Consider the following 56288-nt stretch of genomic DNA (forward strand, 5'->3'; position numbering starts at 1 on the left):
CTGAACGGCAAGACTGCCGTTCTGGACAGCTACACGACCATCATCCTGGAAGGCTTCGAGGAGGCTTATCGTTTCCTGCAGCAGAAAGCCGATTTGCTGCTCGACGAGACCGGGCCGCTGCGGGCGATGTTTTCGCACCATTCCCGGTTCATCTACCGGCCGACCGCCCTGTATTCGCTGATCCTGCAAAGGGCGTTGCACCCTTCCTATGTCCGCGATGGCGTCGATTTCGCCCTGCAATTCGAGGTGCTGGCGCGGAAGCTGATCGAGGCGCCGGACAGACCGATGACCTGGCCGCTGATAGAGGCCGAAATGGCTTCGCTGTGGCAACTGGATATTCCGAGGTTTACGGCGCGCGGCGACGAAACCGCCCTGAGACTGGGACCTGAAAATTCGGTTGCAGGGTGTTTTGCCGATTCCGCGTGGAACGCAACCCGCGCGAAGATCAGGGGTCTGAACGAATCCGATCTGCGATGGCAACGCAGCCTGATCGCCGGCTCCTTCGATGTCCGCAGCGCAAACCTCGGAACCGATCCGGCGACAGCGCGCGAAGAGTTCGGCGATATCGAGCCTTTGGCAGAAGACGCGCTGCTCAGCGTCGCCGTCGATCTGGCCAACGAGATTGAAGCGAAGGCCTTGCGCCAGAGCAACGGCGACCTCGGCTGGATGGTGCTGCATTATTCGCCGGCGGCCGCGCGATACACCCTGCAGCCGATGGAGAACGATCTCTACAACGGTCGCGCCGGCGTCGGTCTCTTCTTCGCGGCACTGGAGAAATTCCTGCCGGGGTCGACGTACCGCGCTTTGGCCCATGCCGCGCTGAAACCCGTGCGGCGCTGGATCAGGACGGCCCCCGACGCCGAGCTGATGGAGTTCGGCTTTGGTGGCTATGCCGGGCTGGCCTCGATTGCCTATGGACTGACGAAGGCGGGGCAGCTTCTGGGAGAAGACGATCTGATCGCGGACGCGGCGATCGCAGCGCGGCGGATTCGCAGCACGCAGATCGAAAAGGACGACAGTCTAGATGCCATGAGCGGTGCGGCCGGCGCCATTCCCGCTTTGCTGGCCTGCTACGCGGCGACCGCCGACGAGAAGATTCTTGCGACCGCCGTCGCCTGCGGCCGCCACCTCCTGCAGCGGCGCGTACCCGACCAATTCGGCTTCAGGACCTGGCCGACGCTGGAGCAGCGTCACATCACCGGCTTTTCCCACGGCGCTGCCGGCATCGCCTATGCGCTGCTGCAGCTGTACAAGGTGACGGGCGATGCCGGGTTCTACGAGGCGGCGGCCGATGCCATCGGATTTGAGGGGCGCGCCTTCGTGGCGGATCACAACAACTGGCAGGACTACCGGCGCGCCGCGACCGGGCTCGCGCAAGGTCCGCAGTTCTGCATGGCATGGTGCCATGGCGCGCCGGGCATCGGCCTCGGACGGATCGCAGCGCTGGATGTGATGGACACAAGCGAGGTGCGGCGCGACATCGAGGCCGCGCTGGTGTCAACCAGCCAGGCCGATCTGTTGCCGCGCGACCATCTCTGCTGCGGCAATACCGGGCTGATGGACACGCTCTGCAGCGCCGGCGAGCAGTTTCCGGAAGGCGATTGGTCCCGCAAGGCGCGGCAGCTCGCAGCCAGGACCGTTGCGCGCGGCAACCGGCGCGGCAGCTTCAGCATCGCCTTCGAGAACGGCTTCTTCAATCCCAGCCTGTTTCAGGGAACGGCAGGCGTCGGCTATCAATTGCTGAGGCTGGCCGATCCGGCCAGAATTCCTTCGGTCCTGCTGCTGAATTGATCGAAGCTCACGGCCCGTCAACGCGGAGTTCGGCAATGGACGAAGATATCTTGACCGAGGAAGAGCTGAAGCGCGCCGTGCAGAAGATTTTCCGGCTCTCGCAGACCGATCCGGAATTCCGCGCGCTTTGTCTCGGCAATCCCAACGAAGCGATACAGCGCATCACCGGCAAGGCGGTCGCCCCCGGCGTCAAGATCCAGTTTCTCGATTCCGCCGCGGACAAGGCAAAAGACCCCGGCGGCGCGGCGAAGTAGTTCACTTTGGTATCTGGCGCCGAAAAGACTGCAACATGCATGAAGCGAACCGCGGCAAGCTGATCGAACTGGAAGCGCTGCGCGGCGTCGCGGCCGTGGTCGTGATGTTGCATCATTTTCTGGTGGTCGTCGCACCGCGCCTGCACGGGCGGAATTTTCCCGACGATCCCATCGCATTGGTGCGGACACCATTATTTGCGCTGGTCAACGGCACCGCCGCCGTCTCGATCTTCTTCGTGCTGTCCGGCTTCGTGCTGACCCTGCGCGCCATGGAACGGCACGACTGGCGCCAGCTCGTTACCGGTGCCCTGAAGCGATGGCCGCGGCTCGTTCCCCTGGTGGTGACGACGAATATCCTGTCGGCTGCATTCGTATTGCTCGGCCTCTATCAGGACCGCACCTGGTTCGGCACAGGCGTCTTCGATCCCGATACGCCCGTGATCCGGAGCGCGCTGATCGATGGCCTGTTCACGACGTTCTTCCACGGCAGCGCCCGCTTCAACACGGTGCTGTGGACCATGCACTACGAGCTGTTCGGCAGCTTTGCGGCCTACGCGACCGCGCTCATCCTGATTTTCCAGAGGTCGTTCCGGCTCGCGATGCTGACCGGCGCGACCGTGCTGGTGCTGACCGCCGTCTGCGCCGGAGACGGCGGCGTCTATTACGCCATGATGGTTTCGGGAGTCTTGATCGCGCGGATCTACATGGAGCGCGATACCCTCGCCGTCGCGCTGGCTTTCCTGCATCCGTGGCGCACGCCGATCGTGCTCGTTACCGCCGCCCTCGCAATCGTGCTCTGCGGTTACGAGGGATATTCCAGGCCGACGGGCTTCTACGCCTTCATGGCGCCGTTCGCTTCGCCGGAGATCGAACCGGTCCTGCACGGCATCGCCGCGGCTGCGATCGTGGCACTGGCCCTGTTTTGCGCCCCGCTACGCAGGCAACTGGCGCGGCCGACCGCGACTCTGCTGGGCTGGCTGTCATTTCCGCTCTATCTCGTTCACCTGCCGATCCTGCTCGCGCTCATCGCACCGGTCCATTCCCGCCTTGACGCCCATCTCGGCGCCGCGGTCGCAGCGCCGGTGGCGTTCCTGCTCTTCGTCGCGCTGACGCTGGCGGCGGCCTACCCGCTCGCGCGCTTCGACGCGTGGTGGGTTCGCAAGCTGCGCGAGATGACCTCGCGCGTGGTCACCAGAATGCGTGCGGCATGATACGCCCGCCGCAGCTCAGCGGTCCGGATTGGCGCGCTCGAACTGGCGCAGCAGGCGGTTGCCGCGCTCCACCGCGGCATCGAGCGCGGCCTTCGCGGACTTCTTGCCGCTGAAAACGAACTCGAGCTCGTCCTCGATCGCGTCGCGCACCAGCACGAACGAGCCGAGCCTGAGGCCGCGCGAGTTCACCGTCGGCGACTTCATGGTCATCTGCTCGGTCGCGATCGATGCGCCCGGATTGCGGTCATAAAAACCCTGCGAGCGCGTCAGCTCATAGGCCGCGCGCGTCACCGGCAGATAGCCGGTGTTCTGGTGCCAGGCCGCCTGCACCTCGGGCCTGGACAGGAAGGCGAAGAATTTTGCGACGCCGGCATACTCCCCGCGCGGCCGGTCGCGCAGCACCCACAGCGTCGCGCCGCCGATGATGGTGTTTTGCGGGGCGCCCGCCACGTCGGGCCAGTACGGCAGCATGCCGTAGCCGACCTCGAATTTCGAATTCGCCTTGATGTCGGCGCGCGTTGCCGAGGAGCCGATGAAGATCCCGCATTCGCCCTTCTGGAAGCGCGGCTCGGCCGACGGCCCGCGGCCGCTATAGTCGTAGACCTTGGCCGCCTGCCATTCCGCGAGCTGGCCGATGTGGCGCACCAGCAGCGCGTTGTTGAACGTCAATTCCGCATCCAGCCCGCCAAAACCGTTCGAGCTGGTCGAAATCGGCACGTTGTGGAAGGCGGAAAAATTCTCGACATTGATCCAGGACGGCCAGGACGTCGTGAAGCCGCAGGGCGCGCCTGCCGCGCGCAGCTTCTTCGCCGCCGCCCCGACCTCGGGCCAGGTCCTGGGCGCCTTTGCCGGATCGAGCCCGGCGGCGCGGAACAGATCCTTGTTGTAATAGAGAATCGGCGTCGAGGCGTTGAACGGGAAGGACAGCATGTTGCCCGCAACGTCGGAGTAATAGCCGGTGACGGCGGGAAGGTAGGCGTTCGGCGAAAAATCTTCCGTCTGGTCGCGCATCAGCTCGAACACCGGATAGATCGCGCCGCGCGCGGCCATCATGGTGGCGGTCGCGATCTCGTTGACCTGCACGATCGCCGGCTGGCTGCGCGAACGAAACGCGAAGATCGAGGCCGTCACCGTCTCCGTGTAGTTGCCCTTGTAGGCCGGGACGATGCGGAATTCCGTCTGCGCGGCGTTGAAATCGGCGGCGAGCTTTTCCAGATGCTTGCCGAGTTGGCCCGACATCGCGTGCCACCAGTGGATCTCGGTGACCGCATGCGCGGGCGATGCGAAGCCGGAGGCAAGGATGCCGGCGGCCAGCAGCAGCAATGTTCGCACCCGTCTCATGCGGAATCATTCCTCCGGCAGTTTTCTCGAAGCGGCTTCTTATCAGGCGCCCCTGATTAAGTCCGCACGCCATTGGTTGCAATCGCCAAACGCCGCACGCGCCGCACAATTAACGAAATCAACCGAAACCTTGGCAGGATAGCCACGACAGGCCTGCTTCTGCTAAAAAGCGTTGAACCTTTTGCTTCCTCCATAGACTCCATCACCAAGGGGATGAGTGTTTGAACGTGTTTGGCCGCGCCGAGCTTCAGCGGACGGTGGTTCTTGTTGTCGCGCTGTTGCTCACGGCCGGCTCCGCGGACGCGCTTGCGCGTGAATTTCGTGCCGCCGACACCCAGAACGAGGATTATCCGACCGTCCAGGCGCTCCGCTTCATGGGCCGCCAGATCGCCGAACGCAGCGGCGGCCGACACGAGATCAAGGTGTTTCATTCGCGTCAGCTCGGCGAGGAACGGGAAACTCTGGAACAGACCCGCGCCGGCGCCATCGACCTCAACCGCACCAATGCGGCGCTGATCGGCAACATCGTGCCGACAATGAACGTGCTGGCGCTGCCATTCCTGTTCCGTTCCATCGAGCACATGCAGAAGGTGCTGGACGGCCCGATCGGTGCGGAAATCCTCGGCGGCTTCGAGCCGCACGGCTTCGTCGGGCTCGCCTTCTACGATTCCGGCGCGCGATCGATCTACAACGGCGTCCGCCCGGTGCGTTCGCTCGCCGACCTCAAGGGCTTGCGCATCCGCGTGCAGCAATCCGAGCAGATGAACCAGATGATGCGTGCGCTCGGCGCCACCCCCGTAGAACTCCCGTATGGCCAGGTGCTGACCGGACTTGCGACAAAGCTGATCGACGGCGCCGAGAACAACTGGCCCTCCTTCGTCACCACGGATCATTACAAGCATGCCGGCCACTACACGCTCACGGAACACACGATGAGCCCGGAAGTCCTGGTGATGTCGCTGAAAGCCTGGCAGACATTGTCGCCCGAAGACCGCAGGATTTTCCGCGAGGAAGCCCGCCGCTCCAGCCAGTTCATGCGCGAGAAATGGCGCGATCTCGAATTGCAATCGCGCAAGCAGGCGGAAACCGCGGGCGTTATCGTCGTAACTGATTTCGAGAGGCAGCCGTTCGAAGCCGCGATGACCGGCATCTATGCCAGGGCGCAGCGCGATCCGGCTTCCGCGAAATTGATCGAACGCATCCGCAAGGTGAACTGAGGCGACTTTGGCAGCTAACGACCAGGACAGCATGATGGAAAGGCCGGCGAATTTCGTCGCCCGTGCCCGCGTCCGCATCGTCCAGCTGGTGCGCGCGGTACCGATCCGCTGGCGCGTCCTGTCGATTGCGCTGCTCAATTCCGCCGTGGTGCTGGTGCTGGCCGCGCTGATCTGGAACGGCGCCAAGGTGCTGGGATCGGCCTGGGACGACGTCCGCCAGGTGCGCGAGTCCGACAAGATCCTCGCCCTGCTGGAGACCGAGACCAGCCGGCTGCAGAACCTGATCCACCGTTACATCAACCAGCCGAGCCCCGAGCTGTTCGCCGAGATCCTGCTGCTGCGCGAGGCCGTGCTGGGCACGCTGACCACGCGCGCAGCGACCGATCCGATGCTGTCGGGCTCGGTGGAGCAGCTCGAGCGCGTCACCAGCCGCTTCCTCGACGGCTTCGGCGAGTTGCGCGCCGTGCAGTCGAAAATCTCCAAGACCTATGACGAGCAGGTGCTGGGCCCGGCGCGCGACATGGCCGGGCTCTATTCGATCATCGAAGGCGCCACCGGCCATCGCGACGCGCTGATCTGGCCCTCGCTCGGCAAATCCCGCGAGGCCTTCACCGCGCTGCTGGTCGCCGCCAACGCCTATTATCTGTCGGTTGCCTCGGCCTCCGCCGAGGACGCCCGCCGCAACACCGAGACGATCGAAAAATCCATCCCCGTGATGACGGATCTTGCGGAGAACGACCTGCAGAAGCTCGCCCTGCAACGGCTTCTGCAGCGCACACGGGACCTGCGCGACGGGCTTGCCAAGCTGTCCGAGCAGGTCGCCAGCCGGACCGAGCTGCTGCGCAACACCATCGACGCCAGCCAGGCCGACGCGATCGGCGCCATCGACGATCTCTCGGTCAAGATGCGCCAGCGCGAGCAGAAGGCGCAGGAAACCTTCGATCACACGCTGTCGAATATTTCCCGCCGCGTGACCTCGATCGCGGTGCTGTTCCTCGGCATCATCCTCGCCGCCGGCGTCGTCATCGCGCTGTCGATCCGGCTGCCGCTGCAGCAGATCATGACGTCGATGCGCGCCATCATGAACGGCGACTATGACCGCGAGGTGCAGGGCATCAGGGCCAGGGACGAGGTCGGCGCGATGGCGCGCGCGGTGGAAGTGTTCCGCGAGAATGCCATCGCCAAGCGCAAGACCGAGGAGGAGCTGCGCACCTCCAAGGAGAAGGCCGAGGCGGCGCTGCTCGAGCTCAACGCCGCCCAGCAGAACCTGATCGACGCCGAGCGACTCGCAGCCCTCGGCGGCCTCGTTGCCGGCGTCGCGCACGAGGTGAACAATCCGATCGGCATCAGCCTCACGGTGGCTTCGAGTTTTGCCCGCCGCGCCGACGCCTTTCAGGCGGAGCTGAACTCCAACCAGCTGCGCCGCTCCAAGCTCGACGAATTCGTCAATTCCTCGCGCGATGCCGCCCAGCAGCTGGTGGCCAACCTGCATCGCGCCGGCGAGCTGATCCAGTCCTTCAAGCAGGTCGCGGTCGACCGCTCGCATGCCGAGCGGCGCCAGTTCAGTCTCTCGGAATCCACCGACCAGATCGTGGCGAGCCTGCGGCCGGTCCTGAAGCGGTCGGCGATCCAGCTCGCGGTGGATGTGCCCGAGGGGCTGCTGATCGACGGCTATCCCGGCTCCTACGGGCAGATTCTGACCAATCTGTTCCTGAACGCCGCCAACCACGCCTTCGCCGACGGGCGCTCCGGGACCATCTCGATCTCGGCGCGGCCGCGCGGCAGCGACGATGTGGAGATCATTTTCGCCGATAACGGCGCCGGAATGACGCCGGACGTGCAGCGGCAGGCGTTCGACCCCTTCTTCACGACGCGCCGCAACGAAGGAGGCACGGGACTCGGACTGCATATCGTCTATAACCTCGTCACCCAGCAGCTCGGCGGCCGCGTTCTGCTGGAGTCAAGGGTGGGACAAGGCACTACATTTCGCATTATCATGCCGCGGGTTGCCAGGGGCGACCCGACGGTAGTAGACGAAGCAGCGGACGGAACCGAGCAATGGCCGAACAGGACGATGTCCTCCACCTGATCGATGATACCGGGCACGCCCCGGAGGCCTCGTCCGCCCGCAAATGGAAGATCGCCGTCATCGACGACGATTCCGCCGTGCACGAGGGCACCCGCTTCGCCCTGAGCGACTACAATCTCAACGGCGCCACGCTGGAAATCCTCTCGGCCTATTCCGCGGCCGAGGGCCGTACCCTGATGCGCGAGAATCCCGATATCGCCGCCGTGCTGCTCGACGTCATCATGGAGACCGACGTCGCGGGCCTGGAGCTCGTCGAATACATCCGCAACGAGATCAAGAACGAGACCGTGCGCATCATCCTGCGCACCGGCCAGCCCGGCCAGGCGCCGGAGCGCCGCGTCATCGTCCAGTACGACATCAACGACTACAAGGCGAAGACCGAGCTCACCGCCGACAAGCTGTTCACCTCGCTGACCGCGGCGCTGCGCAGCTATCAACAGCTCGAACGCATGGTACAGACGCGGCGCGGGCTCGAGATCATCATCGATGCCGCCTCCACGCTGTACGACTTCAAGTCGATGCAGCGCCTCGCCGAGGGCGTGCTGACCCAGCTCGCCTCGCTGCTCAACGTCGACTGCGCCGGAATCCTGGTGCTGCGCGACGACGGCGCGGGCTCGGAATTTTCCGTGCTGGCCGGTTCCGGCTGCTACAGCCGCTTCATCGGCTCGACCAGCTCGAAGTCGCTCGATCCGGATTTGCGGAAGATGGTGGAAGCCGCGTTCCTGCGCCGCAAGAACGAATTCGCCGACCACCGCAGCGTGCTCTACTTGCGCACCGGAAGCGGCCGCGAGGTGGTGGTGCTGCTGCAGGCCGAGCGCCAGCTCTCCGAGACCGACCGCGCGCTGGTGGAAATCTTCTCCAGCCGCCTGTCGATCGCCTTCGACAACGTCATCCTCTACCAGCAGCTCCATGAGGCCAACACCCAGCTCGAGGATCGCGTGGCGCAGCGCACCCGCGCGCTGATGCAGGCCAACCGCCGGCTGTCCTCGCAATGGCTGCGGCTGCAGCGCGCCAACAGTTTCAAGAACGAGATCCTCGGCACCGTCGCCCATGACCTGAAAAATCCGCTCGGCGTGATCCTCGGCCGCACCGAAATGCTCACCGAGCTGATCGGCGCCGGCTCGCCCAAGGAGAACGTCACCGCGCAGGTCGAGCACATCCGCGACGCCACCAAGCGGCTGACCACGATGGTGGATCATCTGATCTCGGACGCGATGGCGGATGCCTTCGACATCACCATCCGCCGCGAACCGGTCGACGTCGCCGCCCTCGTCGCCGAGGTCACCGAGACCAACATGCCTTCGGCGGTCAACAAGCAGCAGACCATCAGCGTCTCGGCGCCGTCGAATTTCGTCACCATGTGCGATGCCGACCGCATCCGCGAGGCGATCGACAATCTCGTCAGCAACGCCATCAAATATTCGCCGATCGGCGGCAAGATCACGGTCGCCGTCGCCCATGAGGGCCCCAGCACCGTGATCCGCGTGACCGACCAGGGCGCGGGCCTGTCGCCCGAAGACCTCGGCCGCCTGTTCGGCCGGTTCCAGCGGCTGTCTGCGAAACCCACCGCCGGCGAAAGCTCGACCGGGCTCGGCCTGTCCATCGTCAAGCGCATCATCGACATGCATGGCGGCCATGTGACCGCGCAGAGCCCGGGGCCCGGACAGGGCTCGACCTTTACGGTTACATTGCCGGCGACAGAAGCGTCATGACCCAGAACCCGCACATCATCATCGTCGACGACGAGGCGCCGGCCCGCGAGATGGTCGGCGACTATCTCAAAATGCACGGCTTCAACGTGACGCTGTGCGACGGCGGCAAGAGCCTGCGTGGCGCCATCGAAAGTGGCGTGCCGGATCTCGTGGTGCTCGACCTCAACATGCCCGAGGAAGACGGGCTGTCCATCATCCGCGACCTCAAGAGCCGCATCAACGTGCCCGTCATCATGCTGACGGCGACCGCGAGCCCGATCGACCGCGTCGTGGGCCTCGAGCTCGGCGCCGACGATTACGTGGCAAAGCCCTGCGAGCTCAGAGAATTGATGGCGCGGATCCGCTCGGTGCTGCGCCGGAGCACGGCGAAAGCGCCGGCGGCCGCCGAGGCCGGCGGCGCCAAGGCCGCCAGGGATCAGCTGGTGCGGTTCGGCACCAAATGGCTCGATCTCGAGGCCCAGGCGCTGCGCGACGACGAGGGCAACGAGCACCCGCTGACCGCATCCGAGTTCGGGCTCCTGAAAGTGTTCGCGGCCAATCCCAAGCGGGTGCTGTCGCGCGAGCGGCTGCTGGAGCTTGCCAACGCGCGCGATGCGGAAGCCTTCGACCGCGCCGTGGACCTGCGCATCATGCGCATTCGCCGCAAGATCGAGATCGATCCGGCCAAACCCGCCGTGATCCGCACCATCCGGGGCGGCGGCTACCTGTTCTCGCCGACCGGCGACAAGGCCTGACCTCCCGCCGAAAAAACTGGGCTTAGACGCGGCAGGGGCCAAAGGGGTTCGAATCGACCTCCCGGGACGTCTCCAATTTTCCGCATATTGAAATCTTTCACATTTTTGCCCCGAATGTTTCGTCGCAAGGCCTGCGACGAAACAATTCTTCTAGCGGTGAAACCATTTTCTGCTTTTGGCGCAGACATCCCGAAACGCGCCTTAACTATCAATCCTCCCAACGAAACGCCGCCAAACGGCGCGAACCGGGAGCCTGTCAATGTCGAACGTCATCGCCATCAACGCCGCAGCCAAGAAGAATATCGCCGCTGCGCGCGCGACATCGGATGAGATGCTGCTCGCGGAAATCGCCAAGGGCGGCCGCCATGCGATGCATGTGCTCTATTCGCGCCACAACGTTCGGGTCTATCGCTTCGTGCTGCGCATCGTGCGCGACACCACCATGGCGGAAGACCTGGTCAGCCAGGTGTTTCTGGACGTGTGGCGGACCGCCCGCCAGTTCCAGGGCCGCTCGCAGGTCTCGACCTGGTTGCTGTCGATTGCCCGTTTCAAGGCCCTGACCGCACTGCGCCAGCGCCGCCATGAGGATATCGAGCAGGAAGACGTGCTGGAGATCGCCGACGATTCCGACACCCCGGAAGCTTCGCTCGACCGCGCCACGACCAGTGCGATCCTGCGGGCCTGCGTGGCAAAATTGTCGCCGGCGCACCGCGAGATCATCAACCTCGTCTACTACCACGAGAAGAGCGTGGAGGAGGCCGGCGAGATCATCGGCATCCCCCAGAGCACGGTGAAGACGCGGATGTTCTATGCCCGCAAGCAGCTTGCGGACTTGCTTAAGGGCGCCGGCGTGGACCGGATCGCCGCGTAAAGTTTAGTCTTTTCAACAGGTTGGAAAGAAGGAAGGCCCGGGAAACCGGGCCTTTTCCGCATTCCACGGTTACGGCGGACGAAACAATTGAAACAATTCACGACATCACCTGGAAAAACTCACCCCTTACACAGGTAGCCACTGACGAAGCGCCAACCGCCGACAAGGGAGACTGAGATGCTGAAGCCGTCCTTCCGCTACTTCATTATCCCGCTCGGTGCGATCTCCACCCTGGCCACCCTGTCGGCCCAGAGTGCCGCCCCCCGCGCCGATCGCGGTCAAGGCACGATGATCGTCCGGGAGCAGGTCGTGGATTGCAGCGCCAAGTCACCCTCGGAGGTCTGCGTGATCTCCTGGGGCAGCGAATCCCCACGCTGAACGGAATTTTCGACCACTTCTACCCCCAAGTTACCTCCAACGACCCGGCCGGGATGCCCCCCAGCCGGGTCGCTCCACGTTTGGGGCTCACGTATCCGCGCTTTTCGCGCCGGAAAGCGTCACGGACACGTGACGCCGCGCGCCGTAACGGCTGCGGCTGAAGCTGCGTAGAGATCGCGAACGGTCAGGACTTTCGCGAATGCTCAACCTCATTCTCGCTTTGCTCGCGGGCGTCATCACCATCGCCGCGCCCTGCACGCTGCCGATGCTGCCTATTCTGCTGGGGGCATCGGTCGGCCAGACCAGCAGGGCGCGGCCGGTGATGATCGCGGCCGGCTTCGCGCTGTCATTCTCGGTGGTCGCGCTGGCGCTGAGCGCGATTACCCGCGCGTTCGATTTCGATCCCAACGTGCTGCGCAGCGCGGCTGCGGTCCTGCTCGCCGGCTTTGGCCTGCTGATGCTCTGGCCCGCGCCGTTCGAGCGGCTGATGAGCCGTCTCGGCGGCTTCACCGGCGGCAGCGTTGCAGCAAACCAGAGCGTGCTCGGCGGTTTCGTGCTCGGCACTACGCTCGGCCTGGTCTGGACGCCCTGCGCCGGCCCGGTGCTGGGATCGATCCTCACGGTGATCGCGACGTCGACGGACACCGCATGGGCAAGCACGCTGCTCGTGACCTATGCCATCGGCGCGGCGATCCCGATGCTCGCCATTGCCTATGGCGGACAGGCCGTCACCACCCGCGTGCGCAGCCTTGCCCGCATCGCGCCGCGGCTGCAGCAGGGCTTTGGCGTCGTCGTGATCGGCTTCGCCGCGCTTTCCTGGTTCCAGTACGACACGCTGATCGTGGCGTGGCTGACCCATTTCTATCCCAACGGCCAGATCGGCCTGTAAACCCCGGAGACCTCCATGCCCCTTCGCCACCTTGCCGGCGCCGCCGCGCTCATCCTGTCCGCCCTCGCCTCCAGCGCGATCGTCAGCGCCGAACCATTGCGCGATGTCGATGCTCCGTTCGAGGTCGCCGCCGCACAGACCACCGCGCCGAACTTTGTCGGCATCACCAACTGGTTCAATTCCCCGCCGCTCGATATCGCCAGTCTGCGCGGCAAGGTCGTGCTGGTTGATTTCTGGACCTATGGCTGCGTCAACTGCGTCAACACGCTGCCGCATGTCACCGCGCTCTACGAAAAATACAGGGATCGCGGCCTTGTCGTGGTCGGCATCCATACCCCCGAATTTCCGTTCGAACGCTCGGCCGGCAATGTGAAGTCCGCCCTGACGCGGCACGGCATCACCTATCCGGTGGCGCAGGACAACGATTCCAAGACCTGGAATGCCTACCGCAACCAGTATTGGCCCGCGCAATACATCGTCGACCAGAACGGCAAGATCGTCTTCCAGCACGCCGGCGAAGGCCAGTACGAGCAGATCGAACGCACCATTGCAGGGTTGCTCGGCGCCAATAGCTGACGGCGCTCCGCCATGGCGCGTCTGTGACTTGACGCGACGGGGCCGGTCGTGATGTTTGCCGCTGACCATGGACGCTGCGGCAAAGGCGGATGAAGTTCGGCTGCGCAAGGGCTCCTCGCTCAGGGAGAGGCTGGTCCGGGCGGGCTCCGGCACCGTGGTGTTGCTGCTTCTCGTCCCGGGCCTGCTGACCTGGGCCTCGGGCGGCCCGCCGCTGGCGGCTGCGTTGTGGGCCGCACCGCTCGGGCTGTTCCTGGTCGGCGTTGCCGTGCTCGAGCGCAATGTGGCCTGGATCATCACGCCGGACGGCATCCTGATCGGCGAGCAGCGTCCGCTCGGGCAGGTCCGCAAGCGGCTGATCGACAATCGCGACATCGCCGATATCCGCGTCCGCAAGAACAGGTTCAGCTATCCTGCGAGTTTCAGCCTCGCATGCCGGCTGGCGTCGGGGGAGATCCTGGTCTCGCCATCGCTGCCGGACATCACGCGCGTCAACGAAATCAACGCGAGGGTCGCGCGATTGCTCGGCCTCCCCGATGCCGCGCCCGTCGACAACCCGCTCGACGCCATGAACGCCGAGATCACCCTCGGCTCGCCAGCCAGCGCCGATTTCGGTCGTGCGCTTCGAATGGCCGTGCCGGTTCTGGCCGGCCTGTGGATTCTGTTGTTCCTCTTCGCATTCCGGATTGGCGAGTCGGAGCTGGCGCTTGGATTGCTCCTGCCGCTTGGTTTGCTCGCTGCCTTCGCACTCTACCGCTACTCCCACCGGCTCTCCGGCGCGTTCTGGATCATTCGACATGGCGAGATCCGCATCGAACGGATCGCGTTGAACGGCCAGCCCTCCGCCGACACGATCAGGGCAAATGACGTCGCAGCGATCGAGGTCGACAAGCCCGATCGCGAGCACCGGACCTGCACAATCAGCATCCGGTTGCACACGGGCAAGATTTTCCGCAGCCCGAAAAAGTACGACGAACACGGCGCGCGTGCCGTGCGCGCCGAAATCATTCGGCGCCTGAATCTTCCGCCGGACGCCGGAACAGCCGCCCGATAGCGGGCCTCTGCTGCAAAAGGCGCGGTGTTGCTGTCGCATCCGGCGTGATAGGTTGATGCCGGAAGCAATGATGGGTGGTCGGCGATGTTCGAAGGCTGGGACGCCGTAGTACTCGCGCGGGCGCAATTCGCCTTCACGATGTCGTTCCACATCATCTTTCCCGCCTTCTCGATCGGCCTTGCCAGCTACCTCGCGGTGCTGGAGGCGCTCTGGCTGTGGACCGGGCGCGAGGTGTTCATCAATCTCTTCAATTACTGGCTGAAAATCTTCGCGGTCGCCTTCGGCATGGGCGTGGTGTCGGGCATCGTGATGTCCTACCAGTTCGGCACCAACTGGTCGGTCTTTGCCGACAAGACCGGCCCGGTGATCGGCCCGTTGATGGCCTATGAGGTGCTGACCGCCTTCTTCCTCGAGGCGGGTTTCCTCGGCGTCATGCTGTTCGGCCTCGAGCGTGTCGGGCACCGGCTGCATTTCATGGCAACCTTGATGGTTGCAATCGGCACGCTGATCTCGGCGTTCTGGATCCTCTCCGCCAATTCCTGGATGCAGACGCCGACGGGCCACACCGTGAATGCGGCCGGGCAGTTCATCGCCGCCGACTGGCTGGAGCTGATCTTCAACCCGTCCTTCCCCTACCGCCTCGTGCACATGGTGCTGGCCGCCTATCTGACCACTGCTTTCGCGATCGGCGCGGTCGGTGCGTTTCACCTGCTGCGCGATCCGCACCAGGCCGGCGCACGCGTGATGTTTTCCATGGCGATGTGGATGGCGACGATCGTCGCACCGATCCAGATCGTCGCCGGCGACCAGCACGGGCTCAACACGCTGGAGCACCAGCCGGTGAAGATCATGGCGATGGAAGGCCATTTCGAGAGCCACAAGGACGGCGCGCCGCTGTATCTGTTCGGCTGGCCCGACCAGGCCGAGGGAAAACTGAAATACGCGGTTGGAATTCCCAAGCTCGGTTCGCTGATCCTGAAGCATTCGCCGGATGCCCCGATGGCCGGACTGGATACCGTGCCGCGCGAAAACTGGCCGCCGGTGTTCATCGCCTTCTGGTCGTTCCGCATCATGGTCGGCATGGGCGTACTGATGGCGGGGCTCGGGCTCGTCAGCCTGTGGATGCGCATGCGCGGCCGGCTCTACGACTCCCGCCTGCTGCACGTCTGCTCGGTGGCGATGGCGCCGGCCGGCTTCATCGCCGTGCTCGCCGGCTGGGTCACGACGGAAGTCGGGCGGCAGCCGTTCACGGTGTACGGGCTGCTGCGCACGGCGGATTCGGCTTCGCCGCTCGCGGCGCCGGCGGTGGCGTCCTCGCTGATCGCCTTCATCATCGTCTATTTCGCCGTCTTCACCGCCGGCGTGGTCTATATCCTGCGCCTGATGGCTCAGCCGCCGCGGCATGGCGAACATGGCCCGACCAAGGAGGCCGCTGCCGGCATCGCGCTGGGGGCCGGCACCGTTCCGGGAGCGATCCGATGAGTATCGCCGTCGATCTCGCCACCGTCTGGGCCTTCATCATCGCGTTCGCGGTGTTCGTCTATGTGGTGATGGATGGTTTCGATCTCGGGCTCGGCATCCTCTTTCCGTTGTTTCCGAAGAAGGCGGATCGCGACGTCATCATGAACAGCGTGGCGCCGGTGTGGGATGGCAACGAGACCTGGCTGGTGCTCGGCGGCGGCGGCATGATGGCGGCGTTTCCGCTGGCCTATGCCGTGCTGATGCCGGCGCTGTACACGCCCATGATCGCGATGCTGCTCGGTCTCGTGTTCCGCGGCGTCGCCTTCGAATTCCGCTGGCGCATCACCGGCGAACGCAACAAATGGGACACGGCCTTTGCCGGCGGATCGCTGCTGGCGACGCTGGCGCAGGGCATTGCGCTCGGCGCCATCCTGCAGGGCATCCATGTCGAGGGACGGCACTACGCCGGCGGCTGGTGGGACTGGCTGACGCCGTTCAGCCTCTTGACCGGCGTTTCGCTCGTCATCGGCTACGCGCTGCTCGGCGCCACCTGGCTGGTGATGAAAACGGAGGGCGAACTGCGCGACCGCGCCTACGGCCTGTCCTGGGCGCTGCTGTTCGCCATGCTGGGCGCGATCGGCGCCGTCAGCATCGCGACGCCCTTCCTGCATGTGCACTACACCCAGCGCTGGTTCGCCTGGCCCAACGTCCTCCTCACCGCGCCGGTGCCGATTGCGGTTGCCGCCTTCACCGTGCTGCTGCTGCGCGCGCTGGCGCGGAAATACGACTATCAGCCGTTCTTCCTCACGCTTTCGCTGTTCGCGCTGTCCTATGCCGGGCTCGGCATCAGCATGTATCCCTATATCGTGCCGCAGAGCATCACGATCTGGCAGGCGGCCTCGCCCGAGAACAGCCAGATCTTCATGCTGTTCGGCGTCGCCGTGCTGATCCCGCTGATCCTCGCCTATACCGCATGGACCTATTACGTATTCCGCGGCAAGGTTCAGGCCGGAAGCGGATATCATTGATGCAGGTCAAGCCATCGCAACGCCCGCTGGCGCAGCGTTTGCTGTGGTTCGCAGCCCTCTGGCTCGGCGGCGTCGGCACGGTTGCGCTGGTCTCGTTTGCATTGAAACTCTGGATCGCCCCGAAATGACGGCGTTGCGACGCGAATCCCTGAAAATTCATGGCATTCCAATGGCCTGACCGCATATTCGCCCTAAACTTGCCATCAAGTCGGCCCTGAGATTTGATGGTTCCAAAGCGCGGAATGATTTGCCGGCGCGCCCACCGAGGAGAGCTTTTGATGACGACTTTCCGCCACCTGACCTGGATGTTGATTGCAGCCTTCGGTCTCGTGTTTTCCAGCACGCAAAGCCATGCCCAGAAGCGCCCCGATGCCGACGAACCCGGCCTGGTCGCCGACGACGGCTATGAACTCGAGCCGCAGTTCAAGAAGCAGGTGGTTTACTACCGCACCACCGAAGCGCCCGGCACGATCATCGTCGTGACCGCCGAGCGTCACCTCTATCTCGTGCAGGGCAACGGCCGCGCCATCCGTTACGGCATCGGCGTCGGCCGCGAGGGCTTTCAGTGGCAGGGCCTGGTGAACATCACCCGCAAGGCGGAATGGCCGGACTGGACCCCGCCGCCGGAGATGATCCAGCGCCAGCCCTATCTGCCGCGCTTCATGGCCGGCGGCCCCGGCAACCCGCTCGGCGCGCGGGCGATGTATCTCGGCACCACCGTCTACCGCATCCACGGCACCAACCGCCCGGATACGATCGGCACCGCCGTTTCCTCCGGCTGCTTCCGCCTCGTCAATGCCGACGTGTCCGACCTCTATGAGCGCGTGCCCGTCGGCACCAAGGTCGTCATCCGGCAGAAGCCCGAGCTGTAACGGCGCGGGCTCCCCTTCGCCTGATCATTTCCCAAAAGTTCTTGTGAGAGAAAAATGATGCGCACATTCCGGGGCGGCCTGCTGATCGGGCTCGCGGTCGCAGTCCTCGTCGCCATTGCCGCTATCGTCTACGAATTCTACGATACGCGAACCCTGAAACGGACCGTGCGCCGCGGCGAGGTGCTGTGCGGCGTCAATGCCGGCCTGCCCGGCTTCTCGATCCCCGACGACAAGGGCAACTGGACCGGCTTCGACGTCGATTTCTGCCGCGCGGTGGCGGCCGCCATCTTCAACGATCCGAAGAAGATCAAGTTCGTGCCGCTCGACGCCAGCGAGCGCTTCACCGAGCTGCAGAAGCGCAAGGTCGACATCCTTTCGCGCAACTCCACCTGGAGCATGGCGCGCGAGACCACATACGACCTGTATTTCCCCGCGGTCGCCTATTACGACGGCCAGGGCTTCATGCTGCCGGGCTCGCGCAAGATCGACTCCGCGCTCGATCTCAACGGCAGCAAGGTCTGCGTGCAGTCGAACACGACGACGGCGCTCAATCTCGCCGACTACTTCCGCGCCAACAACATCAAGTATGAAGAGATCAAGCTGCCCAAGCTGGACGACGTCGTGAAGTCCTACAGCGAAGGCAAGTGCGACACCCTCACCGCCGACGTGTCCCAGCTCTATGCACTGCGGCTCAACATGGCCAAGCCCGGCGACCACGTCATCCTGCCCGACGTCATCTCCAAGGAGCCCCTTGCGCCCGTGGTGCGGCAGCGCGACGACGACTGGATGATGATCGTGAAGTGGACGCTCTACGCGATGATCAACGCCGAGGAGCTCGGCATCACCTCCAAGAACGTCGACGAGGCGCTGAAGTCGAAGAAGCCGGACGTGATGCGGCTGGTCGGCACCGAGGGCAATTATGGCGAGCAGCTCGGCCTGCCCAGGGACTGGGCCGTGCGCATCATCCGCCATGTCGGCAATTACGGCGAAATCTACGACCGCAATGTCGGCAGCGAATCCAAGCTGCAGATTCCGCGCGGGTTGAACCAGCTCTGGAGCGCCGGCGGCATCCAGTACGCGCCGCCGATCAGATAGGCGTCAGCGCAAGTCCTCCCTGCTCCGTCATGCCCGGGCTTGTCCCGGGCATCCACGTTCTGAGCCACGAATGAAGACGTGGATGGCCGGGACAAGCCCGGCCATGACGATTATTGCAAATCACGAACTCCGTCATTTCCCCTCATCCTGAGGAGCGGCGCGTGCGCCGCGTCTCGAAGGATGTAGGCCCGTCAATGGCCTCATGGTTCGAGACGGCGCTGACGCGCCTCCTCACCATGAGGGGAAGGATCAATAACTCCGCGCCCGCGCCAGCTGGTCGGCGTGGAAATTGGCGTCGCCGAACAGCTCCTCACAGACCCGCGCGCGCTTCATGAAGAAGCCGATGTCGAACTGGTCGGTCATGCCCATGCCGCCATGCATCTGCACGCCTTCCTGCACCGCGCGCGTCGCCGTGGTGCCGGCCTTGGCCTTGGCCACTGCCACGGCCGACCCCGCCTTCTCGATGTCGGCATCGAGCGCCTGCAACGCTTTCATCACGGCGGCGCGGGAAATCTCGATGTCGACATAGAGCTCGGCGGCACGGTGCTGCAGCGCCTGGAATTCGCCGATCAGCTTGCCGAACTGCTTGCGCTCCTTGAGATAGGTGACCGTGCGGCCGAACACCTCCTCGCTCAGGCCGACCATCTCGGAGGCGACCGCGCCGCGGCCGATATTGAGCAGGTTTTCCAGCAGCCCCCCGCCGGAATCGACCTCGCCGAGCACATGATCGGCGTCGATCTCGACATTGTCGAACTCGATGCGCGCGGCATTGTGCGCATCCACCATGATGGTGCGCTCGGTCGCAACGCCTTTTGCCCTGGGATTGACCAGGAACAGCGTGATGCCCCTGGCCTCGCCGGCCGAGCCGCCGGTGCGGGCCGCAACGATCAGGAGATCGGCGGTGTGGCCGTCGACGACGAGGGCCTTGGCGCCCTTGAGCCTGAAGCCGTTGCCGGCGCGGGTTGCCTGCATCGCCGTCTGCAGCGGGCGATGCTTGGCACCTTCGTCGACCGCGAGCGCCGCCAGCAGCGAGCCGGCGGAAACCTTCGGCAGGTATTCCGCCTTCTGCGCTGCGCTGCCGCCGCGGGTCAGCGCCGATGCCGCCAGCACGCCGGTCGAAAGAAACGGCGACGGCATCAAGGTGCGGCCGATCTCCTCCATGACGACGCCGGCCTCGACGCAGCCAAGCCCGCTGCCGCCGAACTCTTCCGGCACCAGCAGGCCGGAAAAACCCATCTCGGCAAAGGATTTCCAGAGATCGCGCGAAAAGCCGGTGGCATCCTTGCTGTCGCGCAGCTGTCGCAGATGTGACACCGGCGCCTTGTCGCTGATGAGGCCGCGCGCGCTGTCGCGCAGCATGGATTGTTCTTCGGTGAGGACGAGGGCCATGGATGAGGTGCTTCCGGTTACGTGCTTCGCTTGATTGAATTCGTCATTCCGGGGCGCTCGCATCAGCGAGCGAACCCGGAATCTCGAGGTTCCGGGTTCGCCGCTTCGCGCCGCCCCGGAACGACGGTGAGAGGTCCTACGCCCCCGGCAGATCGAGGATGCGCTTGGCGACGATGCCGAGCATCACCTCCGAGGTGCCGCCCTCGATCGAGTTGGCCTTGGTGCGCAGCCAGGCGCGCGGGCGGGCGCCGCCGCGGGAACGCTCGCTTTCCCACTCCAGCGCGTCGATGCCGCCGGCCGACATCAGGATTTCGTGGCGGCGCTTGTTGAGCTCGGTGCCGTAATATTTCATCGCCGAGGAAAACGCCGGATGCGATTGCCCGGCCTTCACCAGGTCGACCGCGCGCTCGGCGACCGCCGCGAACGCGGCTTCGTCGACTTCGAAACTGGCGATCTTGCTGCGCAGCACCGCATCGTCGAGCCGGCCGGCCCCGTCGCTGCCGACCGAATCGGCGGCGACCTGACCGAGCGGACGGCCGATGCCACGCTGGCCGGTGTCGGAGATCATCGCGCGCTCGTGCTGCAGCAGATATTTCGCGACGTCCCAGCCGCGATTGACGGTGCCGACCACATGCGACTTCGGCACCCGCACGTTGTCGAAGAAGGTTTCGCAGAACGGCGAATAGCCCGAGATCAACAGGATCGGCTTGGTCGACACGCCCTTCGAGGCCATATCGAACAGGATGAAGCTGATTCCGTCATGCTTCTTTGCCGCGGGATCGGTGCGCACCAGGCAGAAGATCCAGTCGGCGTAATTCGCGTAGGACGTCCAGATCTTCTGGCCGTTGATGATGAAATCGTCGCCGTCGCCCTCGGCGCGGGTCTGCAGCGAGGCGAGGTCGGAGCCGGCATTCGGCTCGGAATAGCCCTGGCACCAGCGGATCAGTCCGGCCGCGATCTTCGGCAGATGCTCCTTCTTCTGCGCCTCGTTGCCGAACTTGAGCAGCGCCGGCCCCAGCATCCAGATGCCGAAGCTCGACAGCGGCGACCGCGCGCCGATCCTGGCCATCTCCTCGCGCAGCACCTTGTGCTCGGCGCCGTCGAGGCCGCCGCCGCCATATTCCCTCGGCCAGTCCGGCACGGTCCAGCCCTTGTCCCGCATGCGCTCGAACCAGACGCGCTGTGCTTCCGAGGCGAACTTGGTGTTGCGGCCGCCCCAGAACACGTCGGCGTCGGACGTTGCGGGCTTGCGCATCTCCGGCGGGCAATTCGCCTCCAGCCAGGCGCGGGTCTCATTGCGGAATTGTTCGAGATCGGACATCGGCGTTTCCATCTGAATTGAACGGTTGCAATCGACCATAGTAGCGGCATCGCGGAATTCAATATCCCGGCGGGCTCGGCATGCATTGCGCACGGTGGCCATGCCTTGCGAACGGGTGTATTCGCAAAAGGCGATAACGATTGAAAAACAAGAGGAAACGGTCATGCGGCTGAAGTTGCTTTCGCCAGGCGAAATGAGCGAGGCGCAAAAAGAAACCTACGACGAGTCGATCGCGGGCAAGCGCGGCGCCCCGCCGGCCCCGATGATGGCCTGGCTCAACAGCCCGGAAATGGCCAGGCATGCCACGCGGCTGGGCGAGGTGATGCGCTTCAACACGATCTTCCCGGCGAAACTCTCGGAGATCGCAATCCTCGTTACCGCCCGGCACTGGACCGCCCATTACGAATGGTACGCCCACAAGCGCCTCGCGCTGAAGGGCGGCATGGACCCCAGGATCATCGAGGACATCCGCGACCGCCGCACGCCCGTCTTCGATGATCCCGAGGGCAGGATGATCTACGACCTCGCGAAGTCGCTGCATGAAGGCCATGGCGTGGCGCAGGGGCTGTATGACGAGGCGGTCAAGGTGCTGACCGAGCGCGGCGTGGTCGAGGTGATCGGCCTCTGCGGCTATTACACGCTGGTGTCGATGACGCTGAACACCTTCGAGTTCGGCCTGCCGGAAGGGGAAGTGTCCGAGCTGGCGTGAGGTGCGTTTTTTGGAAACCATGCGTTTCGTGGCAGGGCATTACCTCACCTCCGGCTTCTGCCTAGATAGGTTCAAGCCAACCGGAGAACCGCCATGTCACAAAATCCACCAGTCGCCGCCGGCGCGCGGATCGGGCATGTGCATCTGAAAGTCGCCGATCTCGACCGCGCGCTAGGCTTCTATTGCGGCGTGCTCGGCTTCGAGCTGCAGCAGCGCATGGGCTCCGGCGCCGCTTTCATCTCAGCCGGCGGCTATCACCACCACATCGGGCTCAACACCTGGGAGAGCAAGGGCGGCCGTCCGCCGCCGCCCGGCACGACGGGGCTGTTCCACACCGCAATTCTCTATCCGACCCGGCCCGCGCTCGCCGATGCCTTGCATCGGGTGATATCGGCCGGCATCCAGCTCGATGGCGCCAGCGACCACGGCGTCAGCGAAGCGCTTTACTTGCGCGATCCCGACGAGAACGGCGTCGAGCTCTATTGGGACAAGCCCGGGGAGCGATGGCCGCGCACCGCCGATGGCAAGCTCGCGATGTTCACGAACCGGCTGGACCTCGACGATCTGCTGCGCGCCCGCGGATCATGATCAGCACCGCCGCGGTCAGCTCCACGCCGATGCAGGCGTAGAACGGCAACGCGTAGCTGCCGGAGAGATCGCGGAGCAGGCCGACCACGCCGGGGCCGAACGCGTAGGTGACCTGGTTGACCGCCGTGATCAGGCTGACCAGCACGCCGAACGAGCGCCGATCGAATTCGCGCTGCACGATCAGCGCCGGCAGCGTGATCAGATTGCCGACGGAGAAGCCGAACAGCGCGCAGGCCGCGATCAGCGCGACATCGTTGCGCACATTGATGACGATGGCCAACGCCACCGCCTGGCTGACGAAGGAGAGCGACGAGGCCAGCCGCTGGTTCATGCGATCGATCACGAAGGAAAACAGCACGCGGCCGACCACCGCCATCGCCGTCAACAGCGCCACCGCAAACGCCGCCCGCTCGCGTCCGATCACGCCGTCAAGGAAGGTGATGAGGTGGACGATGAAGCCGACCTGCGCGAACAGCACCAGCGCAAATGCAATGGAGACCGAAAGGAAGGCCATGTCGCGGAACGCTTTGGCGCGTATCTGCGTCGGCGACGGCGCATCTATTGCGGCAGCGACTGCCATGTGCGCCAGCACCGGCGGCCTGCCGACGAAGATCAGGATCACCGGCACCATCAGCGCCACCATCGCGATCGCCGCCACCGTCATCGCGCCGGGGAAGCCGAAATAGCCGATACCGGCGATCAGCAGCGGTACGCCGACGATGCCGCCGAAACTGGCGCCGTTCAGCGCGAGGCTGATCGCCATGCCGCGCTTCTTGTCGAACCACAGACCCAGCGTGTTGGTGATGATGCCGAGGCTGGTGCCGGCCCAGCCGCAGGCAAGCACCGCATTGGCGAGGTAGAGCTGCCAGGGCTCGCGCACCTGCCCGATGGCGACGCCGGCCGCCGCCATGGCAAAGGTGCCGGCGATCAGGCAATTGCGCGGACCGAACGCCTTGATGGCTTCGGCCACGAAGGCGACCAGCAGTGCGCCGAACAAATAGAAGAACGTCGTGCCTGACGAGATCAGGGACGTCGGCCAGCCGCGCAGCCGGTGCAGTTCGGCGACATAAACGCTCTGGCCGTAGAAGCCGAGGCCCCAGCCGAAGGTCGCGAGCAGGAAGCAGACCACCACGATGCGCCAGCCGTCGTAGCGGATCGAGTTCTCCGGAACAGGCCTGTAGCTGGAAGCGTCCATATTGTTCTTGTTCTCTGCCCGCAACCGGATGTCCACCCGCTTTACCGCCACTTGCTCCACCGTCATGGCCGGGCATAGCCGTCCGAAGGACGGCGTCGCTTCGCTCGCCTATGCCCGGCCATCCACGTCGTCGGCTTTGCGGCAAGAAAGACGTGGATGCCCGGGACGAGCCCGGGCATGACGATAAACTAGCAGGCTCGCGAGGCCATCAATTCGACCGCCGCCGAACTGTCAGCAGTTGGCATCAGACAGCCCGTCAGATGCTCGGTTCCGGGAACTCGTCGACCTCGCGCAACTTCGCCCGCCGCTTTGCAAAGGAGGCGAAGCAAAGCACGGCGAGCCCCAGCAGCACCGGCGGGAATACCACCAGGTTGACGGCGTCCCAGCCGTAACGGGCGAGCAGCTGGCCGGAGGCGAACGAGCCGATCGCCATCATCCCGAACACCAGGAAATCGTTGAAGGCCTGCACCTTGTTGCGCTCGGCCGGCCGATGCGTCTCCAGCACCAGCGCCGAGGCGCCGACGAACGCGAAATTCCAGCCCACCCCGAGCACGATCAGCGTCGCCCAGAAATGCGGCGCGGTGATGCCGGACAGGCCGATGCCCGCAGCAGCCGCTTCCAGCACCAGGCCGAGCGCGACGATGCGCGGCGCGCCGAAGCGGGAGATCAGCGAGCCCGTGAAGAAACTCGGCCCGTACATCGCCACGATGTGCCACTGAATGCCGTAATTGGAATCGCTGACCGTCAGCCCGCACATCTGCATCGCGAGCGGCGCCGAGGTCATCACCAGGTTCATCATGGGATAGGCGACGACGCCGCACAAAGCGGCGGCGATGAAGCGCGGCTGCCGCGCAATCGCAAGCAGCGGACGGCCGCCATGCAGGTCGGCTGCCGCGGGCTTCGGCGCATCGACGCCGGCCAGCACCACCATCGCCACCAGCGCAACGGCTGCCTGCACCACGAAGCTGAAGGCGAACAGATAGGGCGGCCAGACGTCCATGGTCCATTGCACGAGCTGCGGCCCGAGCACGCCGGCGAACACGCCGCCCGCCATCACCCACGACACGGCTTTCGGCCGGAACGCGGCGCTGGCGCCGTCGGCGGCGGCAAAGCGATAGGATTGCGCGACCGCGCCGTACAGACCGCCGAGAAAGGTCGCCAGGCAAAACAGCCAGAATTCACCGCGCAGGATCGCGATCGCGCCGAGCGCGCCGGTGAGAATTCCGCATCCGGTGCCGATGAAAAAGGCGACGCGACGGCCATAGGCGCGCGAGATCCAGCCGGTCGGCAACGTGCCGCTCGCCATGCCCAGCACGTACATCGACAGAGGCACGGTCGCGAGCGACACGCTTGGCGCCAGCGTCGCGCCGACGATCGAGCCGGTGGCGAAGATGACGGCGGAATTGGCGCCGGTCAGCGCCTGCGCCGCGGCCAGCCGCACGACATTGCCGCGCGCCCGCGCGTCGTCGGCCGTCTCGTCGGTGGCTGTCACGTCGATCATCGGCATCCCGCCTGAAAAGACCCCGGCGGGGCCTCTTGCGGGCGGGACTATGGCGAGCGCGCGCGCGGCAATCAACCGCCGCGAACGGGCGCGCGCCATGCAGGGTGCGCACATTGGACACCACACACGCAAGCGCATAAACAATGCCGGCCGGGCGCAGTGACCGGCACGAATGAATGCGCGGAAATTTGACCATGCCGATCGACGACCGGCCGACGCTGACGGCGCCCGACGACGATCCCTGGCTCTGGCTGGAGGACATCGAGGGCGTCCGCGCACTCGAATTCGTCGAGCAACAGAATCGCCGCACGCTGGAGCAATTCGGCAATGCGCAGTTTGCCGCCGACCGCGACGCGCTGGCCGCGATCTACGATCGTCCCGACAACATCCCCTTCGTCACCCGGCGCGGCGGGCTGCTGTACAATCTCTGGAAGGACGCCGGCAATCCGCGCGGCATCTGGCGGCGGACCACGCTTGAGTCCTTCCGCAGGCAAAATCCCGACTGGGAAGTGTTGCTGGACATCGACCGGCTCGCCCGCGACGAGGACGCCGACTGGCTGCTCAACTGGACCAGCACCCGGCCCGGCAATGATCCAAGGGCGATCGTCAGCCTCTCGCGCGGCGGCAGCGACGCGGTCACGCTGCGCGAATTCGACATGGCAAGCAGGACCTTCGTCGCGGACGGCTTTGTCCTGCCGGAAGCCAAGAGCAGCGCCGCCTGGTTCGACTCCGATACGCAGGTGCTGTCCAGCGCGCTCGGCGAGGGCATGTCGACGACGTCAGGCTATGCGCGAACCGTGCGGCTGTGGCGGCGCGGCCAGCCCGTGGCGGAAACAGACGTCATCTTCGAGGCCGCAGCCGATCACATGGGTGTCTGGTGCGACGTCGACCTCACGGCCGGCGCGCCGCGCATCTGGTTCGTCGACCGCCTGGATTTCTTCAACATGAACCTCTGGCTCGGCGATACGACCGGCGCAAAGCAAGAGCTCGACCTGCCGACCGACATCTGGATGAACGCCCATGGCGACTGGCTTGCGGTCAAGCTGCGCAGCGCATGGACGGTCGGGGGCACGGCTTATGCGCCCGACAGCGTGCTCGGGATTTCGCTGTCGGCTTTCCTGGCGGGAAATCGCGATTTCACCCTCGTGTTCGAGCCTGGCCCGCGCCGATCGCTGCAGGGCCTGTTCTGGAATCACGGCAAGCTCGTGCTGCCGGTTCTCGACGAGCTGAAACCGCTGTTCGAAATCTGCACGCCGTCGGCCGGCGGATGGACGCGGGAGAGACTGCAGGGCCTTCCGGCCATCGGCGTCATCGACGTCTGGAATTTCGACCGGCACGAATCCGAGAGCAATGGCGACCTGCTCGCCAATGTCCAGGATCCCCTGACGCCGCCCTCGCTGATGCTGATCGAGGAAGTCGGGAGTCCGATGCTGCTGAAGCAAGCGCCGAAAACATTCACCGCCGACGGCCTCGTCGTCACCCAGCATGAGGCGGTGTCGATTGACGGCGAGCGCATTCCCTATGTGCAGACCGGTCCCGCCGGCAAGACCGGCGATGCGCCGGTCCATATGAGCGCCTATGGCGGGTTCGGCATCACGGTCAGGCCGCTTTACAACTCCGCTCTCGGCAAGCTCTGGCTGGAGCGCGGCGGCACCACGGTGCAGGCCAATCTGCGCGGCGGCGGCGAGTTCGGCACGCCCTGGCACGACGCCGGCCGCTATGCGGGCAAGCGCCTGGCGCATGACGACTTCGCCGCGGTCGCAGCCGATCTCGTCCGCCGCGGCGTCACCCGGCCGGAGAGGATCGCCGCCGAGGGCGGATCGAACGGCGGCATCCTGATCTCCAACATGCTGACGCGCTATCCCCTGCACTTCGGCGCGCTGCTCTGCACGATTCCCCTGATCGACATGCGCCGTTACACAAAGCTGCTCGCGGGCGCGAGCTGGATCGCGGAATACGGCGATCCCGACAAGCCCGAGGAGTGGGCATGGCTGCAGACCTACTCCGCCTATCACGCCGCGGAGCCCGGGCAGAAATACCCGCCGATCCTGCTTGCGACCACGCGGCGCGACGATCGCGTCCACCCCGGTCATGCGCGCAAGATGGCGGCCAAGCTGCAGGCAATGGGCTACGAGGCGTACTTCTATGAGCCGGCCGCAGGCGGCCACGGCTATGGCAAGGACAACAAGGAGCGGGCGACCTTCATCGCCCTTGGCCTGAATTTCCTGCGGGAGAAGATCGGCTGGCAAATCGCCGACGCATGAACCTTTTCCGGATCACGCTCTACCGGCGCTCGAACATCAGGATCAGATTGTTGGCGGGCATCTCGAACGTTTCGGCCAGTCTGAAGCCAACGCCTTCGGCGAGCTTCGTGACGTCGCCGACGTCGCGCACGCCCCATTCCGGATCCTGCGAGCGCAGGCTGGTGTCGAACACGGCATTGCTGATCGCGGTATGCCGTCCGTCGCGCTTGAAGGGGCCATAGAGGAACAGCCGCCCGTCCTCGCGCAGATGGCGCGCGGCACCCGCGACCAGTCCCTCTGCCACGCGCCACGGCGCGATGTGGATGACATTGGCACAAAACATCGCGAGCAGCTTTCCGGGAGCGCCGCCATCGACGGCTGCGACCGACCAGGCGGGATCGGAGAGATCGATCCGCTGCGGCGGGCGGACGTTGGGCAAGCCGGCCGCCGCGCGCCAGGCCGCGATGCTTTTCAGGTGCGCCTCACTGAGATCGCTCGGCCACCAGGTGATGTCGGGATTTTGCCTGGCGAAATACACCACATGCTGACCGGTGCCGCTGCCGGCCTCGAGCACGTCGCCGGACTGGCCGGCAAGGAACTTTTCCAGCACCGTCCAGATCGCCTGGTGGTTGCGGTGGAACGCCGGCGCGTCGAGCCGGCCATCCGGCTCGGCCGGCCGGCCATCCCGGCCGAATTCGGTGACATATTGCGTCAAATGGTTCTCCTGCCTCGCTTTAACCCGTCGCGTGGCGCAGGAGAAGGGCCGGAGTTGCGTTCGCCCGCGATGTGATAGGGTCGGAAATCAAAGTCCTGTGGTGAACGCCATGATCTTCCGCCAACTGTTCGACAGCGTCTCCGGCACCTACAGCTATCTGCTCGCCAGCCGTCACGGCGGCGAGGCGCTGATTCTCGATCCCGTGCTGGAAAAGGCCGACCGCTACTGCCAGCTGCTGCGCGAGCTCGACCTCAAGCTGGTCAAGGCGGTGGACACCCATCTGCACGCCGATCACGTCACCTGCCTCGGCGAGCTGCGCGACCGCACCCACTGCATCACCATCATGGGCGAGCAGAGCAAGGCCGACGTGGTGTCGATGCGCGTGTCCGACGGCGACAAGGTGACCATCGAGGGCCTCACCCTCGACGTCATGTACACACCCGGCCACACCGACGATTCCTACAGCTTCCTGATGGGCGACCGCGTCTTCACCGGCGACACGCTCCTGATCCGCGGCACCGGCCGCACCGATTTCCAGAACGGCTCTTCGCGGGCGCAGTACGATTCGATCTTCAACCGCCTGCTGAAACTGCCCGACGAGACGCTGGTGTACCCGGCGCACGACTACAAGGGCGACACCGTCTCCACCATCGGCGAGGAGAAGCGCTACAACCCGCGCCTGCAGGTGAAGTCGGTCGAGGAATATATCGAGCTGATGGCCAACCTGAAGCTGCCGAATCCGAAGTTGATGGATGTGGCGGTGCCCGCCAACATGCAGGTCGGGCTGCACCAGGACGAGCTCGCCAGGGAGGGCCTGTCGATGACGGCGCGCGATGCGATTGCGAGCCTCGGCCGGCCGGAAATCCTGCTGGTGGATCTGCGCGAGACCGGCGAGCGCAACAAGCACGGCACGCTGGCCGGTGCGCTGCACGCGCCCTATGGCGGCATCGAGGAAAGCCTCAAGCCCGGCGGCATGCTGCGCGAGGTGGCGGCCGCCACCGGCCGCCGCATCGTGTTCTTCTGCGCGTTCGGCGAGCGCTCGGCGATGGCGGTGAAAGCCGCCAAGCAAGCCGGGCTTTCCAATACCGCCCATATCGAGGGCGGCATGGACGCCTGGAAGAAGGCCGGCGGCCCGGTTCAGCACGCTTGAGCGGTCCTGCTACTTCGCCACCCGCTTCAATTCGGCGGCGAGCGCATCCAGCGCGTCCGCAAGCCACACGCCGCCGCATTCCGTCATCCGCTCGGGAATGACGATGCGCTTCGACCGCGGATAGAAGCGCTCCAGCGCCGGATGCAGCAGGAAGGCGCGGCCGTCGTCCTCGGCGCGATCGCCGGCGTCGGAGACCACGAGGAAATCCGGCCGCAGCCTGATGATCTCCTCCATCGAGACAAAACCGCCGAAGCCGATGCCGAGTTCGCCGGCAGCGCTGACGAGGCCCGCCTCGGCGAGAATCGCGCCGACAAAGGAATCGCGGCCCGGCACCCAGCCGCGGCGCGACAATGGCAGCATGCGGAAGTGCTTTCCGGCGGCGGCCTGCCTGGCGCCGGCAATCGCCGCATCCAGCCGGTCGATTTCGGCGCTGGCGCGTTCGGGGTGCCCGGCGAGATCGCCCATCTGGCGGATCTGCTCGCGCACATCGGCGAGCGTACGCGGGACCGGGAATTCGACGAGGTTCTGGCCGTGCGCCTTGAGGATTTCCCGGGTCGAGCGCTTGTCGAAATCGCTGGCGGCGACGACATCGGGCTTCAGCATCAGGATGTCTTCGGCGCCGCCGGAGAGAATCGGATATTTGCGCGCCTCCGCGCCGGCCCATAGCCGCGAGTCGCGGGAGAAGCGGGAGAGCCCCACGATCTGCGCGGGATCGGCGATGGCGAGCAGCATCTGATCGGTACAGATGTTCATCGAGACGATGCGCGGCGCGGCGGAGGCGCTGACGGGCAGCGCCAGCACCGCAACAACCATCGCATGCGTCAGCCCACGGCGCATCAGACATCCGCCCATGGCACGATCACGGCCTCGTCTTGATATTCGGCGCGGAAGGCACTGATGCGGAACACCTCGCGCAACACCTGCTCGGACAGCGCGTCAGCTGGAACGCCCTGCGACACCAGGCGCCCCGCCGACAGCACCAGGACGTGATCGGCAAAGCGCGCGGCGAGCCCAAGGTCGTGCGTCACGACAATGACCAGCACGCCGCTATCGGCCGCGGTGCGCAGGCTCTTCATCACGTCGATCTGGTGGCGCGGGTCGAGCGAGGCGATCGGCTCGTCGGCGAGGATGACCGGCGCCTCCACGGCGAGCACGCGCGCCAGCGCGACCCGGCTGCGTTCGCCGCCGGAGAGTTCGGTGACGCGGCGGTCGGCGAATTCGACGACGTCCGCCGCCTGCATCGCGCGTGATACGGCGTCGATGTCTTTCGGCGTCATCTGCGCGGGATCGGTCACCCCGTGCGGAAAGCGGCCGAGCGCGACGATGTCCCGCGCCGGCAGCGGCCAGTGCACGACATGGCCCTGCGGCAGATAGGCAAAACGCCTGGCCCGCTCGCGCAGCGGCAGCGACGACAAGGCGTCGCCGCGGATGTGAACCGCGCCAGTGGAGGGCACGAGCCCGGCCAGCGCACGCAGCAGCGTGGTCTTGCCCGCGCCGTTGGGGCCGACCAGCGCCACGAGATGGGCCGGCGACAACGACAGCGACACGTCGCTCAGCACGGCACGGCCCGCAAGCGTCACGCCGAGATTCTGCGTCGTGAGCAGCGTCATGCCACGCCTCCGCCGAGTGCACGGCGCTCGCGCCGGATCAGATAGAGGAAGAACGGCACGCCGATAATCGAGGTCAAGACGCCGACCTTGATGTCGGAGGTCGAGGGAATGATGCGTACGGCAATGTCGGCGGCGAGCAGCAGCGCGGCTCCCGCCAGCGCGCTCGGCAGCAACAGCCGCGCCGGATCGTGGCCGATCAACGGGCGCATCAGATGCGGGGCAACGAGGCCGATGAAGCCGATGGTGCCGGTCACCGCGACGGCGCCGCCGACTCCGAGCGCGACGCCCAAAATCACCACCAGCCGCAGCCGCGCGACGTCGACGCCGAGGCTTTGCGCGGTCTCTTCCCCCAGGCTCAGCGCCCGAAAGGCGCTGCGTTGGCTGAACAGGATGACACCGCCGAGCACGATGAAAGGCAACGCCAGCGCGACGTGCTGGAAGCTGCGGTCCTCGAGCGAGCCGAGCAGCCAGAAGGCGATCTCCAGCACGACGAACGGATTTGGCGAGAGGTTCATCACCAGCGCGGTGGCCGCGCCAGCAAGAGCCGAGATCGCAAGGCCGGCGAGGATGAGGATCAGCAGGCCCGCATTGCGGCCGGCAATGGTGAGCAGCGCGAACACCGAGGCGAAGGCCGCAGTGATCGCCGCGATCGGCAGCGCCCAGGAGCGCACGTCGGCGAGCCCCAGCGCGATCACCGCTACCGCGCCGAAGGCCGCCGATTGCGGCGCGCCGAACAGCGAGGGCGAGGCGAGCGGATTGCGCAGCAGGCCCTGCAGCGCAGCGCCGGACAGGCCGAGGATCGCGCCGATGCAAAGGCCGAGAATCATTCGCGGCAGGCGGATTTCGCGCACGATCACCTGCGCCACGTCGCTGCCGCCGCCGAACAGCGCCTGCGCCACCGTGATCGGCGACAGCCGCACCGCGCCTGTCCCGAGCGAGATCAGCGCCAGCAGCACGACGAGTGCGGACATCGCCAGCGTCACGCCGATGCGGCGGCGCGCGGCGGTCTCGGTTGCGATCGCAAGACTCTCAACGCTCATCCATCGACCTGTGGCAAGAATGACGCATCCGGGAAAAAGCTATTCGCAATGATTGGTCCCGGGCACAAGTCGCCGCGAACAAAAAGCGTACCGGGTCCCGGCGCCAATTGACTCCCCTTCCGGCGCAATCCTAGATGAATGTGACGGTTCCCCGTTTGGGGATCAAAAGGGAATGCGGTGCGGGGAGGAATCCCCAACGCCGTGGCTGCCCCCGCAACTGTAAGCGGTGAATCCTTCGTCATATGCCACTGGGAAATCTCGGTCCTGGGAAGGCGATGAAGGGTAACGACCCGCGAGCCAGGAGACCTGCCGTCAGCCGTGGTCACACGCGAAGATGTCGGTCGGGGAGTACAGACATTAGCTTCGCCAAAGCTTGTTAGAGCGATGGTGGGCCCTGGTTCGCTGTGACGTGCCACTGACGTCATACCGAGGTCCGAACCATGTCTTCCGCCATCACAGCCGCAAAGCGGCATCGCGCGGTCTTTCTTGCCACCATTTTTCTCACCCTCAACGCGCCGCTCGCGAACGCGCAGAATGTTGCCTCCACCGAACTGCCGCCGGTCGCGGTCAGCCCGCCGACCGATCAGAACAAGACCCGCGCTCGTCCCCTGACCGACGAGAGCGGCGGCACGCCGCGCCCGGTCCGCACCACCGCGCCTTCGCGCGGCACCGGAACGGGAGCGTCCGACGGCACCAGCGCGGGTACCGGCAGCGGCGGCACCGGCGTCCGCCAGTTCAACGGCATCGTCGGCACCTCTTCCACCGTGATCACGGCGGAGGACATCGCGCATTCGCCGTCGAACAATTTGCCCGACATCCTTGCGCAGGTGCCCGGCGTGCAGCTCACCTCGCTGTATGGCAGCGCCGTCAATGGCGTGAAAACCGCCGTCGATCTGCGCGGCTTCGGCGCCTTCGCCACCTCCAACACGCTGATCCTGCTCAACGGCCGCCGGCTCAACGACGTCGACATGGCGCAGGTCGACCTGTCGACCATTCCGCTCAACTCGATCGAGCGCATCGAGATCACCCGCGGCAACTCCGGCGCGGTACTCTATGGCGACAACGCGGTCGGCGGCGTGATCAACATCGTCACCAAGAGCGGCGTCGGCGGTCCACCCGTGGCGATCCGCGGCGAGGCCGGGGCCGGCTCGTTCAACACGCGCCTGGCCAACGTCTCGGCCTCGACCAATCACGGGCCGTGGTCGACGTCGTTCTACGGCAATGCCATCAAGTCGAACGGCTATCGCGACAACAACGCCCTGGACCAGAAGAACGGCGTCGGCAACATCAACTACACGACGCCCGACTTCAAGGCCTTCCTCACGGTGACCGGCGACGACCAGAAGCTCGGCTTCCCCGGTGGACGCCTGGTCGATCCCTCGATCGGCCTCAACGAGCTCGTCACCAACCGCAGGGGCGCCGCGACGCCGTTCGATTACGGCAACCAGCAGGGCAAGAGCGCTACAGCAGGCTTTACCAAGACGATCATCGAAGGCGTCGACCTGATCGTCGACGGCGGGGTGAGAAACAAGAAGGGTCAAGCCGGATTTTTCGGCTCGGGAGCATTTGCATCGCCGCTGCCCAGCTTTTCCTCGACCTATGTCGACGCCGACCTGACGACATGGTCGATCACCCCGCGCCTCAGCGTCAGGAACATGTTGTTCGGGATGCCGTCGCAGATCCTGACCGGCATCGACTATTACGATGCGAGCTTCAGCCAGAGCCGCGGGGCGTTCAAAGGGCTTCCCGCGGACCACATCTACGATCTGTCGCAACAGACGCTGGCCGGCTACTGGCAGCAGACCATCGGCCTGTTGCCGACCACCGACTTCTCCTATGGCGCCAGGATTCAGAACACCCACCTGAACGCGCGGGACCGCTACGACCCCACGGCGCCCGGCTGCGCCATGTTCTTCAATTGCGGCGCTCAAGCCTTCCCGCTGGACAGCAACGAAGTACAATACGCGCTGCATGTCGGCGTCGAGCATCGCTTCAACAACGTGTTCTCGATGTTCGGTCGCGCCGCGCGCGCCTTCCGCACGCCCAACGTCGAGGAGCGCGTCGCTTCCGGCCCGGCCTTCGATGCCTTCTTCAATCCCATCCCCGGTGACTTCAGGCTGAAGACCCAGACCTCGCACGACATCGAGGGCGGCTTCCGCATCAAGTCAGGCGGATTCCAGATGCAGACCAGCGTCTACAACATGGATCTGGAGAACGAGATCCATTTCATCCCGGCGCTGTTCTACAACGTCAACCTCGATCCGACCCGCCGCACCGGAATGGAGACCGCCGCGTCGTACCGGTTGAGCGACAGCCTGCTGGTGCGCGGTGGCTTTGCTTTCACCCGCGCCGTGTTCCGCGAGGGACAATTCGCCGGCCATGACGTGCCGCTGGTGTCGCCCTACACCGCCAGCGCCGGCGTCACCTGGAACATCTGGCAAAACTACCTCGTGCTGGATGCGACAGTGCGCGGCTGGGGTGCGCGCAACATGGACAACGACCAGAACAATACCCAGCGCAAGATCGGGGCGGATGCGACGGTCGATCTGAAGCTCTCCGGCGCGGTCGATCATTTCTTCTGGTCGTTCGCGGTCAACAACGCGCTCGACGCGCTCTATTACGACTATGCGATCGCGAGTTCGTTCACGCCGGGCCGCTTCTCGGCCTATCCGCTGCCTGGCCGCAGCTATCTCCTGAAGGCCGGCGTGACGTTCTGACGGCGCAAGCCGGTTCGGCCTTGCGCCGGGCCGACTTGTCCCCTTCCCGCGAGACGGTATGCTTCCCGGCCAAATGCCGGGAGAATGCGGTTTCATGTCTTCTTCAATTCGCGCAGACCTGCGGCCATGACGCTCGCCGCCGGAGCACTCGCTCTGTTGCGGCGGGGGATCGCCGATCCCGATACGCAATGGAGCCTCGGGACGTTCGGCGCGATCGCGGAATTCTCCCGCGACGAGGATGAGCCCGCGCAGGTGACCATGGCAACCGATATGCTCTCCGCGATCACGGAACGCGGTGGCATCGCGCTGCGGCTTGATCCCCGCATCCGGCCGTTTGCTTCCGAGAGCCTCGCCCGGGTCGACTGGAACCAGCGCGTCGCGCTGTGCCTACCTGAACACGCCTGCGCCATGAACCGGCGCGGCGTGTTCACCGAACTCGGCGCCGACGGCCACGCGCTGCGCGGCGAAGATCGCGATTCGATCCTGTTCGACCTCGGCCTCGGCGCCTTGCAGGCGGATTTTTGCGTGCGCATCGACGATGCCGGGGCCGCGGCCAGCCTGCGCCAGCATGTGGGCCGGCCGATCTTCGAGCCCGGCAATCCCGCGATGGGGATCATCCTGGACGCCAACCCGCACCGCGTCTTCGTCAGCAGGCTCGGCCGCGTCGAGGTGTTTCAGCCGATCCCGCCGGCGACGGGCAAAAGCCCTGACGGCCCGCACACCCATGTGCTGCCAAAACTGCTGAAGAGCGGCCGCTCCCATCCGGCGACCGAGCCGGTTCCCGAGGGCTGGATTCCCTGCGCCCATCTCTATCCGCCACATCCGGCGCGCAACGGGCTGGGCCAGCCTCGTCCGTTCGAAGCCGGCCATCTCGATTTTTTCCAGGCGACCATGGCCGCCTTCGGCGATCCCGCGACGCTGGCGATCAAGCAGCGCGTGCGCGACGCCGTCCGTGCCGGAAGTCCGCCTGCCGAGCTGCCCCATGACCGCCACGGCCGCGCCAGTGCCCGCATCGCGCTGCGGCAGATGAAGGCGGCGGGCGATGCGTCGCCTGCATTGCCGGCATGGCTGGCGAGCCTCGATCAGGGTAGTCTCGACCAACCTGATGACGAGGCCGCCCTGCATGGCGGCTAGGGATTGCGGAGCGCACGGGCATGGCGGGAAGAAACAAGCAGGACAAACCTCCGCAGGAGGGCGGCAAGCCGAAGAAGCCGCCGCCGTCGCAAACCGATGACGACGATTACGAGGATGGCGACATCGCCACGCCGAAGAAGGACCGCTACGGCAACGACGACGAGCCGCTGGAGTGAGGATCTTTGTCGCCCCGGCGAAAGCCGCGGCCATACCCGCAGGGGCAAGTTGCTTGTGCGGGACGACAGTTGAGTTTGTGGACTCAGTTCGCAAACAGCCGGCCCATCGCCCGTCGTGCCGGATTTGCAACTCTTCCCGCCTGACATAGACTGCCCCGCCCGCCGGCCCGGCGGAGCGCTTGTCCGGGGGTAGAGGGACATGAGAAAGGTCAACTGGGCGCAGGTGGGCAAGATCACCGAACCCGGCCGCTACATGTTCAGATTCGGCTACGTGATCGTCACGGCGGAAGACCTGTCGATCTGGCAGAAATATCCGGAAGCGGCGTTCACGCTGATCCCGATGTTCTCGTCGGGCCCGCAGGAGGAATACAAGCTCGGCGCGTTCGACTTGTCGGGGGGCGGCGCTTGATCCTCATGGTGAGGAGCCTGCGAAGCAGGCGTCTCGAACCATGAAGGCCGGATCCCGCCCGCCCGCGGCCATCCTTCGAGACGCGCGCCAAGGCGCGCTCCTCAGGATGAGGACGGTGAATGTGGTGACGGATTCATCTTCTCAATCTCCCTGATACTCCTGACGTCGAGCAGATGCTCGCCAAAGCCGCCGCGGGCGAGCCTGGCGGCGGACGACGGCGAGGCCAGCAGCAATGCGAGCGTCGTCAGGAGCGGCACGGCTGCGAGCCTGTCATGCGCCAGCGGCGTCAGCTCCTCGGTGCTGGCGGCATAGGGGCCGCTGTGGTCGAGGATACGGCCGAACTCGCGCGCGATCGCAACGCGCGAGCCGCCGCGCGCGGCCAGCCCGAGCAGCGCCTGCATGGCAAGATGCGTCAGCACGCCGTCACGGCTTTCCGGCAGGGGCGCGGGGGTTTCGCCCAAGGAGACGCGCACGAGCTGGCCGACCAGATCGGTGCCGGAGGCCCATGCATTTGATGGCTCGACCAGCCGCGGATTGCAGTCGATCAGCAGCGGCGCGCCGCCGTTATCCGGCACGATGTAGTCGACGGAGAGACCGCCATGCCAGTCGAGCTCCGCGCCGAACTTTTCCAGATAGCTGCGAACGACCGGCCGGTGCACCCCCTGCTTGATCGCCTCGCCGCCGCCGATGCCGGGCGCGACCTGCCGGAAGGCATGGAAGCCAACGAGCCGGCCGCTGGAGAACACCGACTGCGCCTTCTCCGTGGTACCGGCGACCAAGTCCTGCACCAGCACTTCGTCAAGGTTGCCGCTTGCGTCGATCGCATGCAACGCGCTCGCGAGCTCGCTCTCATTGTGCACGAAATGGATGCCGCGGCTGGCAGTGCCGACAGAGGCCTTCACCACGGCGGGAAAATGCGTCGCGCCGCGCGGCTCGGACTGCGATTTCAGGATTCGCGTCGGCGGTTGCGGCAAGTCGAGGCGATCAAGCAAACGGCTGAAGCCGGCCTTGCTGTGTGCCGTGCGGTAGCTTTCGAACGACGGCAGCGCAACCGCGATGCGGCCTTCGAGGCGCCCGCGCACCTTCGCAAACAACAGCCCCTGCTCATGCGTTGGCAGCAGCACGTCGAAGCTTCCGCTATCGATCAGGCCTTCGACAAAGGCGAGAAAGCCGGCCGGGTCGGTGCGCAGACCGGGGCAGCGGTGGAACCTGCGCACGAAGCGCGAATAGCGCGAAAGGCACCACGGCGAGGGATCGCAGATCTCGACGTGATGGCCGGCCAGCCCAAGGATGGTGATGGCTTCGCGCGCCGAGGTGGAGGAGCCCTCGGGGATCAGGATGCGGAGCGGTTTTGCGGGGTCGGTCATGATCGCGAAATTTGCCGCTTCGGACGCCTGATGTCTTCCGGTTTGATGCCGCATCCGGCCCTCCGGACGGCCGAAATGGAAGCAGCCATGCAGCGGCGTTCATGGACAGATAACCCCCTTGGCCGATAGTTTGGGCTTCGTTTCCGAAGACCCCTGCCGGGCGGTTTCAAGCAAGGTTTTCAACGAGATATGGCCGACGTTCTGGCTGCACCGCAACAAGCGAAAGCCGACAGCGCGCTACGCACGCTGACGGCGATTTCGGCCGCGCACTGGCTCAGCCATTTTCACCTGTTCGTGCTGCCGATGCTGTTTCCGTTTTTGAAGCAGCAGCTCGGCGTCGGCTATATCGAGCTCGGCTTTGCGCTGACTGTGTTCGGCGTGGTGTCGGGCCTGACGCAGGCGCCGATCGGCTATCTCGCCGATCATTACGGCGCGCGAAAAGTGCTGCTGACCGGGCTGTGCCTCGGCGGGCTGGCGCTGATCCTGCTGGGCCTGCAGTTGTCCTACACCTCGCTGATCGTCTGCGCCGCGCTACTCGGACTCGCCAACAGCGTCTATCACCCCTGCGACTACGCCATCCTCGCCGCCCACATGGACGAGGCGCGGATGGGCCGCGCCTTCTCGGTGCACACCTTTGCCGGCTTCCTCGGCGGAGCGGTGGCGCCCGCGATCATGGCCGCGCTGGTGGCGACCGTCGGCGGTTTCGGCGCGCTGATCGCGGCGGGCGCGGTCGGGCCCGCGGTGGCGCTGCTGATTGCCGCCATGGGCCTGCCCGACGCACGCGCGGCCGCGCGCAAACACGGCGAGGACGCGCCGAAGCCGAACATCCTGACACCCGCGATCGTCGTGCTGACGATCTTCTTCATGCTGCTCGGGCTGTCCAACGCCGGCATCAGCAATTTCGGCGTGGTGGCGCTGATGAGCGGCTACAGTGTCGCTTTCGGAACGGCGAACCTGGCGCTGACATGTTTTCTCGGAGCCAGCGCCGTCGGCGTGCTCGCCGGCGGATTTCTCGCCGACCGAACCGAGCGGCACGGGCAGGTCGCCGCGGCGTGCTTTGCCGTCAATGCGGCGATCATGCTGGTCATTGCGATCGTCACCCTGCCCTCGCCGCTGCTGATCGCGCTGATGACGGTTGCAGGCTTCCTCGGCGGCGTGATCGCGCCGTCGCGCGACATGCTGGTGCGCAATGCCGCGCCCGCCGGCGCCGCGGGACGGGCCTTCGGCATCGTCTCCACCGGCTTCAACTTCTCCGGCATCCTGGCGCCGTTGCTCTATGGCTTCATCATGGACCAGCAGATGCCGCACTGGGTGTTCGGCGCGTCGGTGGTCTTCATGCTGATGACCGTATTGCTGGCGCTGGTGACCGACCGCAAGGCGCGCGGGCCGGCGGAACCGGCGGCGGTGCATTAGCTCTTGCCGGACTTCTCCCCACTCAGCGCGGCAAGATCGAGACCGGCGCAGCAGGTGCCGGCGGGCGCGGCGCTGGCGCGCCGGCCTGCGGCTGCGGCTTTGGCGGCGCGGGTTTCGGCTGCGGGATCGCGGCCACGGGCTGGGCGGGAGCGGCAGGCGGCGGCGAGACTTTCTGCCTGATGTCTTCATCGACGGCCTGCAGCGCCGCGATATTCCTGGCCATCTGGTCCTGCTTGAACGCGAGCTGTTCGACGCTGCGCCGCATGAACTCCAGATTGGCAACCAGGGGCTCCAGCTGCAGGGTCGGGTGCGCCGCGGCGGCGACGGCCGCTGGCGGCTTCGTCGCCGGGAGCCAAGGCAACACCCAGGCGAATTCGGGCGCGCACGCGGCGAACATCTGCTTTGCCATATCGCCATAGGCCTGCCAGCCGAGCGTGGCACCGACGCCGATGGCAACAACAATCACGAAACGGGTCACGGCGCGGAACATGCGCCGGCCGATCGACGGCCGGCGTGGCGGGGGAAAGGAATCGCTCGATGCGTCCGTGGGCCGTCTGCCGAACCGCGGCTCGGAACGGTCCTCCTCCGGATCGCGCGCAAACCCTCGGGGTGAATTTTCCTGAGCCGCCTCGTTCTCTGCAAGCGACGGGCTTTGTGTGTAGAGCATTGCGACCTCTCGACGTTTCTCCCCATCATGGCCGGTCAGCTGATCCGGCTTTTGACCGGAGGGAGGCAGCCGCGCAGCAGCCTTGCGGCGATTCCGGGGTGCGCGATTCCGGCAGGCTCTTGAGGCGGAACGCATTCCAGAACCTCATTCCCGGATGTTGACTGCCCGCGGGCTTGCCCCATGATGCCGCAACAAAATTTCAAACCAGGGATGGAAAGCGCCATGACCGATGCGCCTGACCTCGTGATCCGCGGCGGCAACATTGCCGATGGCAAGGGCGGCGATCTCTACGAGGCCGACATTGCAATTCGAGACGGGCGTATCGCCGAGGTCGGCAAGGTTACGGCCAAAGGCAAGGAAGAGATCGACGCCAGGGGCAGGCTTGTCACGCCCGGCTTCGTCGACGTGCACACCCATTACGATGGCCAGGTGACCTGGAGCCAGGACATCACGCCCTCCTCGCAGAACGGCGTCACCACCGCGATCATGGGCAATTGCGGCGTCGGCTTTGCGCCGTGCAAGCCCAACGATCACACGCGGCTGATCCAGCTGATGGAAGGCGTTGAGGACATTCCCGAACCCGTCTTGAGCGCTGGCATTCCCTGGGAATGGGAAAGCTTTCCCGACTACATGAACTGGCTGTCGAAGCGGAGTTTCGACATGGACATCGGCGCGCAGCTGCCGCATGCGGCGCTGCGCGTCTATGTGATGGGCGAGCGCGGCGCGCGGCGCGATCCTTCGACGGAAGAAGACAACAAGGCGATGGCGCAGCTTGCGGCGGAAGCCGTGCGCGCCGGCGCGCTCGGCTTTTCGACCTCGCGCACGCTCAACCACCGCACCTCGACCGGCGATTTCACGCCGACCCTGAAGGCGGGCGAGGACGAGCTGACGGCGATTGCGGCCGGGATGCAGACGCAAGGCCGCAGCGTGCTGCAATTCGTGCTGGATCTCTCCACCATCCACGAAGACCTGCCGATGATGCTGCGGGTCGCCGACAACACCAAGTGCCCGATCACGTTCTCCATCACCCAGAACGACCGCGCGCCGCGGCGCTGGCGGCAGACCTTGGACGAGATCGGTGCGGCCACCGCGCGCGGGCTTTCCATCACCGCGCAGATCGCCGCACGTCCCGTCGGGCTGTTGCTCGGGCTCGAGCTGTCGCGCAATCCGTTCCAGACCCATCCGAGCTACAAGGCGATCGCGCATCTGCCGCTGGCCGAGCGGCTGGCGCGGATGCGGCAGCCGGAGGTGCGCGCGGCGATCCTGAGCGAGACGGCGAGCGCGACCGACGATCCGCTGTTCTTCAAGCCGAACTACGACAAGATCTATCTGCTCGGAAATCCGCCGGACTACGAGCAGCCGCCGGAGAATGCGCTGGGCGCCAAGGCGCGGACGCAGGGCAAGCAGCCGGAAGAACTCGCCTACGACGCGATGCTGTCGGACGAGGGCCGCGGCATGCTCTATGTGCCCTTCCTCAATTATGCCGACGGCAACCTCGACGCCACGCGGGAGATGCTGACCGATCCGAACGCCGTGCCGGGCCTGTCCGACGGCGGCGCGCATTGCGGCATCATCTGCGATGCGAGTTTTCCGACCTATCTCTTGACACACTGGACGCGCGACCGCAGCCGCGGCGAAAAACTGTCGATTCCGTTCGTGGTGGCGGCGCAGTCGCGCAAGACCGCGCTGTCGGTCGGCCTGTTCGACCGCGGCGTGATCGCGCCCGGCTTCAAGGCCGACGTCAACGTGATCGACTACGGCCGGCTGCATCTGCATCCGCCGAAGGTGCATTACGACCTGCCGGTCGGCGGCCGGCGGTTGCTGCAGCAGGTGGATGGCTATGATGCGACCATCGTCTCCGGCGTGGTGACGCAGCGCGCCGGCCGCGCCACCGGCAACCGCCCCGGTCGGCTGATCCGCGGCACCCAGGGCGACGCGCGGCAGTTTTCCGCAGCGGCGGGGTAAGCCAGCGTGGCTTTCATCCTTCGAGACGCGGCTAACACCGCTCCTCAGGATGAGGTCTCGTAGCGTATGCGCTGTTAGTCCCTCATGGTGAGGAGCGCGGCAACGCCGCGCGTCTCGAACCATGTGGCCCGACTGATTGCCCTCACGCGAACTTCGGCTGTGCAGCGGCTGCGTTGAGCCGTGCGCGCTCCGTGTTGGGCCAGAGCAGCAGCAGACCGAGCACGCCGGAGGCGACCATGATCGCGGCGTTGATGGTGAAGCCGGTCATGTAGCCCTCCAGCGGGGTGGCGGCGTGCTTGATGACGCTGCCCATCGTGATCGGCGCGATGATGCCGGCAAGCGTATAGAGCGCGCCGTAGATCGAGATGACCGCGCCGCGCTGCGACACCGGGGTGAACTCGCCAAGCATCGGCGGGCATACCACGTAGATCGAGCCGCAGAGGCCGGAGCCGATCACCAGCAGCGCGACCTGCAGGCCGGTGCCGCTGACATGCGGCAGCACGGCAAGAATGCAGCCGCCGAGCACCAGGGGCGCTGCACCAAGCACGCCGCGCGCGCCGCGGGTGGTGTAGCCCTTGGTCAGCATGACCTGAGAGATCCAGCCGGTGAGCAGCACGATGCTCGCACCGAACACCCAGGGCAGCACCGAGATCAGGCCGGCCTCCTTTTGCGAGAAGCCGAGCCCCTGCACGATGAAGGGCGTGAACCAGGTCAGCCCCAGCGACAGCGCCCAATAGGCGCCGAACGTCGCCGCACAGCAGCCGATGAAGGTGCGCGAGGTGAGTAGCTGGAGATAGGGGATGCGCCGCTCGTCGGCGATCTCGGCCGCGGTCGACACCAGCGGGCCTTCCTTGCCGAGCATGAGCCATGCCACGACCCACATCAGGCCAACGACGCCGAGCACGCCGAAGGCATGGTGCCAGGAATAATTGACGATCACCCAGTTCAGCGCGGGCACCGCGAGGATGACGCCGAAGGCCGAGCCCTGCGAGAGGATCGCGGTCGGCAGGGTGCGCTTCTCGTCGGGGAACCACTTATAGATTGCATGCGCCGCCACCGAGAAGGCCGGGCCTTCGCCGGCGCCGAGGATGATGCGGCAGATCAGGAGCGTGGTGAAGCTGACGGCGCCAACCATCGGGAATTGCGCCAGCGACCAGATCACCGCCATCGCCAGCAGCACCCAGCGCGTGTCGATGCGATTGACGATGAAGCCGACGATGATCGCCGAGATCGAGAACAGCAGGAAGAAGGAGGAGCCGAGCTCGCCGAACTGCTGGGCGTCGAGCTTGAGGTCGTTCATGATCGGCACGCCGGCCAGACCCACCACGATCTTGTCGGCGAAATTCACCACCATGAACAGGAACAGGAGAAAGGTGATTTTCCACGCGCCTTTCGGCGTCGGTTGTCCGGTCATGTTGGCTCCCCGCAAGCTTGTCGTCTTGGCCTTGTGATACGCGGCCTTGAAGGGATGCTAGACACGGGGCTATGCCCTTGGCAACCCGGCATTTTCGGAAAAGGCCGTGCTTTTGCGCGGGATCACAATGACGTCTTTGCAGGCAGCGGGCCGTGATCCCGGACCGCCGCCTTGCTATGTTGCGGGGCAATGATGAAAAGGGAATGTTGATGGTCCGGATAGCTCGCGCGAACATCGCCGGCGCACTCGCCTTGCTGGCAATTTTCGCCGGCTCCGCGGCGGCGCAGGACGGCAAGGTACCGGACTATGCAGCCATCGTCGCCGCCCCCGACCGCGCCGAGGGCGATCGGGCGGCCGATGCGCGACGCAAGCCGGCGCTGCTGCTCGCCTTCAGCGAGGTCGGGACCGGCATGAAGGTACTCGATATGGAGACCAGCGCCGGCTACAACGCCGAGCTGCTGGCGCGCGCGGTCGGCCCGGCGGGCACGGTCTATGCGCAAGATTCGGCGGCCGTGATCGAGCGCTTCGTAAAGGACAAGTTCGATATCCGCGCCAAAAAGCGGGTGATGCAGAATGTCGTGCGCGTGATCAGCGATTTCGACGATCCGATTCCATCCGGCGTTTCCAATCTCGATCTCATCACCTTCCTGTTCGCCTATCACGACATCACCTATATGCCGGTCGATCGCGCCGCCATGAACCGCAAGATGTTCGCGGCGCTGAAGCCGGGCGGCCTGCTCGTGATTGCCGATCACTCGGCCAAACCGGGCGACGGGATAACGGTGGCGAAGACGCTGCACCGGATCGAGGAGAAGACGCTGCGCGCGGAGATCGAGGCGGCCGGCTTCGAGCTGCTGGCGGAAGCGGATTTCCTGCGCAATCCGGCAGACCCGCGCGATACCCGGGTATTCCAGCCGCAGGTTCCGGTCGATGAATTCGTGCTGAAGTACCGGAAACCCAAATGAGCGGGCTTGACTCGGGCGTGCTCGACATCACCGGCCTCACCAAGAGCTACCGCTCGGCAAGCGAGACCGTGGCTGTGCTGCGCGGCGTGAATTTGCGCGTCGGGGCCGGCGAGAGCGTAGCGCTGACGGGGGAATCCGGCAGCGGCAAGAGCACGCTGCTGCATTTGATCGCGGGGCTCGACGCCGCCGACGGCGGCGAGATCAGGGTGGACGGCACGGCGCTGTCCGGATTGAACGATGCCGGCCGCGCGGCGCTGCGGCGCAACCGGCTCGGCCTCGTGTTCCAGCAGTTCAACCTCATCCCGAGCCTTTCGGTCGAGGACAATCTGAAATTCCAGTCGCGGCTGGCGGCAAGGCACGATGCGGCCTGGCACACCGAGCTCACGGAACGGCTCGGGCTCGGCGATCTCCTGAGGCGATATCCGGAGCAGCTATCCGGCGGGCAGCAGCAGCGCGTCGCGATCGGCCGCGCGCTGGCGCCGAAACCCTTGTTGCTGCTTGCCGACGAGCCGACCGGCAATCTCGACGAGGACACCGCCGACGAGGTGCTGCGGCTTGCGCGCGATCTGGTGGCGCGCTCGGGATGCGGCTTCCTGATGGTGACGCACAGCGCGCGGCTCGCCGCCACGCTGGACCGGCAGGTGACGTTGCATGCGGGGTTGATCGCATGAGGCGCGCGCTGTGGACATTGGCTGTCCTGTTGAGCCATTGGCGGCGGCATCCGATGCAGCTCGCCACGCTCCTGATCGGCCTTATCTCGGCGACCGCGCTGTGGAGCGGCGTGCAGGCGCTGAACCAGCAGGCGCGCCATTCCTACGACCGGGCCGCCGCGATCTTCGGCGGCGCGCGCACCGCGATGCTGGTGGCGAAGGACGGCGGCGCATTCCCGCAAGAGCTGTTCGTCGACCTCAGGCGCGCCGGATGGCCGGTGTCGCCGGTGGTGGAAGGCCGCATCCAGATCGGCGGGCGCAGCTTGCGCCTGCTCGGCATCGAGCCGGTGACGATGCCCGGCGAAGCCGGCAACGCGCCGGCATTGGCACGCGTCGAGCTGCAGGCCTTCATCGCGCCGCCCGGCCGGATGCTGGTTGCGCCGGAAACGCTGTCCCAGCTCAAGCTCGCCGAAGGCGCCCGCCCGCAGGCCAATAACGGGATGCAGTTGCCGCCGCTGCGCCTGCAACAGAGCCTGGTGCCCGACGTGTTGGTGGTCGACATCGGCATCGCGCAGGAGATCCTGAACATGCCGGGCCAGGTGTCGCGGCTGCTGGTCGGCAAGGCCGGGGGCAAGCGCGCGGCGCTCGCAAGCGTCGCCGGCGACCGCCTGCAACCGATCGAGCCGGATGCGGCGAGCGATCTGGAACGGCTGACCGACAGCTTTCATCTCAACCTCACCGCCTTCGGGCTGCTGTCGTTCTTCGTTGGCCTCTTCATCGTCAATTCTGCGGTGGGCCTCGCCTTCGAGCAGCGGCTGCCGATGCTGCGCACGCTGCGCTCCTGCGGGGTGTCGGCGCGCATGCTCAACGGCGTGCTGGTCATCGAGCAGGTGATGTTCGCGCTGATCGCGGGGCTGGCCGGCCTCGCCTGCGGCTACTTCATCGCGGCGGCGCTGCTGCCCGATGTCGCCGCCTCGCTGCGCGGACTCTATGGCGCGGCTATCCCGGGGCAGCTCACGCTGAAACCGCAATGGTGGCTCGCCGGCATCGCCATCGCCGTGCTCGGCGCGCTGGCGGCTTCCGCGGTCAGCCTGGTCAAGGCGGTTCGCCTGCCGGTGCTTGCTTCCGCGCAGCCGCAGGCCTGGCGGCAGGCGCAACAGCGCTGGTTGAAATGGCAGGGCGCAAGTTCAGTGCTGATATTCGCGGTCGCAGCCGGCTTGCTGTGGTTGGGCGATTCGCTGCTCGCCGGTTTTGCGGTGCTCGCCGCGCTGATGATCGGCGCGGCGCTGGCGCTGCCGCCGATTCTCGAACGCGTGCTGGCGCTTGGCGAAGGGATTTCCGACAAGCCGCTGGCGCGCTGGTTCTGGGCCGACAGCCGCCAGCAACTTTCGGGGCTTTCGCTGGCCTTGATGGCGCTGCTGCTCGCGCTCGCCGTCAATGTCGGCGTCGCCACGATGGTGGAGAGTTTCAGCCGCACATTCCTGGTCTGGCTCGACGGCAGGCTCGCCAGCGACGTCTACGTCTTCGCCAAAGACGACCGCCAATCGAACGATATCCGGACCTGGCTGCGCAGCCGGAGCGAGGTGCAGGCGATCCTGCCGACTGGCCGCGCCGATGTGCAGTTCGCGGGCGACCCGGTCGAGGTGTTCGGCATCGTCGATCATGCCACCTATCGCGAGCACTGGCCGCTGCTGGAGGCCGTTCCCAACGCCTGGGTTCGCTTGCGTCCGGGCGATGCTGCCTTCATCAGCGAGCAACTGGCGCGGCGGCTTAAGCTCAGCATCGGCGACCGCATCGACATCCCCGCAACGAACGGCACCTGGCGGCTCGAGATCGCCGGCATCTATGCCGACTACGGCAATCCCAAGGGCCAGATCACCGTGAACTACGCGGCGCTGACGCGGTATTTTCCGGCGATCCCGCAGACCCGCTTCGGCCTGCGCGTCGAACCTGCGCAGGTCCCCGAACTGATCGCCGCCATCCGCGAAAAATTCATGCTCGACGATCGCAGCCTCGCCGATCAGGCGACGGTGAAGGCGGAATCGAGGCGGATATTCAACCGCACCTTTGCCGTGACCGCCGCGCTCAACGCGTTCACGCTTGGGGTTGCCGGCGTTGCGCTGCTGACGAGCCTGCTGACGCTCGCCAATTCGCGCCTGCCGCAGTTGGCGCCGTTGTGGGCGATCGGCGTGACACGGCAGCGGCTCGCCGCGGTCGAACTCCTGAAGACGATGGCGGTAGCGCTGATCACCGCGCTGCTGGCGCTGCCGCTCGGGCTGATGGTCGCCTGGTGCCTGCTCGCGGTGGTGAACGTGAAGGCGTTCGGCTGGCGCCTGCCGTTCCAGGTATTTCCGCTGCAACTGGTGCAGCTCGTCGGCGTCGCCATGCTGGCGGCGCTGTTCGCGGCGCTGCTGCCCGTGCTGCGGCTGGCGCGGATGCAGCCTGCCGGCCTGATCCGGATCTTTGCCAATGAGCGCTGAGCGCATCACACGACGGGCCTTTGCCGCGGGCGGCGCGCTGCTCGCGCTTGCCGCCAAGGCGCGCGCGCAGGGCTTTGCGGGACTGGAGCAAAAAGCGGACGGCTTTGCGCGCGTCACGCCCGGCCGGACATTCTCCTTTCCCGCCGATCACGGCCCGCACCCGGAGTTCCGAATCGAGTGGTGGTATGTGACGGCAAACTTGCGCGATGCCGCGGGCACCGCCCATGGCGCGCAATGGACGCTGTTCCGCCAGGCGCTGCAGCCCGGCACCAACCTCGAAGGCTGGGCGACGCAGCAGGTCTGGATGGCGCATGCCGCGGTGACGCGCGCCGATACGCATCGCACCGCCGAGACCTTTGCGCGCGGCGGCGTCGGACAGGCCGGCGTCGAAGCCGCGCCGTTCCGCGCCTGGATCGACGCCTGGCAGATGCGCGCGCGCGATGGCTTCGACGCCGGCAAGGTCACGCCGCTCGAGCTCACTGCCTCGGCAGCCGATTTCAGCTATGCGCTGCGGCTCACCGCCGATCGGCCGCTGGTGCTGCAGGGCGACGGCGGCTTCAGCAAGAAATCCGAGCGCGAGCAGGCGTCGTATTACTACAGCCAGCCGTTCTTCAAGGTCGTGGGCGATCTCGCCATCGACGACAAGCTCGCAGCCGTCAGCGGCCTTGCCTGGATGGACCGCGAATGGAGCAGCCAGCCGCTGGCAGCCGACCAGAGCGGCTGGGACTGGTTCGCGCTGCATTTCGACGGCGGCGAGAAGCTGATGCTGTACCGAATGCGGCAGGCCGACGGGGCGCATTACGCCTCCGGCAATTTCATTGCGCCCGACGGCAAGGCGATGCTGCTCGCCACGGACGAGATCGCGATGACGCCCAAGGGCACCACCGAGATCGCCGGCCGCAAGATTCCGACCGCATGGCATGTCGCGATCCCGCGGCTCAAGCTTTCCATCGACTGCGCGCCGCTGAACGCGAAGAGCTGGATGGGAACGAGCTTCGCCTATTGGGAGGGCCCCATCAGCTTTGCCGGCAGCCATCGCGGCGCCGGCTATCTCGAGCTGACGGGGTATTAGCCTCGGCGCGTTTCACACCGGCAGCTGCTCGCCGGTCTGCTCCTTGACGATGTACTCGGCATACCAGTCCGGCCAGTTCTCATCGTGCCGGCCGCCGTTGCGTTTCTCGTGCTCGCCATGGGCGGCGGCGGCACGGCGCAACGCTGCGGCAAGGTCGGCTTGCGAGCCGAAGCTGGCGGCGCCGGCGACGCGCCCGGGCAGTCGCGTAGTGACCTCCTGGAACAGCCAGCCATTGCCGTCGGGATCGCTGAACGAGGCGTAGGAGCGATAGCTCTCGCGTGCGGGATCGAGGCCCCCGGCGCGAACACGCCCGAACAGATAGGGCTCGTCGCTGCCGACATGCACATCGCCCTCGGCATGGAAGGCCTCGCTGACCTTGATGCCGCGGTCGAGCAGATTCTTGCGCGCGGCTTCGATGTCGGAGACGATCAGATACAGTCCCTGCGCGGAGCCGGGCACTGCCGCGGTGACGTTCCTGCCGAAGATGACGGAGGCCGGCGAGCCCGGCGGCGTGAACTGGATAACGCGATAGTCGTCGGTGCCGGCGAAGTCGGCATCGAGCCGCCAGCCGAGCCCGGCGTAAAACTGCTTGGCGCGCTCGACGTCGGAGACAGGGATGACGACGACTTCGAGCCTGCTGTCGACGGAGGGCGCGGTGGCGGTGCGTTGCTTTTCGGCCTGGGTCATGGCTTGTTCCTTTCCAGTTGGGATGTCGTGATCGGCACGGCAGGAAAGTGGCGAAGCGCAGAAGACAACGAAGTTGCGGCGGGCGGAAGGCACCCATCTGCAGGGCAGAACCGCTCTCCTGACGGACCCGCGGTCGCACCTGAATTGGCGGCCTAACCCCGCATCCGCGCAATCGCGCCGGCGACGATCTGCATGGAGATGCCGAGCACCCAGCCGATCAGGATCAGCACCGTCCAGGCGATGTGCGGTTCCTCGCGCAGCACGATCACGCCGACAGACGCAAAGGCCGTCAGCGCCGCGCAGAAGGTGCCGATGGCGGTGAGCAGCTCGGCGGCATCGATTCGCGGCGCCGGGCCGTCCTTGCCGGAGTTCAATGGCAGCGGCGGCGTATCGATACCGAGATAGTAGCCGACCGCGCCGCCGATCATCATGATCAGCAGGAAGCCCTGCGTGGTGAGCACGGAGATCGCCGATCCCGTATGGGCGGCCACGAACAATCCGCTCGCTGCACCCGCCATGGCGAGCCCAACCCGCTCCAGGACATGGGCAAACTTACTGACGCGCGTCCGCATGATCGCACCCCGCAGGATCACAGCATTACAAGGCTAGACCCATTTTGGAACCGGCGAAAGCGATTATCGCGACAAGGCGTCGACAGCCCTGCGATGATGGCCCGGACTAACGGGGGCTTTAGTCAATGCTTCATCTCTCGTCGGCCGTCGTGTCACCTGTCGCGCCGTAGTGTTCTGCTTAGTCAGCGGCTCGCAAGGGTCACGCAAGCGCTCGGCCTTCGGCATCATGGCTCCGGTGCGGTGCGGGCATCGGTCGAAGAATGCGTAGCGCCTCGACGCAAAACGCCTGCATAATTCCGCTCGCCGGAAGATTAACACCGCCCCTCGCCTGAAAGCGACATCGGGGCGCAGCCCGCCAATTTGGGCGTGACGGCGCATCGCCTGCGTGCCAGTATGATCGTCAACGTGAACTGCGCACGCTCGGCGAAGCGCAGCCACCGAGGGGGAATGTTCAAGGCGCCGACGCGAGTTCGCGGCGAAACGCGCCCCTTTGGCCTACTTGGTCTCTCGGACTGACAGGTCAACGGCGTAGATGGCACGACAGATTGTCCATCGTCTGCTGATATCGATCCCGGCGCTGGTCGGGGTGCTCTTCCTCTGTTTCTGCCTGCTGCAGGTGGTGCCGGCCGATCCCGCCATGGTGATCGCCGGGCCCGACGCCAAGCCTGAGACCATCGCCGCGATCAGGCAGGAACTCGGGCTCGACCGCTCGATCCCAGTGCAGTTCTTCGAATACATCATGCGCGTGATGCGCGGCGATCTCGGCCGCTCCATCATCTCCAACAAGAAGGTGGTCGAGGAACTAGCGCTCACCATCGGCCCGACCGTCGAATTGATGGTGGGTGGCATGCTGATCGCGGTTCCGATCGGCATTGCACTCGGCACGCTCGCCGCCGTCAATCGCGGCAGCCTCACCGACCGCCTCATCATGGCGATCTCGGTGGCCGGCGTGTCCATGCCGGTGTTCTTCATCGGCCTGATGCTGATCCAGTATGTCGGCTTCCGCTGGGCGCTGCTGCCGTTCACCGGCCGCGCCGGCCCGGTGTGGGATGGCGGACTGCCGAACCTGATCCTCCCTGCCCTGACGCTAGGCCTCGTGCTGATCGGGCCGATCGCGCGGCTGACGCGCACCGCGGTGCTGGAAGTGCTGGGCGCCGACTTCGTGCGCACCGCGCGTGCCAAGGGACTGCGAGAGACGGTGGTGATCGTGCACCACGCGCTGCGCAACGCGCTGATCCCCGTCGTCACCCTGATCGGGCTGCAGGCGGCGTTCCTGCTCGGCGGCGCCGTGGTCACCGAGACGATGTTTTCATGGCCGGGCGTCGGGCGGCTTGCGGTCGGCGCCATCGTCTCCAGCGATTTCCCGACCGCTCAGGGTGCGATCATGATTCTCGCGGTCGCCTTCCTGACCATCAACCTGCTGGTCGACGTGCTCTACGTGTACCTCGATCCGCGGGTGCAAACATGAGCACCGAGGCACTCGATCACGGCCTGATCGCGAGCGGCGCTGGCAATGAAGACGGCTGGCTCGCCCCCAACGGCCTGTTGCGGCGGCTGGCGCGCGACCGCGTCGCGGCGCTGGCGGCTTCCGTGCTGACGGCGATCGTGCTGGCGGCGATCCTTGCGCCGTGGATCGCGCCCTACGACCCCTATTTCACCGACCTCACCAAGACGATGCAGGCGCCGAGCGCCGCACACTGGTTCGGCACCGACAACACCGGCCGCGACATATTGAGCCGCGTGCTCTATGGCACGCGCAACACGCTGGTGCTGGGCCTCGTCGGCGTGATCGTCGGCGGCGCGATCGGCGGCGTGCTCGGCATCGTCGCCGCCTACTACCGGCGGCTCGGCGGCTGGATCATGCGGCTGGTCGACATCATGCTGGCCTTCCCGGCGATCCTGATCGGACTTGCCATGGCCGCGATCTTCGGCGCGGGGCTTGGCGCCGTGATCATCGCGCTGGTTATCGCGACCATACCCGACGTGGCGCGGGTGGCGCGCGGCGCGGCAGTGGGCGTGATGGGCCAGGAGTTCATGGAAGCCGGACGCGCTGTCGGCGTCTCCGACAGCGCGCTGATCTGGCGCTACCTGACGCTGAATTGCATCTCCACCATCTTCGTGTTCCTGACGCTGCGCTTCGGCCAGATCATCCTGATCGGCTCGGTGCTCGGCTTCCTCGGCATGGGGGCGCAGCCGCCGACCGCCGAGCTCGGCATGATGGCAGCCCAGGGCCGCGACTTCCTGTTCATGGCGCCGCATATCGCCACCATCCCGAGCTGCGCCATCTTCGTCATCGTGCTTTGCGCCAATCTGCTTGGCGACGCCTTCCGCGACGTTCTCGATCCGAGGTTACAGACATGATGAGACTGGCTCTGACTGCTGCACTCGCCCTGACCATCGCCGCTCCCGCGTCGGCCCAGACGCTGACGCTCATGAAGGGCATCGACGCGCCGCATTATGACGGCCATCGCACCACCTGGGGTCCGACCTCCGATATCGTCAACATGTTCCAGGACACGCTGGTGGCGCTGGACTGGGACGGCCGCACGCCGATCCCGTATCTGGCCAAATCCTGGGCAATGAGCGAGGACGGCAAGATCTATACGTTCAAGCTGCGCGACGACGTCAGCTTCTGCAGCGGCAAGAAGTTCACCGCCGAGGACGTGATCTACAGCTTCAAGCGGCTGAAGGATCCCGCGGTGAAAGCGCCCTATGCCTGGCGTGCCGGCAACATCAAGGAGCTGCGCGCGCCGGATCCCTACACCGTGCAGTACGAAATGGATGAGCCGTATTCGGAACTCCTGCTGCAGCTCACGATGTTCACCAACGCGATCCACAACAAGGAGAGCGTGGAAGCGCTGGGCAAGGACTACGGCATCAAGGGCATCGACGGTACCGGCCCCTGGTGCTTCGACAGCTGGCAGCCGCGCACCGAGATCGTGCTGAAGCGCCACGACGCCTACAAATGGGGCCCGTCGATGTACAAGAACAAGGGGCCCGTCAAGTTCGAGAAGCTGAGCATCAAGATCGTGCCGGAAGATTCCAGCCGCGTCGCGGCGATGCTGTCCGGGCAGTTCGACATTACCCACCAGTTCCCGGCACAGTTCATCAGCCAGGCCAAGGCCACGCCGACGCTGGCGGTGACGCCGGCCAAGCCGAATTTCCAGCTGCTCTATTTCGGCTTCAAGATCACGCGGCCGATGGTGGCCGACAAGCGCGTACGCGAAGCCATGAGCATCGCCATCAACCGCGCCGAGATTGCCAAGGCGATCCTGCTCGGCAATGCCGAACCCGCCGTCACCATCGTGGATCCCGATGCGCTCGACCACGACCCCGCCACCAAGGGCATCGTCAAGGAGGACATCGAGCGCGCCAAGGCGCTGCTGGACGAGGCTGGCTGGAAGGTCGGCGCCGACGGCATCCGCGAGAAGGACGGCGTCAAGCTGCAGCCGCGAGTCTACTACACGGCCAACGCCAATTCGGGAAAGGTCGCGGAGGCGATCCAGGGCTATCTTCGCAAGATCGGCGTCGACTGGCGGCTCAACCCATGGGACTCGACCATCGCCTCGGTGAAGATGGCCGAGCAGGATTACGAGATCTGGTCGGTGACCGTGCCGTATCTGTCGGCCGGCGATCTCATGAACATCTATTTCGATTCCGCCAATATCCCGACGCCGAACCGGATGAACTGGAAGGACGCAGAGACCGACGCCTGGCTGAAGCAGGGCCGCTCGGCGCTCACCGAGAGCGATCGCACCAAGGCCTACGCACTGGTGCAGCAGAAGGTGATGCGCGAGCACCTGTGGATTCCCGTGCTCAACATCAACATGGACCAGGTCGCCAACAAGCGCATCAGCGCGGCGCGGCCGCACATGCTCTACCAGAACACGTTCTACAAGGGGCTCGACGTGACTCGCTGACTGGCCAACGACAAAAAAACGGGAGTGAACAGGATGCGCGGAATTTTCACGGGATTGGCGGCGCTGCTCGCCGCGGGCGCCGTCACGACGGCCGAGGCACAGACGCTGCGCGTGATGAAGTCGCTGGACGCGCCGCACTATGACGGCCAGCGCACGACGTGGTCGCCCACCTCGGACATCGTCAACATGTTCCAGGACACGCTGGTGGCGCTGGACTGGGACGGCAAGACCGCGATCCCCTATCTGGCAAAATCCTGGGACATCCGCGAGGACGGCAAGCTCTATACGTTCAAGCTGCGCGACGACGTTACGTTCTGCAGCGGCAAGAAGTTCACCGCCGCCGACGTCGTCTACACTTTCAAGCGGCTGAAGGATCCCGAAACCAAGGCCCCCTATGCCTGGCGCGCGGGCGACATCAAGGAGGTCCGCGCCGTCGACCCCTACACGGTCGAGTACGAACTGAACGAGCCCTATTCGGAGCTGCTGCTGCAGCTCACCATGTACACCAACACCATCCACAACCAGGCGAGCGTGGAGACCCTGGGCAAGGATTACGGCACCAAGGGCATCGACGGCACCGGCCCCTGGTGCTTCGAAAGCTGGCAGCCGCGCACCGAGATCGTGCTGAAGCGCCACGATGCGTACAAATGGGGCCCCTCGATGTACCAGAACAAGGGCCCGGTGAAGTTCGAGAAGCTGAGCATCAAGATCGTGCCGGAGGATGCCAGCCGCGTCGCCGCCATGATGGGCGGACAGTTCGACGTCACCCACCAGATCCCGCTGCAATTCATCGACCAGGTCAAGGCCGCGCCGACCCTGACGGTCCAGGAAGCGAAGCCTAATTTCCAGCTGAATTATTACGGCTACAAGATCACGCGGCCCATGGTGGCCGACAAGCGCGTGCGCGAGGCGATGAACATCGCCATCAACCGCGCCGAGATCGTCAAGGGCATCATGCTGGGCAACGCCGAGCCGGCCTTCACCTTCGTCGACCCCAACGCTCTCGACTTCGCCGACAAGACCAGGGGCGTGATCAAGGAAGACGTCGAGCGCGCCAAGAAACTGCTGGACGAAGCCGGCTGGACGGTCGGCAGCGACGGCATAAGGGAAAAGGACGGCGTCAAGCTCGCGCCGAGGGTTCTGTTCGTGCAGGTCGCCTACTTCCCGCGCGTCTCCGAGGCGATCCAGGGCTACATGCGCAAGATCGGCATCGACTGGAAGATCGTCGGCTTCGATTCCACCATCGCGCCGGCCGAGATGGGCAAGCAGGACTACGAGCTGTGGACCGTGACGGTGCCCTATTTGTCGGCGGGCGAACTGATGAACATCTACTTCGACTCGAAGAACATTCCGACGCCCAACCGGATGAACTGGAAGGACACGGAGACCGACGGGTGGCTGCGCGCCGGCCGCGCGGCCTTGAACGAAAAGGACCGGGCGCTGAACTTCGCCCGCATCCAGGAGAAGGTGATGGGCGAGCATCTGTGGATGCCCGTGATGAACGTCGCGATGTACACGACGAGCTCGAAGAAGCTGAAAGGCGTGCGGCCGCACATGCTCTATCAGAACACCTTCTACAAGGGACTGGATTACTCGTTCTGATGGAAAGCCTGCTCGAGGTCCGCGGTCTCAGGACCCATTTCGCCACCGATCGCGGCCTGTTCCGGGCCGTCGACGGCATCAGCTTCGGCGTGCCGCGCGGCCGCACGGTCGGTCTCGTCGGCGAGTCCGGCTGCGGCAAGAGCGTGACGTCGCTCTCGGTCATGGGGCTGGTGCCCTCGCCGCCCGGCAAGATCGACGCGGACAGCATCACGTTCGCAGGCACCAACGTACTGGCATTGCCGCCGGACGAGCGCCGCAGGCTGCGCGGCGGCAAGATGTCGATGATCTTCCAGGAGCCGATGACCTCGCTGAACCCGGTGCACACCGTGGGCCAGCAGATCGTCGAGGCGATCGTTGCCCACACCCAGATGTCGCCGCGCGCGGCAAAGGCCCGCGCCATCGAGATGCTGGAGCTGGTGAAGATTCCGTCGCCGGCGCGGCGCATCGACGACTATCCGCACAACATGTCAGGCGGCATGCGCCAGCGCGTGATGATCGCGATGGCGCTGTCCTGCGAGCCGGCGCTGCTGATTGCGGACGAGCCGACCACGGCGCTCGATGTCACCATCCAGGCGCAGATCCTCGACCTGCTCAGCGATCTGCAGCGCAGGCTCGGCATGGCGATCCTCATCATCACCCACGATCTCGGCGTGATCGCCGAGATGGCCGACCATGTGCTGGTGATGTATGCAGGCCAGATCGTCGAGAGCGCCGACGTCGCCGACATCTTCGCCGATCCGCAGCATCCCTACACGGTCGGCCTGCTCGGCTCGATCCCGCGGCTCGACGTCGAGCGCGAGCGGCTCGCCACCATCGAGGGCACCGTGCCCGGCGCCAACAACCAGCCGAAAGGCTGCCGCTTCGCGCCGCGCTGCCCATTCGCGGACGCGCGCTGCCGCGAGGCAACGCCGCCGCTCATCGAGATCAGCGCCACCCATCGGGTGGCCTGCTGGAAGGCGCCGGTGGAGATGACGGCATGAGCGAAACGCCCGTCCTCGAGGTCAATGGCCTCGTCAAGCACTTTCCGGTGGCGCGCGGCGTGCTGCG

The 56288-nt window shown here is 65.6% G+C and carries 51 protein-coding genes and 1 riboswitch (2 of these 52 cut by a window edge); of the genes, 37 read left to right on the forward strand and 14 right to left on the reverse strand.

The window, feature by feature from the left end; translation table 11 throughout:
* The 3 genes in view from HZB49_RS13270 to HZB49_RS13280 are tightly spaced (at most 35 nt apart) and all read left to right on the forward strand, a layout consistent with a single transcriptional unit that may run on beyond the window.
* Positions 1-1791, forward strand: partial view of a type 2 lanthipeptide synthetase LanM family protein gene (locus HZB49_RS13270; protein ID WP_291611992.1) — the 3' portion only. It extends 1440 nt beyond the left edge of the window; 1791 of the gene's 3231 nt are visible here — the last part of the coding sequence; its start codon lies off the left edge, out of view; it ends in the stop codon at positions 1789-1791.
* A 35-nt stretch (positions 1792-1826) separates the two neighbouring features.
* Positions 1827-2045, forward strand: a complete 219-nt coding sequence (locus HZB49_RS13275; protein ID WP_291611994.1) for a hypothetical protein — start codon at positions 1827-1829, stop codon at positions 2043-2045.
* A gap of 35 nt (positions 2046-2080) precedes the next feature.
* Entirely contained in the window at positions 2081-3256 is a 1176-nt protein-coding gene (locus HZB49_RS13280; RefSeq protein WP_291611996.1) for an acyltransferase, read from the forward strand.
* Between the two features lie 15 nt (positions 3257-3271).
* Here the strand turns inward: HZB49_RS13280 and ugpB are convergent, their stop codons facing one another.
* Complete coding sequence (ugpB, locus tag HZB49_RS13285; RefSeq protein ID WP_291611998.1) at positions 3272-4597, reverse strand: sn-glycerol-3-phosphate ABC transporter substrate-binding protein UgpB; 1326 nt, start codon at positions 4595-4597, stop codon at positions 3272-3274.
* 221 nt (positions 4598-4818) lie between these two features.
* Here ugpB and HZB49_RS13290 point away from each other — a divergent pair, with 221 nt between their 5' ends.
* The 14 genes from HZB49_RS13290 (at position 4819) to HZB49_RS13355 (ending at position 18570) form a co-directional block, all read left to right on the forward strand.
* Positions 4819-5814 (forward strand): TRAP transporter substrate-binding protein, encoded by a 996-nt coding sequence (locus tag HZB49_RS13290; RefSeq protein WP_291612000.1) that lies wholly within the window; start codon positions 4819-4821, stop codon positions 5812-5814.
* Between the two features lie 34 nt (positions 5815-5848).
* Positions 5849-7903, forward strand: a complete 2055-nt coding sequence (locus tag HZB49_RS13295; RefSeq protein ID WP_291612003.1) for a HAMP domain-containing sensor histidine kinase — start codon at positions 5849-5851, stop codon at positions 7901-7903.
* Positions 7873-9615, forward strand: a complete 1743-nt coding sequence (locus tag HZB49_RS13300) for a DUF3369 domain-containing protein (RefSeq protein WP_291612005.1) — start codon at positions 7873-7875, stop codon at positions 9613-9615. The genes HZB49_RS13295 and HZB49_RS13300 overlap by 31 nt, the downstream gene beginning before the upstream one ends.
* On the forward strand, positions 9612-10349 hold the full coding sequence (locus HZB49_RS13305) for a response regulator (RefSeq protein WP_291612007.1): 738 nt from the start codon (positions 9612-9614) through the stop codon (positions 10347-10349). The genes HZB49_RS13300 and HZB49_RS13305 overlap by 4 nt, the downstream gene beginning before the upstream one ends.
* 259 nt (positions 10350-10608) lie before the next feature.
* Positions 10609-11220, forward strand: a complete 612-nt coding sequence (locus tag HZB49_RS13310; RefSeq protein ID WP_291612009.1) for a sigma-70 family RNA polymerase sigma factor — start codon at positions 10609-10611, stop codon at positions 11218-11220.
* A gap of 177 nt (positions 11221-11397) precedes the next feature.
* Positions 11398-11598 (forward strand): hypothetical protein, encoded by a 201-nt coding sequence (locus HZB49_RS13315; protein ID WP_291612011.1) that lies wholly within the window; start codon positions 11398-11400, stop codon positions 11596-11598.
* Between the two features lie 199 nt (positions 11599-11797).
* Positions 11798-12487, forward strand: coding sequence for a cytochrome c biogenesis CcdA family protein (locus tag HZB49_RS13320; protein WP_291612013.1), 690 nt, complete (start codon positions 11798-11800; stop codon positions 12485-12487).
* A 15-nt stretch (positions 12488-12502) separates the two neighbouring features.
* Positions 12503-13063, forward strand: a complete 561-nt coding sequence (locus HZB49_RS13325; protein WP_291612014.1) for a thioredoxin family protein — start codon at positions 12503-12505, stop codon at positions 13061-13063.
* A gap of 67 nt (positions 13064-13130) precedes the next feature.
* Positions 13131-14114 (forward strand): hypothetical protein, encoded by a 984-nt coding sequence (locus HZB49_RS13330; protein ID WP_291612016.1) that lies wholly within the window; start codon positions 13131-13133, stop codon positions 14112-14114.
* 84 nt (positions 14115-14198) lie between these two features.
* Entirely contained in the window at positions 14199-15596 is a 1398-nt protein-coding gene (locus tag HZB49_RS13335; RefSeq protein ID WP_291612019.1) for a cytochrome ubiquinol oxidase subunit I, read from the forward strand.
* Positions 15593-16603: a cytochrome d ubiquinol oxidase subunit II gene (gene cydB / locus HZB49_RS13340; RefSeq protein ID WP_291612021.1), complete on the forward strand. Its 1011-nt coding sequence runs from the start codon at positions 15593-15595 to the stop codon at positions 16601-16603. Before HZB49_RS13335 ends, cydB begins: the two co-directional genes overlap by 4 nt.
* Positions 16603-16731, forward strand: coding sequence for a DUF2474 domain-containing protein (locus tag HZB49_RS13345; protein ID WP_291612023.1), 129 nt, complete (start codon positions 16603-16605; stop codon positions 16729-16731). Before cydB ends, HZB49_RS13345 begins: the two co-directional genes overlap by 1 nt.
* A gap of 150 nt (positions 16732-16881) precedes the next feature.
* Positions 16882-17475, forward strand: coding sequence for a L,D-transpeptidase (locus HZB49_RS13350; protein ID WP_291612025.1), 594 nt, complete (start codon positions 16882-16884; stop codon positions 17473-17475).
* Between the two features lie 57 nt (positions 17476-17532).
* Positions 17533-18570 carry an amino acid ABC transporter substrate-binding protein gene (locus HZB49_RS13355; RefSeq protein ID WP_291612240.1) on the forward strand — a complete coding sequence of 346 codons (1038 nt, stop codon included), beginning with the start codon at positions 17533-17535 and terminating at the stop codon, positions 18568-18570.
* A 249-nt stretch (positions 18571-18819) separates the two neighbouring features.
* Here the strand turns inward: HZB49_RS13355 and HZB49_RS13360 are convergent, their stop codons facing one another.
* Complete coding sequence (locus tag HZB49_RS13360) at positions 18820-19959, reverse strand: acyl-CoA dehydrogenase family protein (RefSeq protein WP_291612026.1); 1140 nt, start codon at positions 19957-19959, stop codon at positions 18820-18822.
* A gap of 136 nt (positions 19960-20095) precedes the next feature.
* The gene (locus HZB49_RS13365) at positions 20096-21280 is read right to left on the reverse strand and encodes an acyl-CoA dehydrogenase family protein (protein ID WP_291612028.1); all 1185 of its coding nucleotides are present in this window, start codon (positions 21278-21280) and stop codon (positions 20096-20098) included.
* 163 nt (positions 21281-21443) lie between these two features.
* On the opposite strand from HZB49_RS13365, the gene HZB49_RS13370 reads away from it, so the two are divergent.
* Together HZB49_RS13370 and HZB49_RS13375 are read left to right on the forward strand one after the other, a co-directional pair.
* Positions 21444-21989 carry a carboxymuconolactone decarboxylase family protein gene (locus HZB49_RS13370; RefSeq protein WP_291612031.1) on the forward strand — a complete coding sequence of 182 codons (546 nt, stop codon included), beginning with the start codon at positions 21444-21446 and terminating at the stop codon, positions 21987-21989.
* Positions 21990-22082: 93 nt separating this feature from the next.
* A complete protein-coding gene (locus HZB49_RS13375) occupies positions 22083-22577 on the forward strand; it encodes a VOC family protein (protein ID WP_291612032.1) in 495 nt (164 codons plus the stop codon).
* On the opposite strand, the gene HZB49_RS13380 is transcribed toward HZB49_RS13375, so the two are convergent.
* Together HZB49_RS13380 and HZB49_RS13385 are read right to left on the reverse strand one after the other, a co-directional pair.
* Positions 22528-23772, reverse strand: coding sequence for an MFS transporter (locus HZB49_RS13380; protein ID WP_291612242.1), 1245 nt, complete (start codon positions 23770-23772; stop codon positions 22528-22530). The genes HZB49_RS13375 and HZB49_RS13380 overlap by 50 nt on opposite strands.
* A gap of 256 nt (positions 23773-24028) precedes the next feature.
* The gene (locus HZB49_RS13385) at positions 24029-25273 is read right to left on the reverse strand and encodes an MFS transporter (RefSeq protein ID WP_291612035.1); all 1245 of its coding nucleotides are present in this window, start codon (positions 25271-25273) and stop codon (positions 24029-24031) included.
* A gap of 194 nt (positions 25274-25467) precedes the next feature.
* Here HZB49_RS13385 and HZB49_RS13390 point away from each other — a divergent pair, with 194 nt between their 5' ends.
* Positions 25468-27537, forward strand: coding sequence for a prolyl oligopeptidase family serine peptidase (locus HZB49_RS13390; RefSeq protein WP_291612037.1), 2070 nt, complete (start codon positions 25468-25470; stop codon positions 27535-27537).
* Positions 27538-27556: 19 nt separating this feature from the next.
* Here the strand turns inward: HZB49_RS13390 and HZB49_RS13395 are convergent, their stop codons facing one another.
* Complete coding sequence (locus HZB49_RS13395) at positions 27557-28231, reverse strand: DUF938 domain-containing protein (protein ID WP_291612039.1); 675 nt, start codon at positions 28229-28231, stop codon at positions 27557-27559.
* Positions 28232-28340: 109 nt separating this feature from the next.
* Here HZB49_RS13395 and HZB49_RS13400 point away from each other — a divergent pair, with 109 nt between their 5' ends.
* Positions 28341-29381 (forward strand): MBL fold metallo-hydrolase, encoded by a 1041-nt coding sequence (locus tag HZB49_RS13400; RefSeq protein WP_291612041.1) that lies wholly within the window; start codon positions 28341-28343, stop codon positions 29379-29381.
* A 9-nt stretch (positions 29382-29390) separates the two neighbouring features.
* Here HZB49_RS13400 and HZB49_RS13405 read toward each other — a convergent pair whose 3' ends face one another.
* From HZB49_RS13405 to HZB49_RS13415, 3 genes are read right to left on the reverse strand one after another with little or no spacing between them, the layout of a single operon-like run.
* Positions 29391-30218, reverse strand: coding sequence for an ABC transporter substrate-binding protein (locus HZB49_RS13405; RefSeq protein WP_291612043.1), 828 nt, complete (start codon positions 30216-30218; stop codon positions 29391-29393).
* Positions 30218-30991, reverse strand: a complete 774-nt coding sequence (locus tag HZB49_RS13410; RefSeq protein ID WP_291612045.1) for an ABC transporter ATP-binding protein — start codon at positions 30989-30991, stop codon at positions 30218-30220. Before HZB49_RS13410 ends, HZB49_RS13405 begins: the two co-directional genes overlap by 1 nt.
* Positions 30988-32031 (reverse strand): iron ABC transporter permease, encoded by a 1044-nt coding sequence (locus HZB49_RS13415; RefSeq protein WP_291612046.1) that lies wholly within the window; start codon positions 32029-32031, stop codon positions 30988-30990. The genes HZB49_RS13410 and HZB49_RS13415 overlap by 4 nt, the downstream gene beginning before the upstream one ends.
* A 127-nt stretch (positions 32032-32158) precedes the next feature.
* Positions 32159-32360: riboswitch (cobalamin riboswitch) on the forward strand.
* A 111-nt stretch (positions 32361-32471) separates the two neighbouring features.
* On the opposite strand from HZB49_RS13415, the gene HZB49_RS13420 reads away from it, so the two are divergent.
* The 4 genes from HZB49_RS13420 to HZB49_RS13435 all read left to right on the forward strand — a co-directional run bounded on the left by HZB49_RS13420 (position 32472) and on the right by HZB49_RS13435 (position 36467).
* On the forward strand, positions 32472-34748 hold the full coding sequence (locus HZB49_RS13420; RefSeq protein WP_291612048.1) for a TonB-dependent receptor: 2277 nt from the start codon (positions 32472-32474) through the stop codon (positions 34746-34748).
* Between the two features lie 126 nt (positions 34749-34874).
* Positions 34875-35882 (forward strand): hypothetical protein, encoded by a 1008-nt coding sequence (locus HZB49_RS13425; RefSeq protein WP_291612050.1) that lies wholly within the window; start codon positions 34875-34877, stop codon positions 35880-35882.
* Between the two features lie 20 nt (positions 35883-35902).
* Positions 35903-36058 carry a hypothetical protein gene (locus HZB49_RS13430; protein WP_291612052.1) on the forward strand — a complete coding sequence of 52 codons (156 nt, stop codon included), beginning with the start codon at positions 35903-35905 and terminating at the stop codon, positions 36056-36058.
* Positions 36059-36257: 199 nt separating this feature from the next.
* Positions 36258-36467, forward strand: coding sequence for a hypothetical protein (locus HZB49_RS13435; protein WP_291612054.1), 210 nt, complete (start codon positions 36258-36260; stop codon positions 36465-36467).
* Positions 36468-36568: 101 nt separating this feature from the next.
* Here HZB49_RS13435 and HZB49_RS13440 read toward each other — a convergent pair whose 3' ends face one another.
* Positions 36569-37834 carry a hypothetical protein gene (locus tag HZB49_RS13440; RefSeq protein ID WP_291612056.1) on the reverse strand — a complete coding sequence of 422 codons (1266 nt, stop codon included), beginning with the start codon at positions 37832-37834 and terminating at the stop codon, positions 36569-36571.
* A 189-nt stretch (positions 37835-38023) separates the two neighbouring features.
* Here HZB49_RS13440 and HZB49_RS13445 point away from each other — a divergent pair, with 189 nt between their 5' ends.
* Complete coding sequence (locus HZB49_RS13445) at positions 38024-39247, forward strand: MFS transporter (RefSeq protein WP_291612058.1); 1224 nt, start codon at positions 38024-38026, stop codon at positions 39245-39247.
* Between the two features lie 22 nt (positions 39248-39269).
* Here the strand turns inward: HZB49_RS13445 and HZB49_RS13450 are convergent, their stop codons facing one another.
* Positions 39270-39914, reverse strand: coding sequence for a hypothetical protein (locus HZB49_RS13450; RefSeq protein WP_291612061.1), 645 nt, complete (start codon positions 39912-39914; stop codon positions 39270-39272).
* A 222-nt stretch (positions 39915-40136) separates the two neighbouring features.
* On the opposite strand from HZB49_RS13450, the gene HZB49_RS13455 reads away from it, so the two are divergent.
* Positions 40137-41879 (forward strand): amidohydrolase family protein, encoded by a 1743-nt coding sequence (locus HZB49_RS13455; protein WP_291612063.1) that lies wholly within the window; start codon positions 40137-40139, stop codon positions 41877-41879.
* A gap of 142 nt (positions 41880-42021) precedes the next feature.
* On the opposite strand, the gene HZB49_RS13460 is transcribed toward HZB49_RS13455, so the two are convergent.
* Positions 42022-43293: an MFS transporter gene (locus tag HZB49_RS13460; protein ID WP_291612065.1), complete on the reverse strand. Its 1272-nt coding sequence runs from the start codon at positions 43291-43293 to the stop codon at positions 42022-42024.
* A 209-nt stretch (positions 43294-43502) separates the two neighbouring features.
* On the opposite strand from HZB49_RS13460, the gene HZB49_RS13465 reads away from it, so the two are divergent.
* The 4 genes from HZB49_RS13465 to HZB49_RS13480 are packed head-to-tail and all read left to right on the forward strand — an operon-like array spanning position 43503 to position 48460.
* Entirely contained in the window at positions 43503-44258 is a 756-nt protein-coding gene (locus HZB49_RS13465) for a methyltransferase (protein ID WP_291612067.1), read from the forward strand.
* Complete coding sequence (locus tag HZB49_RS13470; RefSeq protein ID WP_291612070.1) at positions 44255-44929, forward strand: ABC transporter ATP-binding protein; 675 nt, start codon at positions 44255-44257, stop codon at positions 44927-44929. Before HZB49_RS13465 ends, HZB49_RS13470 begins: the two co-directional genes overlap by 4 nt.
* Entirely contained in the window at positions 44926-47388 is a 2463-nt protein-coding gene (locus HZB49_RS13475; protein WP_291612072.1) for an ABC transporter permease, read from the forward strand. Before HZB49_RS13470 ends, HZB49_RS13475 begins: the two co-directional genes overlap by 4 nt.
* Entirely contained in the window at positions 47378-48460 is a 1083-nt protein-coding gene (locus HZB49_RS13480; protein WP_291612074.1) for a lipocalin-like domain-containing protein, read from the forward strand. The genes HZB49_RS13475 and HZB49_RS13480 overlap by 11 nt, the downstream gene beginning before the upstream one ends.
* 12 nt (positions 48461-48472) lie before the next feature.
* Here the strand turns inward: HZB49_RS13480 and HZB49_RS13485 are convergent, their stop codons facing one another.
* Positions 48473-49147, reverse strand: coding sequence for a VOC family protein (locus HZB49_RS13485; RefSeq protein ID WP_291612076.1), 675 nt, complete (start codon positions 49145-49147; stop codon positions 48473-48475).
* A 152-nt stretch (positions 49148-49299) separates the two neighbouring features.
* On the reverse strand, positions 49300-49719 hold the full coding sequence (locus HZB49_RS13490; RefSeq protein WP_291612078.1) for a hypothetical protein: 420 nt from the start codon (positions 49717-49719) through the stop codon (positions 49300-49302).
* Positions 49720-50251: 532 nt separating this feature from the next.
* On the opposite strand from HZB49_RS13490, the gene HZB49_RS13495 reads away from it, so the two are divergent.
* The 6 genes in view from HZB49_RS13495 to HZB49_RS13520 are tightly spaced (at most 33 nt apart) and all read left to right on the forward strand, a layout consistent with a single transcriptional unit that may run on beyond the window.
* The gene (locus HZB49_RS13495) at positions 50252-51187 is read left to right on the forward strand and encodes an ABC transporter permease (RefSeq protein WP_291612080.1); all 936 of its coding nucleotides are present in this window, start codon (positions 50252-50254) and stop codon (positions 51185-51187) included.
* Complete coding sequence (locus HZB49_RS13500; protein WP_291612082.1) at positions 51184-52080, forward strand: ABC transporter permease; 897 nt, start codon at positions 51184-51186, stop codon at positions 52078-52080. Before HZB49_RS13495 ends, HZB49_RS13500 begins: the two co-directional genes overlap by 4 nt.
* Entirely contained in the window at positions 52077-53639 is a 1563-nt protein-coding gene (locus HZB49_RS13505) for an ABC transporter substrate-binding protein (protein WP_291612084.1), read from the forward strand. Before HZB49_RS13500 ends, HZB49_RS13505 begins: the two co-directional genes overlap by 4 nt.
* Positions 53640-53672: 33 nt before the next feature.
* Entirely contained in the window at positions 53673-55241 is a 1569-nt protein-coding gene (locus HZB49_RS13510) for an ABC transporter substrate-binding protein (RefSeq protein WP_291612086.1), read from the forward strand.
* Positions 55241-56221 carry an ABC transporter ATP-binding protein gene (locus HZB49_RS13515; protein ID WP_291612088.1) on the forward strand — a complete coding sequence of 327 codons (981 nt, stop codon included), beginning with the start codon at positions 55241-55243 and terminating at the stop codon, positions 56219-56221. Before HZB49_RS13510 ends, HZB49_RS13515 begins: the two co-directional genes overlap by 1 nt.
* A protein-coding gene (locus tag HZB49_RS13520) for a dipeptide ABC transporter ATP-binding protein (RefSeq protein ID WP_291612090.1) crosses the window boundary here: on the forward strand, positions 56218-56288 show its beginning. Its footprint extends 1015 nt past the window's final position; 71 of the gene's 1086 nt are visible here — the first part of the coding sequence; the start codon lies at positions 56218-56220; its stop codon lies beyond the right edge, outside the window. The genes HZB49_RS13515 and HZB49_RS13520 overlap by 4 nt, the downstream gene beginning before the upstream one ends.

Origin of the sequence: Bradyrhizobium sp. (assembly GCF_016219575.1) — a bacterium.
Taxonomy (GTDB): Bacteria; Pseudomonadota; Alphaproteobacteria; order Rhizobiales; family Xanthobacteraceae; genus Bradyrhizobium.

What these genes read in the sequence shown, in the direction of transcription:
- HZB49_RS13275 (WP_291611994.1), top strand. Translation starts at nt 1,827, where the DNA reads ATGGACGAAGATATCTTGACCGAGGAAGAGCTGAAGCGCGCCGTGCAG.
- HZB49_RS13510 (WP_291612086.1), top strand. Translation starts at nt 53,673, where the DNA reads ATGCGCGGAATTTTCACGGGATTGGCGGCGCTGCTCGCCGCGGGCGCC.
- HZB49_RS13280 (WP_291611996.1), top strand. Translation starts at nt 2,081, where the DNA reads ATGCATGAAGCGAACCGCGGCAAGCTGATCGAACTGGAAGCGCTGCGC.
- HZB49_RS13320 (WP_291612013.1), top strand. Translation starts at nt 11,798, where the DNA reads ATGCTCAACCTCATTCTCGCTTTGCTCGCGGGCGTCATCACCATCGCC.
- HZB49_RS13440 (WP_291612056.1), bottom strand. Translation starts at nt 37,834, where the DNA reads ATGACCGACCCCGCAAAACCGCTCCGCATCCTGATCCCCGAGGGCTCC.
- HZB49_RS13405 (WP_291612043.1), bottom strand. Translation starts at nt 30,218, where the DNA reads ATGCGCCGTGGGCTGACGCATGCGATGGTTGTTGCGGTGCTGGCGCTG.
- HZB49_RS13410 (WP_291612045.1), bottom strand. Translation starts at nt 30,991, where the DNA reads ATGACGCTGCTCACGACGCAGAATCTCGGCGTGACGCTTGCGGGCCGT.
- HZB49_RS13350 (WP_291612025.1), top strand. Translation starts at nt 16,882, where the DNA reads ATGACGACTTTCCGCCACCTGACCTGGATGTTGATTGCAGCCTTCGGT.
- HZB49_RS13375 (WP_291612032.1), top strand. Translation starts at nt 22,083, where the DNA reads ATGTCACAAAATCCACCAGTCGCCGCCGGCGCGCGGATCGGGCATGTG.
- HZB49_RS13420 (WP_291612048.1), top strand. Translation starts at nt 32,472, where the DNA reads ATGTCTTCCGCCATCACAGCCGCAAAGCGGCATCGCGCGGTCTTTCTT.
- HZB49_RS13455 (WP_291612063.1), top strand. Translation starts at nt 40,137, where the DNA reads ATGACCGATGCGCCTGACCTCGTGATCCGCGGCGGCAACATTGCCGAT.
- HZB49_RS13435 (WP_291612054.1), top strand. Translation starts at nt 36,258, where the DNA reads ATGAGAAAGGTCAACTGGGCGCAGGTGGGCAAGATCACCGAACCCGGC.
- HZB49_RS13470 (WP_291612070.1), top strand. Translation starts at nt 44,255, where the DNA reads ATGAGCGGGCTTGACTCGGGCGTGCTCGACATCACCGGCCTCACCAAG.
- HZB49_RS13475 (WP_291612072.1), top strand. Translation starts at nt 44,926, where the DNA reads ATGAGGCGCGCGCTGTGGACATTGGCTGTCCTGTTGAGCCATTGGCGG.
- HZB49_RS13295 (WP_291612003.1), top strand. Translation starts at nt 5,849, where the DNA reads ATGGAAAGGCCGGCGAATTTCGTCGCCCGTGCCCGCGTCCGCATCGTC.
- HZB49_RS13430 (WP_291612052.1), top strand. Translation starts at nt 35,903, where the DNA reads ATGGCGGGAAGAAACAAGCAGGACAAACCTCCGCAGGAGGGCGGCAAG.
- HZB49_RS13325 (WP_291612014.1), top strand. Translation starts at nt 12,503, where the DNA reads ATGCCCCTTCGCCACCTTGCCGGCGCCGCCGCGCTCATCCTGTCCGCC.
- HZB49_RS13425 (WP_291612050.1), top strand. Translation starts at nt 34,875, where the DNA reads ATGACGCTCGCCGCCGGAGCACTCGCTCTGTTGCGGCGGGGGATCGCC.
- HZB49_RS13390 (WP_291612037.1), top strand. Translation starts at nt 25,468, where the DNA reads ATGCCGATCGACGACCGGCCGACGCTGACGGCGCCCGACGACGATCCC.
- HZB49_RS13330 (WP_291612016.1), top strand. Translation starts at nt 13,131, where the DNA reads ATGGACGCTGCGGCAAAGGCGGATGAAGTTCGGCTGCGCAAGGGCTCC.
- HZB49_RS13485 (WP_291612076.1), bottom strand. Translation starts at nt 49,147, where the DNA reads ATGACCCAGGCCGAAAAGCAACGCACCGCCACCGCGCCCTCCGTCGAC.
- HZB49_RS13500 (WP_291612082.1), top strand. Translation starts at nt 51,184, where the DNA reads ATGAGCACCGAGGCACTCGATCACGGCCTGATCGCGAGCGGCGCTGGC.
- cydB (WP_291612021.1), top strand. Translation starts at nt 15,593, where the DNA reads ATGAGTATCGCCGTCGATCTCGCCACCGTCTGGGCCTTCATCATCGCG.
- HZB49_RS13415 (WP_291612046.1), bottom strand. Translation starts at nt 32,031, where the DNA reads ATGAGCGTTGAGAGTCTTGCGATCGCAACCGAGACCGCCGCGCGCCGC.
- HZB49_RS13380 (WP_291612242.1), bottom strand. Translation starts at nt 23,772, where the DNA reads ATGGACGCTTCCAGCTACAGGCCTGTTCCGGAGAACTCGATCCGCTAC.
- HZB49_RS13400 (WP_291612041.1), top strand. Translation starts at nt 28,341, where the DNA reads ATGATCTTCCGCCAACTGTTCGACAGCGTCTCCGGCACCTACAGCTAT.
- HZB49_RS13315 (WP_291612011.1), top strand. Translation starts at nt 11,398, where the DNA reads ATGCTGAAGCCGTCCTTCCGCTACTTCATTATCCCGCTCGGTGCGATC.
- HZB49_RS13345 (WP_291612023.1), top strand. Translation starts at nt 16,603, where the DNA reads ATGCAGGTCAAGCCATCGCAACGCCCGCTGGCGCAGCGTTTGCTGTGG.
- HZB49_RS13495 (WP_291612080.1), top strand. Translation starts at nt 50,252, where the DNA reads ATGGCACGACAGATTGTCCATCGTCTGCTGATATCGATCCCGGCGCTG.
- HZB49_RS13300 (WP_291612005.1), top strand. Translation starts at nt 7,873, where the DNA reads ATGGCCGAACAGGACGATGTCCTCCACCTGATCGATGATACCGGGCAC.
- HZB49_RS13370 (WP_291612031.1), top strand. Translation starts at nt 21,444, where the DNA reads ATGCGGCTGAAGTTGCTTTCGCCAGGCGAAATGAGCGAGGCGCAAAAA.
- HZB49_RS13305 (WP_291612007.1), top strand. Translation starts at nt 9,612, where the DNA reads ATGACCCAGAACCCGCACATCATCATCGTCGACGACGAGGCGCCGGCC.
- HZB49_RS13365 (WP_291612028.1), bottom strand. Translation starts at nt 21,280, where the DNA reads ATGTCCGATCTCGAACAATTCCGCAATGAGACCCGCGCCTGGCTGGAG.
- HZB49_RS13465 (WP_291612067.1), top strand. Translation starts at nt 43,503, where the DNA reads ATGGTCCGGATAGCTCGCGCGAACATCGCCGGCGCACTCGCCTTGCTG.
- HZB49_RS13310 (WP_291612009.1), top strand. Translation starts at nt 10,609, where the DNA reads ATGTCGAACGTCATCGCCATCAACGCCGCAGCCAAGAAGAATATCGCC.
- HZB49_RS13490 (WP_291612078.1), bottom strand. Translation starts at nt 49,719, where the DNA reads ATGCGGACGCGCGTCAGTAAGTTTGCCCATGTCCTGGAGCGGGTTGGG.
- HZB49_RS13445 (WP_291612058.1), top strand. Translation starts at nt 38,024, where the DNA reads ATGGCCGACGTTCTGGCTGCACCGCAACAAGCGAAAGCCGACAGCGCG.
- HZB49_RS13505 (WP_291612084.1), top strand. Translation starts at nt 52,077, where the DNA reads ATGATGAGACTGGCTCTGACTGCTGCACTCGCCCTGACCATCGCCGCT.
- HZB49_RS13460 (WP_291612065.1), bottom strand. Translation starts at nt 43,293, where the DNA reads ATGACCGGACAACCGACGCCGAAAGGCGCGTGGAAAATCACCTTTCTC.
- HZB49_RS13355 (WP_291612240.1), top strand. Translation starts at nt 17,533, where the DNA reads ATGCGCACATTCCGGGGCGGCCTGCTGATCGGGCTCGCGGTCGCAGTC.
- HZB49_RS13450 (WP_291612061.1), bottom strand. Translation starts at nt 39,914, where the DNA reads ATGCTCTACACACAAAGCCCGTCGCTTGCAGAGAACGAGGCGGCTCAG.
- HZB49_RS13385 (WP_291612035.1), bottom strand. Translation starts at nt 25,273, where the DNA reads ATGATCGACGTGACAGCCACCGACGAGACGGCCGACGACGCGCGGGCG.
- HZB49_RS13515 (WP_291612088.1), top strand. Translation starts at nt 55,241, where the DNA reads ATGGAAAGCCTGCTCGAGGTCCGCGGTCTCAGGACCCATTTCGCCACC.
- HZB49_RS13480 (WP_291612074.1), top strand. Translation starts at nt 47,378, where the DNA reads ATGAGCGCTGAGCGCATCACACGACGGGCCTTTGCCGCGGGCGGCGCG.
- HZB49_RS13335 (WP_291612019.1), top strand. Translation starts at nt 14,199, where the DNA reads ATGTTCGAAGGCTGGGACGCCGTAGTACTCGCGCGGGCGCAATTCGCC.
- HZB49_RS13360 (WP_291612026.1), bottom strand. Translation starts at nt 19,959, where the DNA reads ATGGCCCTCGTCCTCACCGAAGAACAATCCATGCTGCGCGACAGCGCG.
- ugpB (WP_291611998.1), bottom strand. Translation starts at nt 4,597, where the DNA reads ATGAGACGGGTGCGAACATTGCTGCTGCTGGCCGCCGGCATCCTTGCC.